Source organism: Rhizobium altiplani (assembly GCF_001542405.1).
Taxonomy (GTDB): Bacteria; Pseudomonadota; Alphaproteobacteria; order Rhizobiales; family Rhizobiaceae; genus Rhizobium; species Rhizobium altiplani.
In genome coordinates this window covers 1-57,671 of sequence record NZ_LNCD01000011.1, presented here as the reverse complement: position 1 = coordinate 57,671, position 57,671 = coordinate 1, and the positions used below count along the sequence as shown (strand labels likewise).

Below are 57,671 nucleotides of genomic sequence, written 5' to 3'. Positions count from 1 at the left end.
CTTCACCTGGGCGTCGAGTGCAACAAATTTTGCCCGCTGCTGATCGGCGTCGGCCTGGCTGAACGTCGCGTCAAGTGTGGCAAGCACCTGGCCCTTCTGTACGATCTCGCCGGCGGTCACATTGATCGTGCGGATGATCGATGTTTCGAGCGGCTGCACGACGATGGTCGGCTCGGTCGTGATCAGTTTGCCGGGGGCAATGACGACCTCGTCGATCGAAGACACCGACGCCCAGGTGATTGCCGCCGCAATCAGGGCGGTGATGCCGTAGAGCGTCATGCGGGCGACCCTTGGCGGAGCGCGCTCCTCAAGCTCCACGGCATCCGACTGGAACTCCGCAATCGCTGATGGCAGCGAGCGCCTGAGGGCTGGCTGCGTGACCGGGGCGGTCGTTGGAACAGGCAGGTTCTCTCCTGGCTTTTGAGCGCGCGCGTTCATGCTACCTGCCTCATCTGCTGTGACCAAAGGTGACGGTATGTCATGCAGCGTGTGACCAGCTGATCGTGCCTGCCGATATCGGCGATCTTGCCGCGTTCGACGACGAGAATGGCATCGGCGTCGACGAGCGTGGAGAGCCGGTGAGACACGATGACCACCGTTCTTCCTGCGGCAATCTGGCTGAGGTTCTGACGAATGATCGTCTCGCTGTCAGGGTCGAGCGCGCTGGTGGCCTCGTCGAGGATCAAGAGTTTCGGGTCGGTGATAAGTGCTCTGGCGATTGCCAGACGCTGCTTCTGACCGCCAGACAGGTTCGAGGCGTTTTCTTCCAGCATCGTGTCGAACCCACGCGGAAGCCGCTCGATGAACTCCTCGGCGCCCGCAATGCGTGCCGCTTCCATGATTTCCTCGATGCTTGCATCGGGCTTTGCCGCCGCGATGTTTTCGCGAACGGTGCCGCGGAAGAGGAAATTGTCCTGCAGCACGACACCCGTACTCGTCCTCAGATGCACGAGGTCGATCTCTCGGCTGTCATAGCCGTCCATCCGCACGATGCCCTGCTGGTTCTGATAGAGACCCTGGATCAGCCTGGTGATCGTCGTCTTGCCCGAACCGCTCTTGCCAACGACACCGAAGACGGAGCCGGCTGGAATGCTGAAGGAGACGTTGTCGAGCGCTGGCGGGCCGTCCGGCCCGTAGCGGAACGTCACCTTGTCGAACTCGATGTTGCCTCGAAGGTGCGGGCGGATGCCACGACCGCGACCGGCCTGTTCCGGGCGCTGGTTCATGATCTCGCCGAGCATGCGCACCGAAAGCGCAACTTCCTGGTACTCGTGTACCATCGTCACGATCTGGACAAGCGGGCCAGACACGCGACCAGCCAGCATGTTGAATGCGACCAGCGCACCAATCGTCATCGCGCCGTTGAAGACATCGAGCGCGCCAAGGCCGATGATGGCGACACTCATCAGCTTCTCGAGAAGTCCGGTCATCGATTGAGCGGCCGTCGAGATCTTCTCGACCCGGAACCGGACGGAGATCGATTGCGCCGAATAGTCGTCCCAGGCGCGACGCTGGCGGGGTTCAAGCGCCAGCGACTTGACGGTTCGCATGCCGTGGACGGTTTCGACGAGCAAGGCCTGTCGGTCGCCTTCGGCCTTGTAGAGTGCCTGAAGACGGCGCTGGAAGGGGCCGACAAGCAGCATGACGACGAGGCCGACAAGGGCGGCAAAGCCGATGACGACGAGCGTCAGCTTGACGCTGTAGAGAAGCAGGATCGGGATGAAGACCAGCAGCGAGACGCCGTCGAGAAGCGTCAGAAACAGGCGGCCGGTCAGAAACTCGCGGATCCTGCCCGTCTGCTGCATATGCTTGACGAGGACGCCTGCCGATGCCTGCTCGAACAAGGCAATGGGAAGATTGAGCAGATGACCGAAGGTGCGGGTCGCAATGCGGATATCGATCCTGTTCGTGGCATAGAGCAACAGGTAGCGGCGCAGGAAGCTGAAGGCCGCATCGAAGACAAGCGCAATGGCGATGCCGATGGTCAGCACCGTCAGCGTTGCATAACTTTGATGGACCAGCACCTTGTCGATGACGAGCTGGAAGAAGATCGGCGTCATCAGGCCAAGGCCATAAAGAACGATGGCGGCAAGGGCGACATCGCGGAAGAAACTGCGCTGCTTGATGATCTCAGGAATGAACCAGCGGAAGCCGAAGGGCTGGTCGGCATCATTGATGCCGAAGTTCCGCTTCATCATCACCACAGATCCACACCAGGTCTTGATGAACTGCTCCTGGTTCAGGAGAATGAAGTCAGGGCGCTCGGCCAGCGGGTCGAGAACCCTGATCTTTGCCTCTTCCTCACCCATGGCCGGGCCGGCAATGACGACCCAGTTGCCGTTGTCGAGTTCCGCCAGAACCGGGAAGGCTTCGCCCAACTGGAGCAGCGATGCCCAGGAGAGCTTGATCTGCCTTGCGCGCAGTCCGGCATCCTTGGCCATGCGCAGCAACTGCCGGATTTCGACCGGGCGTTCGTCGACTGCATAGTCGTGCTGCAGGCGCTCGGGCGACAGATCGACGCCGTGATGGCGTGCAACGAGAGCAAGGCAGTGTAGATTGGTGTGCAAAAACGTACTCATGGCCCACCCGGGTGTCTGGGTTGAAGAAGTGGCGTTGGTCAGTTGAAGTTCGGCGATGCGTTTGCCGAGCTACCCGATGGCTGGATGATTTCAGCCTTCGGGCTTGATGGCAGATCGTTGATCCGGCGCACAGCACCGGCTTCGACCAATCCACCAAGGGCCTTCTGCATCAGGTCGACGGCATTCGCGAAAGCGTCGACCGGCATGATGATGCGCTGGCGGAAGACCGGTTTCGGGTTGTTGTTCTGATCGCGCTCGGTGGCCGACAGCGACATCAGATCGATGCGCACGATGGTGCCGGTGACAGTGATTTCGCCAATTCCGTCTGCATAGAGTTCATTGCTCATTGTCGTCTCCTCGTTTTGATGAGTGGTCATGGATGGTGATGCTGTGCATGTTGCCAGGCCGGGAACGGATCCGTCAGATGTCTGCCGAGATCCGGGTCGAAGCTTGCTTCGTCTCCGATCAGGCAGTCGTCGAGCGCCGCACTGATTGCCTTTTGATCAAAGCCCGCGCCGATGAACACGAGTTCCTGGCGGCGGTCGCCCCACACGGCGTCCCAATACCGGTCGAGCAACTGGCGGAATTGCGGATAGCGTGGCCAGTGCGCCCTGGATACGCTCGCCCACCAGAAGCCCTTGGTATCCATGCGCCGCTGTGTGCCGGCAATCGAAAGCAGTCCGATTTCGTTCGGCCGTGTTGCCAGCCAGAAGTGCCCCTTGGCGCGGATGAGGCCCGGCCATTGCTGCGCGAGAAACCGATCGAGCGCAGCAGGGTCAAAGGGGCGGCGCGCGCGATAGACGAAGCTCGAAATGCCGTATTCCTCGGTTTCCGGAACATGATCGCCCCAGCCGTAGAGTTCCTTGTGCCAGTACGGGTGCCGGGCGGACTTCGCCTCGCTGAAAAGCCCGGTATCGAGAATGGTGGAAAGCGGCAGGTGACCGAAGTCCGTCTCGACGACGCGCGCATCGGGATTGAGCGCCGCAACGACCTGGCGCACCGTCGTGCGTTTTTCCGGACTGACCTCCGAAACCTTGTTGATCACGACGACGTCGGCAAACTCGATCTGCTCTACCAAAAGGTCGACGAGTGTCCGTTCGTCGTCGGTGTCCCGGGTTTCTCCACGGTCGCTGAGGAAATCTGCGCTCGAGTAATCCGCCAGAAGGTTGGCGGCGTCGACGACGGAAACCATCGTATCCAGCCGCGCAACATCGCAAAGCGCGCTGCCGTTTTCGTCCCGGAAGGAGAATGTGGCGGCAATCGGCAGAGGTTCGGCAATCCCCGTCCCCTCGATCAGCAGGTAGTCGAAGCGATCGTCGGCAGCAAGCCGACGCACTTCGCTCAAGAGATCGTCGCGCAGCGTGCAACAGATACAGCCGTTCGTGAGTTCCACCAGTGTTTCATTGGTGCGCGACAGGTTGGCTCCGCCACCACGAACGAGCTCGGCATCGATGTTGATCTCGCTCATGTCATTGACGATGACGGCGACCCGGCGTCCTTCCCGGTTACGCAATACATGGTTGAGGATGGTTGTCTTTCCCGCGCCGAGGAAACCCGCCAAAACCGTTACTGGGAGGCGCTTGTCGCCACCTGTCATTGATACTCCCCCACTCGCTGTTACGCTGCGAGCTGCTGCCTGAACGCCACGTCCACATAGTAGTTGGTGCTGTTGTATGTACTCGTCGGGAACAGCCCGCTGGAGCCATATTCATAGAGGCCGTTGCCACCGCTCAGCGCCGACGACATGGCCTGCAGATTGCCATTGGTCGTGGTGTCACTGAAGTAGTTGCCCGTTGCCGAATAGTTGCCGTTGGTGCTGTATGAGACGACGTAAGTCGTGCCGGCATCGATTGCGACCTTCTGCGAGAGGTCGACGGACTGCCAACCGCTTGCGCTCTCGTTGGTGAAGGTCGCGCTCGCCAGCAACGTGCCGCTTGCCGTCCAGAGATAGCCCGTATGGGGTCCGGTATTCTCCTCGCTCTTGTAGAAACGAATGCCGGTGATCCAGCCAGCTGCATCCGACTGGAACTTCATGCCGAGGTTGACTGGATTGTTGTCATTGACCGACGCAATGGCGGGCGTCGTGCCGGCGGCAAAGACGTTCTGCTCGCTGCCCTCGTTGGTCACATTCACCGCGACGCTGGCTGTCGATGTTTGCCCTTGTGTATCCTGGATGGTGTAGTCAAAGCTCGCCGCGCCGATATAGCCTGCGAGCGGCGTGAAGGTGATGGTGCCCGCCTGGCTATTGAATGCGACCGTGCCATTGATCGCATTGCCGACGCTCGCCACCGAGATCTGGTCACCGTCCGGATCGCTGTCGTTGGTGAGGAGGCTTGATGCCTGCAGGACAACAGGCGTTCCGATGCCCGTAGAAATTCCATTGTCATTGACAGCGACAGGTGCACCGTTCTGCGTCGACTGTTGGTAGGTGACATCGACCCAGTAATTGGCCGAACTGTAGGAGGCTGACGGAAACAGTGTTCCGGTACCATAAGCGTAGACGCCATTTCCGCCGCTCGTCGAACTGGACGGCGCAGTCAGCGCTCCGTTGCTATGGTCCGTCGTGAAGTAGTTTGGCGTCGCTGCATAGAAGCCGTTGGAATGATAGCTTGCGACATAGGTCACACCCGCAGAAATGGTGATCGGCTGTGAGAAGCTCACCGTCTGCCAGCCGCTTGCCGTTTCGTTGGTGAACGTCGCCGTTGCAAGAAGTTGGCCGGTGCTGCTCCACAATGAGCCGACATGTGTGCCGACGTCCTGAGCGCTCTTATAGTATCGCAAGCCCGTGATTTGCCCGCTCGCCGATGCCACGAACTTGACGCCCAATTCCACAGAGGAAGGATCGTTTGCGGCGGCAATACTTGGCGTGTCAGAAGAGGCGAACAGATTCGTACTGGTGGGTTGGGCCCCGACGTTCAGAGAGACCGTGGCGGTTGATGTTCCGCCGCGACCGTCAGAAATGGAGTAGCTGAAGCTCGCAGCGCCCACGTAGCCCGTCGTTGGTGTGAAAATGACGGCGTTGGTTTGGCTGTCAAATGTCACCGTGCCATTCGTTGCGCCATTTGCCCCAGTGATCGTCAAGGCGTCGCCGTCAGGATCCGTGTCATTGGCAAGCAGGCTTGCTGCCGCGATTGAGAGCACTGTGTTCGAATAGGTGGTAAAGCCGTTGTCATTGGCCGCCACCGGCGCGTTGTTGACAGTTGATTGGTTGAAGACGACGTCCACCCAGTAGTTCGATGCCTGGTAGCTGGATGTGGGGAACGTCGTGTTCGTTCCATAGGAGAAGACGCCGTTGCCGCCACTGGCAGCACTCGACAAGCCGGTCAGCGCGCCGCTCGTGTGAGCAGTCGAGAAATAGTCGGCGGTCGCGACATAGCTACCCGTCGTGTGATAGGAAGCGACGTAGGTCGTTCCTGCTGTAATCTGGATTGGCGAAGCGAAATTGGCCGTCTGCCAACCGCTCAGGGCCTCATTTGTGAATGTGACAGTGGCGATCAGCGTCCCGTCTGAAGTCCAAATGGAACCGGTATGCGGGCCAGTATCGCCCGCCGCCTTGTAAAAGCGAATGCCAGTGAGTGTTCCGCTTGTCGAGGCAGTGAACTTCATGCCCAATTCCAGCGGAGCATTCTCATGGTAGCCAGCGCCACTTGGACCGTCGCCAGCCTGGAACAGCGATTGGCCGACTCCTTCCTCGACAGTCAGGCTGACATCGCCCTGGTCGGTGCCGCCGCGCCCGTCGGAAAGTGTATAGCTGAAGCTTGCCGGCCCGGTATAGTTCGCATTGGGTGTGAAGATGACGTTCCCGGTCTGGGTATCCAGCGAAACCGTTCCGTTCAGGGCATTACCCACAGCGGCGATAGTTAGAGCATCACCATTCGGATCGATGTCATTGGCAACGAGCGAAGCTATTGAAATCGTCAATGCGCCATTGCGTGCGACCGAGAAGCCGGTGTCATCGGTGGCAACAGGCACGCTGTTCGGGCCAGCATCGAATACGACGTCAACCCAGTAGTTCGACCCGCCAGGGTTGTCACCGGGGAAAGTGCTGGTCGAGCCATACGCATAGACACCGCCACCGTCGACTGCCTTCAGCGCGCCGTTGCTGTACGTCGATCCCGGAGTGAAATAGTGCTCGGTGACAGAGTAATAGCCATTGCTGTGATAGGAGGCGACATAGGTCGTTCCAGCCGAGATATGAATCGGCGAGGAAAACATGACGGTTTGCCAGCCCGAGATAGATTCGCCTGTCGATACACCCGTTGCAAGCAGCGTACCGTTCGCATCCCACAGACTGACGACGTGCTCTCCGACGTTATAAAAGCCCTTGTAAAAACGAATCCCTTCGATGGAACCGCCCATCGTGGATTGAAACCGGACTCCGAGTTCGACACCGTCGCGATCAATCGCAGTCTCGGTCGCGGGCTTGGAAGCGAGCGTCCAGAGGCTGTTCGTGTCGGGCAGGATGATGCTGACCTGCTTGCCCGATGATGGCGTCTCCAAGTTGACGCTGTCGTCCACGGCGCGTGACATGATCGTATAGGTGCCACTGGCCTGAACGACCCAGTTGTAGCTCCAGTTCTCGCGGCCGGTGGCCTTGAACCAGTGCTGTCCACCGTCCGTGGAGACTTCGATGCCAGCGATGATGCCACCGCCGAAATCCTGTGCCGTTCCGGTGATGGTGACATGCTGTCCTTCGACAAAACTTGCGCCGATGATGGGCGAGGTGATTGTCGACGTCGGCTTGATGATATCAGTGGATTGGGTGGCCAGGATCAGGCTGGCATCCAGAGTCGTTGGCTGAATCCCCATGTCCGCGAACATGTTGACCATAGCCTGCTGAACATTTGGATCAGTTGGCGTGTAGGTTCCCTCATGCTGATCGTTCAGTCCCCACGACCAGAAGACGGTACCCGCACTGAAAACCAGCGCACCGCTCTCGGCCCGGTACATAGTCAAGCTGTGGTCGACGACGGCATCGCCGACGGTCATTCCATAGTCGCGCAGATAGGTACTTACGGCGACCGAGGAAAGCGACAAGTTGATTAGGCCGTCAGGCCGGAAGCCGTTTTCGACATCAGAGTCCCATTCGTAGCCCAACAGGTTCTGAACGAGGTTGTACGTTTCCCCGGGCTGCAGATTGGCCACATCAGTGTTTCGCCAGAAGCGCAGATTTGAATAGTCATAAGGAATGGAAATGGTATCAGCGCGATAACTGTCGACCGTGAACATGGTCCCGGTCAGCGAATTTTCTGGCTCCTGTCCGGGGTCGGCATAGCGTGGATCGCGCCAGGTGCCGGTGCCAACGTCGCTCGGATCCGTGCTGGTACCCCAGGTCTCCTTGTAACAGACCATCGTCCGGTAGGCCTGGCCATTGCCATCGATGCTGCTTTCCCAACGGACCTTCCAATAGCACTCGTTGCCACTCCAGAATGCGAGGTTGACGCCGCTGTCGCGCGCCGCCTCGACGTTGGCGCGCTGTTCGCCAGACCAGTACTCGTCGTGGCCGACCGACAGATAGGCCTGGTGGTTGAGCAGCAGGTTGCCATTTCGGGAAGCGTCGACGCCCGAGATGTAGGATACGTCGTAGCCGTTCTGTTCCAGCCACTGGATGGCCGAATGCTCGGCGCCGAAAATGTAGTCCCAGGTTCCACCAATCGGGCTGGTGTTGGTGATGATCGGGCGATTGTAGCTGATCGCCGATGCTCGCCCAATAGCAGTCAGACCGCAACTGCAGTTCGGCGGCAGGTAGCCGATCATGTCTGCCGGATCGACTGGAACCTCTCCGTAGTAGAGGCTCGCCCCACCCCAGGCGTTGTAGGCCTGCCAGGTCGTATCGGATGTCTGGAAGACGATGTCACTCGTCGAGGCGTCGTCACGCACGACAAACGGAATGATGCTTGCATCCTCGACGCCGTCCTCGCGGACGAGCTTGGCAATGTAGACGCCGGAAACGGCATCCGCCGGGATCTCCCAGCTTGCGGAAACCGACCAGTTGCCACAGTCGATCAGGCCGAGAGACATGTCGACGATCGGATGCGGCTGGATCTGCGCCGTCGTCAGTGACTTGTCGATCGATGCGACCTTGCGCGCGCCGTCCCCGCCGTAATAGCCGAGACGATAGATGTCGATGCGGTAGTGGGTCGAATCCGTTGCGATCTTGAAGTCGACGGTCTGGCCGATATTGGTGCTGATTTCGGTTGCGAAGCCCTGAATGGTCCCGCCGCCGTCGCCATCAAGGCCCCATTCACTTCTGGGGTTGCCCTGCTTCAGGTTTTCGAGGGCGATGATGTTCAGCGTAGGAGTGGCCGTTACTGGCGCTGTGACGGCCACAACCGTCGTCGTCGAAGCTGTTGCGGCGAGGGTCGCCGGCGCATCCGAAGTCGCCGCTGCTGACGCAGATGACGTATCCTCAGCCGTTCCCACACTTGCGACCGAGAACCTCAGGACCGGAACACTCGACGTATCGCTCGCGTCCGAGACCGGAAGCACAACGTCAGGAGCAGTTGACAGAGCCGGCTCCAGCGACGTCGTGGTGATGGAAGTGGAAGGATCTGGAGGCAGGACGGTGCGTGGTTTCGTCTGCGGGTCGGAAGTCGAAGAATCTGCGGTCGGCGTTGTGGTGGTAGTAAGCGCCAAGCTCGCCCCGCCGGTCGCGTCGCCTGTGGGGGCGGCGGTTGAAGCTGCTGACGTTTGTGCCGGGGCTGGATCATTGGTCAAAGGAGACGCAGTGGTCGACGTCCCTGTGAGCGAGGTTACCGAGCCGACGGCGCTCAGATCGGCAATTGGCTGATCGCCTACTGACGAAACCACTGTTGCGTTCACAAAAAGGGCGCTGCCTGTTGCTACTGCACTATAAACACTTGAGGTGCCACCATACGCGCTCAAATAGTCGCGGTCCTTGATGTTGATCCTCAGCATGACAAACGCCCTCACTTGCACTGCGACACATGTTCAGGGAATTATCCTGTCATGTTTGCGGCGATAGAGAACGACAGTAATCAGCAGTATGATGCATCGCAGGGCATACCCCGATAGGATTATCGATAAGCTATTGAACGGCTTTTATTTAAGTTGGCTCGGTTCCACTGGAAACAATCCTCAAAGCAGAGCTGGTCAAAGTGTCGTTCGCAGGGGAGGTGATTTGAACCAGATCCGGCAACAGCGCTCATTTCTGCCGCGACCTCGAAACAGGGCAAAGTTCAAATTCGGATTAGTCTTCCCCTCGGTCGGCTGAACTGCCGCCAAGTTCGAATTTCACCGAAGGCCGACCAGTGGGAAGAATGAACAGAGCGTCGAGACCATTAGACTAAGTCCAAGAGTCCACACCTCCTAAAGGCCATGAGGCTATCGGAGCCTCCCCAGCGCGGACATCTTTGTATGTCGAGCTAATCTTGTTCAGCACGATCTCGTCGTCCGTCTCGATCTCGTAGAAGGTGCCGTCAGCGGCCCGGATAGTCACCCACGTGCTACTCGGCTCTGCGGGTAGAGAGCCAACGAACTCTCCCCAAATTACCTGCCGCGTATTCTCGGCTAATGCCGCTAAATCCGAGCCGGAAATCTCTGCATTGTCTTGCGCGAGAGCTTCAAGTTTTTCGCCACCTTCGCCTGTAGCATCAAACCATTCATGTCCCGGTATGGACGACTTGACCGTCGAAACGGTCCAATTTGCTCGGAGAGATCGAGGCGACAACAGGCGTAGCAAATCTCGTAGCTCGGCGGCCAAAACGTGCCCTTCGAGATCGTAAATTCGAACTGATGGCATCGTGGCCTCCGGAGACAGATTTCCATTGGCTGGAACACGTTGTCAACACGCCCTAGTTAGATCGACAGCTCTCTGGCTTGAGCACTGATCTTCTCGCAGGCATCCTCGAACGGATCACGCATTGGCACCAGAGGCGAGGCGCCGAGGAGAAGAAGGGCTTTCAGATGCTGCCAGCCGCCTTCCTCGCCGAGAACCGTCACATAGGATGTCATCGGCTCGCGTGTCTCGCCAGGATACAGGCGTTCATATTCCGCGAAATTTGCGAAATTTTCGCGATTGCCCTCCGAAGGGCGGAAGGTCTCTGCCGCAGCGCCTTCAGCAAGGATTACTTTGTGCGTCGCGAGCAGGATGGCATAGTACTCAATCGTCATATCGTCGCGCGGTGCGATCGGCGCGATTGTCGTGCCATTTACGAGATCCTTCACCCGTATAAAAACGCCATTCAGGAGCAGAGCATGCAGGGGTGAGAGGTAGAGATCGGAATGTGGTGTGCCATTGCCGAGCGCATGACGTGCCACTTGAATCGGTACGACGCCCTCCTGCCAGCACGCGCCTCGCTTCGTAAATACCTGCCGACCGACCCACTTGATGGGGCTGGTTTCTCCTTCCAGAAGGACAACGCGATCTCCCGTCTGAAGATCCTCGACACGCTTTTCGCCGCGATCCGTAAGGATTGCCGTGCCACGCAGAAAACATTGCGGACCGCCGGAGTTGCCATTCCCACCAGAGTTCCCGTTCCCGTTCCCGTTCCCGTTACGTGGGCCCGCGCTCACCGGCAACGACGACACTGCCATTGCAAGGGCCGCCACGCTTGCGACGCGAGCGCCGGTAGCAGCCGCCACCCCGAGAAAACGTCGGCGCGCGGTATTGAATGGCAGATTCGGATCTTTGACGTAAGTCATCCTGACACACCTTGCTAAACGCATCGAAACAGCCTTGGACAAACTATAATACGCCTTCCACCTTCCCACGCTAATTCAGCAGAAAGGCTTAGTGCGAATACGTGCGCAATGTTAATGTGGATATGCCCCGTAGGTGCCTCAGCTAAACCGACGCAAAGTCCCCCATACTCAGACCTGTTTTTCGTTGCTGAAAAGGGGCGCCAGAGGCGACCGTTGTCCGACGGGGGTGGCCGTCGTGTGTCCACCGTCGACCAAACTGAAGAATGAACATTCACAAGAATGCTCGACGAACGCCGATGCGTCGAGAAGAAATGGCTCTCGCTGTTGTCGAAGGCCACCTGAGCCGAGCTTGGGCTGCTTAGGCCCACGGCGTCTCGACCAAGTTTGTCGCCCCTTGGCTCGAGCGCTTCAGAGCGGGCGGTCGCCGAGCGATGCTCGGTCGCTCCTCCCGACCTCGGGAGCCGATCGGGAAAGGTCGGCATCCTAGCCCTGGCCAACAAACTGGCAATCCGCATTCTGGTGATTTCTTGAGGATGGTATCGTTCCGGAAGGAGCTAAATTAGCCAAGCGCCGATGGGATGATTTGGGCACCAAAGCCTTGCGATCGGCGGCGGCACGGCCTGTACCGTTAAGGCTACGACGACCGGAGAACCGACGACAGGAATCGTCTATATTGTGGCCTGGAAATGTAACCGTGCGCTCGTCAACGACAAGCTCGATCCGTTCCCTTGAGGAAGTCAGCATAGGTCGCGCGCAGCCCATCGCGCAGTGTTGTTCGCGCGCTCCATCCCAGGCTGCGCAGTCGGTCAACATTCAACAGCTTTCGAGGTGTACCATCTGGTTTGGAAGTATCGAATACGATTGTGCCCTTGAACTCGACGATATCCATCACGGTCTCGGCCAACTCCCGAATGGTGATATCCTCGCCGGTTCCAACGTTAAATAGGCTTGGTTCGATCCCTTCCTGCTCCATCAAGAAGACGCAGGCGTCAGCCATGTCATCGACATACAAGAATTCACGCATCGGGCGCCCGGAACCCCATACCTCGTAGCTGCGATCACCACGGAGTTTCGCCTCGTGCGCCTTACGAATCAACGCGGGCAGCACGTGACTGTTGTTCAGGTCATAATTGTCATCAATGCCATAAAGGTTCGTCGGCATCACAGACATATATCGGGTTCCGAATTGCCGGTTGTAGCTTTCGCAAAGCTTTACGCCGGCGATCTTGGCAATCGCATACGGCTCGTTGGTCGGTTCAAGCGCGCCGGTCAGCAGGTATTCCTCTTTTATCGGCTGAGGGCAGTCCCGCGGATAGATACAGCTCGAACCAAGGAAGAGCATGCGCGCGACCCCAGCTTGCCAAGCGGCATGGATCACATTCGCCTCTATCATCAGGTTCTGGTAGAGGAATTCCGCGCGGTAGACATTGTTGGCATGAATACCGCCGACCTTCGCGGCGGCCAGGAAAACATAGTCCGGTCGCTCCGTGGTCAGGAACTCGGTGACCCTTGACTGTTGCGTCAAATCGAGATCCGCATGAGTGCGCGTCAGTATATTGGAGTAGCCTGCAGATTTAAGCCGGCGCACAATGGCCGATCCCACCATGCCACGATGACCGGCCACATAAATTTTGGCGCTCTTATCCATGAAGCTATTCGTGATGCTGGAAGGTATTGAAGCCATGCTTTCGAACCACCTCGTCACGCTCGGCGGCCTTGAGATCCTCGCGCATCATTTCCGATACGAGCTCTTCAAACGTTGTCTTGGCTGCCCATCCCAATTTCTGCTTCGCTTTGGACGCATCCCCCAGAAGGGTCTCCACTTCTGCTGGACGGAAGTAACGTGGATCGACCGCGACAACGCAATTGCCTCTTGCATCGAACCCCTTCTCGTCGACACCCGTTCCAGACCAGCGAATGGTCATGCCGATTTCCCGAGCGGCAGCTTCTACAAACTCGCGCACGCTGTATTGAATGCCCGTGGCGATAACGAAATCTTCTGGTTGTTCCTGCTGCAGCATTAGCCACTGCATTTCAACATAGTCTTTCGCGTGCCCCCAATCGCGTTTGGAATCCATGTTACCCAGATACAGGCAGTCCTGAAGGCCGAGCTTAATGCGCGCCAAGGCACGTGTAATCTTGCGGGTGACAAAGGTTTCACCTCGCACTGGGCTCTCATGATTGAAGAGAATGCCGTTGCAAGCATACATTCCGTAGGATTCTCGATAGTTGACGGTGATCCAGTAAGCATAGAGTTTCGCAACAGCGTATGGGCTACGCGGATAAAATGGCGTCGTTTCCCTTTGAGGCGTTTCCTGGACAAGTCCATACAGTTCGGACGTGCTTGCTTGATAAAAGCGCGTCGTTTTTTCCATTCCAAGTATACGGATGGCCTCGAGAATTCTCAGAGCGCCGAGCGCATCCGAGTTCGCAGTATACTCCGGTTCCTCGAACGAAACGGCAACATGGGATTGTGCTGCCAGGTTGTAAATCTCATCCGGCTGCACTTGTTGAACGATGCGGATCAAGCTGGTGGCATCCGTCAGATCACCGTGATGCAGTATGAATTTGCGATCCTCGACATGGGGATCCACGTACAGGTGGTCGATCCGATCTGTATTGAAGAGAGACGTACGCCGTTTGATTCCGTGAACCTCATATCCTTTGCTAAGCAAAAGTTCGGCAAGGTAGGAACCATCTTGTCCGGTTATACCTGTAATGAGTGCTCTTTTGACGGCTCTTCCTCTGCGTGTGCGCGTTGCAAGCGATGTATCTTGGCGCGAGCCATCCATCGTACCCTCTCCTCTTATACTAGCTAGGCGCCCACCCAATCACTTTCTTGGGTTCAGATAGGGTGGCGGCCGTGTTTCCGGTCGCACTAGCACGGCATCGTTGAGTACACATTTTTCCCCCGTCCCGGCCAACGCCCTATTTCGGGCATCATCCTAATGGCGTGGAGTGTGTCCTGCCTCAGCCTGAGGTTCTGGCGAGCCTAAGCCTATCACCGGTTTGAAACGCTCGATATCTTTCGCTAATCTGTTGACACTCGCGGATGACGGTTTACCGACGTAGACAGCATGTCGGTGAATGTTAGGACGTTTCATGAAATTCGGCACCAGCGGTCTTCGTGGCCTTGTAACCGATCTTCAGGGCCATGCCTCGGCTCTTTACGCAACCGCTTTTGCGAGACACCTGCTGGATGCCGGATTGGCGAAGGCTGGAGACCGCATTTTTGTCGCTGGCGACTATCGTCCCTCAAGCCCCGATATTGCTGCCACCTGCATCGGAGCGCTGGCACGCGCCGGCCTGCAGCCGATCGATTGCGGCGCGATCCCGACGCCGGCGCTGGCGCTTTATGCCATGTCGAAGGGCTGCGCCTCGCTGATGGTCACCGGCTCGCATATCCCGGCAGATCGCAACGGCATCAAATTCTATCGACCGGATGGCGAGATCGACAAGGTGGACGAGCTTGCTATCACCCGTATCGCGGCCGAGATAGACGACACCATTGTTGACCTGACACCTGGCGCCGCGCAGAGCGAAGAACACCAGGCCGCTGCGCTTTTCCTGTCACGCAACCGCGTGCTTCTACCGGCTGGCGCACTTTCCGGCCTGAAAATCGGCGTATACCAGCACAGCACCGTTGCCCGCGATGGCCTGATTGACGTGATCGCCGGTTATGGTGCGCAAGTCGTGGCGCTCGGACGATCCGATCATTTCATCCCGGTCGATACAGAAGCCGTGTCGGCGCAGACGATCGAACTGCTGCGCGGCTGGGCCAGGGAGCATGATCTCGACGCCATCGTTTCCGCCGATGGTGACGGCGACCGGCCGCTGGTGGCCGACGAGACGGGTATACCGGTGCGCGGTGACCTCCTCGGGCTCATCGTCGCGCGTTTCCTTGAAGCAAGGGTCGTCGTCACACCGGTGACCTCCAATTCCGGCATAGAGGCGGCCGGCAGCTACCGCGTCACCCGTACCAAAGTCGGGTCTCCCTTTGTTATCGAAGGCATGAACGAGGCGACCGCCTCGGGCGAAACGGCGGTGATGGGCTTCGAGGCCAATGGTGGCGTGCTGACGCAGTCGGATTTCGCCGTTGCGAATGGAGCGCTGACCGCTCTTCCGACCCGCGACAGCTTTTTGCCGGTCCTGGCGACGTTGTTTCTCGCCAAGCAACAGAACAAGCCGCTTTCGGCGATCGCAGCCGATTTTCACCTGCCGGTGGCGGCCGCCGACCGGCTCGAGAATTTTGCCGTCGAGAGGAGCGCTGCAGTAATGGCGCATCTGCGTGCTTCTCCTGCAAACTTGGCGGCCTTCGTCAAACCGCTTGGCGCCATTGGCTCGGTCAGCGATATCGATGGCCTGCGCATCACCCTGGCCGATCGCACTGTCGTCCACTTTCGCCCTTCCGGGAATGCGCCGGAAATGCGTTGCTATGTTGAAGCCGAGGATGATGCAGCTGCTTCGTCGTTGCTTGAGAAAGGCCTTTCCCTCGTCCGCGACTGGACAAACACATTGACCCGATTGCCTATTGAAGGTTGAACTTTATAACCACGGCCCGTCCGTACCCGGAGATTTCCTATGACCAAGAAGATCATTCCAGTCATCATGGCCGGCGGCAAGGGCACCCGCCTGTGGCCATTGTCGCGATCGAACGCGCCGAAGCAGTTCATCCAGCTCGTCGATGAAAAGACGTTGTTCCAGCAAACCCTCGAGCGCGTGACCGACGCCGCTGTCTACGAGGCGCCTGTCGTCATCACCAATCAGGATTTTCGATTCACAGTGGCCGAGCAAGCCCGGGAAGTCGATGTCGATCTGTCCGCCATCATCCTCGAGCCGGTGGCTCGCAATACGGCCGCTGCCATCGCCGCCGCTGCTTTCCACTTGAAGAAGAAATTCGGTGAGGAGGCGATCCTCCAGCTTCTGGCCTCCGACCACGTGATCGATGCGGGCAAGGATTGGAGCGAGGCGATCGCGACTGCGCGCCAGACCGCCGCATCAGGCAAGATCGTCACATTCGGCATCAAGCCGACCGAGCCTGCAACCGGTTACGGTTATATCGAACAGGGCGAGCCGCTTTCGTCCGGCGCGCACAAGGTGAAGCGCTTCGTCGAGAAGCCGCAACTTGCTGCCGCGGAAGAGATGCTGACCACTGGCGGCTTTTTCTGGAATTCCGGCATTTTCATGTGTCGTGCCGACCTGCTCCTGGACGAGCTCGGAACATATGCGCCGGCCGTGTACGAGGCTGCGGAAGCTGCCGTTGCCAAGGCTACGATCGATCTTGATTTTGTCCGTCTCGATGGGCCCAGTTTTCAGAAGAGCCCCGATATTTCTATCGACTATGCGGTGATGGAAAAGACCGCCAATGCCGCCGTGGTCACGTCAGCTTTTGCATGGTCAGACCTCGGTAGCTGGGATGCCATCCGAAAGCTCGTCGAAAAGGACGAGAACGGCAATGTCGTTATCGGCCATGCCACCGTCATGAACACCGAAAATTCGCTGGTCCTGTCGCGTGCCTCGCATCTCGCGGTTCAAGGACTGAAGAATGTGGCTGTCATCGCCAGCGAGGATGCCGTCTACGTTGGTCGCCTCGACGAAGCCCAGGAAGTCGGCAAGCTGGTGAAACTCCTTGCCAAGGCCAAGGAAACATCAAGCCTGACGGAAACCCACCCGACCTGCTATCGCCCTTGGGGCGGTTATACGTCGCTTTTCAACGGCGATCGTTTCCAGGTGAAGCGCCTGTTCGTGTCGCCGGGCAAAAAGCTGTCGCTACAGAGGCATTTTCACCGTTCTGAACACTGGGTATGCGTCAAAGGCACGGCTGAAGTAACGGTCGGCGACCAGGTGACATTCCTGCGTGAAAACGAGTCGGTCTATATTCCGCAGGGCGAGTTGCACCGGCTCTATAATCCCGGCCGGATTGTGCTGGAAATGATCGAAGTTCAGACCGGCTCCTATCTCGGCGAGGACGATATCGTCCGTGTCTCCGACGAGTTCGGGCGTGGATAGGCTCCCCGCGCGGATCGGCCCGGCGCCTGGGCATCAGCCGACGCGCTGATCGTCTTGATTCTGAAACGGAAGCTTCCTTGTGCTGTTGCCGTTGGCTAAGGGTTAGCTCCGCATTTCACACGCTTGGGGCACGGGACACGTGCTTGCGCGAAATCGCCTTTCCGCTTGCTGTCTGCCTCGCCTGGTCGAAACGCGAACGCGGCGTTGCGGTCGGTTGGCGCAATTGATCGGTCCGCTGACGCACGTCTAAAGGGGTGTCCCAAGTGCTCACCAAGCTTGCGGCGCGGTCGTCTCAAGACTGCTCGACGAGGAGGCCGTGTCACCCTATACCCACAAAGGGCAATCTTCCCCGCTGGGTCAAGTCTGCCTTCGTCGAGCAGTAGCAGAGGAGGTGGCGCGGTGCGCGAACCCTCCCGCCGCCGCTCAGCGCGGATTTATGGGCGACGTGTTGGCCGCTCGTGCGATGCCTCGATAACGATCGGCACATCACCGCCGTGCATCGACATGTCTTGGGCTGCCTGCAGATCGTCGGTGTCGTGGCCCTCGTCGAACTCATCAAGGACTAGCCGAAGGATCGTTGCGGCTTCCCTTTTCTTTCCGAGGTCCGCTTCGAGTGCAGCGAGATCGCACGAGGCGCGCAGTTCCCAACCGCGTGCGCACATCTTTCGACTGGCGGCGATGGCACCTGTAATGCAATGGCGTGCCTCATCCGAAGCGGAAATCGATCCCAAAAGGTTTCCCTTTATTCGCAGAAGTTCCGGGCCGTAGCAGAAGTCCCCTTTGGTTTCGACCGATTGGATGGCTTTCTCGACCCGCTCCAACCCTTCGTCGACTTTGCCGAGCGCCGCCAACCCCTTTATCAGCGAGATTTCAAGCATGGTGGTGAAAACCTCATAGGTGGAGGCATGCAGTCGTTCAATGCATCGGCGGAGGCTGTCGACGCCTGCGCTAGGGTCTCCCCGGCGAATAGCTATTTCCGCCTCGAAGCCTCTTGCTACTGACACGTATGGCGACAGGGAGTGCAGCCCGGCACGCGAAATCAGCCAATCAATGTGCTCTTGTGCACTCTCCAGGTCGCCGCGCCAGAGGAAAACCGCGATGCCACCGAGCAGCGCGATGCAAAGTGTCAACGAATGATCCGCCTCCGCCGCTTCCTTGATCGCTTGCCGCGCCCGGACGGCCGCCTGGTCAGGGAAGCCTTGAAGCCAGAGATTCCTGGCAAGGATTCCGCCTGCTAGCCCGCGTCCCTGGAAACCGACATAGCTTCCCGGGGCGCGGCTGGGGAGCGGATCGCTCGCTAACGCAGCCTCCAGTTCGAGCCTGGCGCGGCCAAGTTCGCCGCCGAAGTGCAATGAATTGCCCAGAAAGAAGTGCCCGAGCGAAATCGCAGACGGCTCTTCGGTCGCCTCAGCGACGGAAGAACAGCGATAGGCACACTGGAGCGCCGATTTGAAATCTCCCGTTCGCAGATGAAACATGTTCAACGGACCGAGGACCTTCAGCTGATCGACCGCATTCCCTCGACCTTCGGCAATCTCCAGACCCCTCGTGAGCGCGGGGAGCGCGTCACGGCCGCCGTGGAGATACATGCGGGAGATTCCAAGGCCAGCCTGAAGATGCATCTCCTCACGGCTTTCCTGATAGTGCTCCCCCATTGCAGAAAGGGCGCGCTCGGACCAGCGCTGGCATTCCGGAAAGAGCGACATCGCCTGAAATACCGGAACAGCCGCGGCAGCCAAGCTGATGCCGACATCGACATTGCCGCTGTCGCCGAACGCCCATTCCAGGGCCGCCCGGACGTTATTGATACCAAGGAAATAGGGCAGCCGTTCTGGCCCGCTCGAGAGCGTTGGCCAATCCGGGCCAAACTGCTCCAACCAACGTCGGTAGTACGAGGCGTGGCTGGCAGCCAGGTCGGCAAGATCATCTTCAATCTGGCTATTGAGTGCGTAGGCGCGCGTTGTATCGAGCAACCGATAGCGCATCATCGCGCCGAACGAGTTGGCGCTCAGCAGAGACTTCGCAACAAGACTGTCGATGGCACCAAAGAGGGCAGGTCGGTCAAGAGACGGTGTTGCGATCACCTCCCAGGCGGCATCAAGCGTGAAATCGCCAACGAAGATGGCCAGTCTCCGAAGAACGGTGCGATCGAGGTCGGACAACAGCCCGAAACTCCAGTCTAGCGTCGCCCGCAGGGTCTTCTGACGTGGCGGCGCGTTGCGCGATCCCACCCATGCCAGGGCAAGATGCTGATCGAGCAGGGCAGCCGTCTGGGAGAGGCCATAGGCCTCGACCCGTCTCGCGGCCAGCTCCAGCGCAAGCGCCATGCCATCGAGTTTTCTGCAAATCGCCGCAATGATGCGAGCATCGTCGTCGGTGAGGGACAACGGCACTCCGCTCGCGGCGATGCGCTCGGCGAACATCTGGGAAGCCGGATAGGAGAGAATTTTCTCGGCAGTCATTTCCGGATCGACCGGTGCGCAGGCCAGCGTGTCCAGCTTGTAGATACTTTCGCCTTCAATCCTGAGGGCTTCGCGGCTCGTGACCAGGATGCGGACGTGCGGCGCGGCATCGATTATGCTCGCCGCCAGGTCTGCGACGGTATCGACCAAATGCTCGCAGGTATCGAACACAAGAAGGATGCGCTTATCTCTGAGATAAGCGAGCAAACTGGGGCGCACGTCATCGGAGCCGACCGGTATTCCGAGCATGGACGCGAGGGCGGGCGAAACGAGCGATGGATCGCTTAGCGTCCCGAAATCAGCAAGCACCGCAGCTCCATCGAACGCTCCCGCCAGTTGATTGGCCAATGCTATTGCGACGGTAGTCTTCCCGACGCCTCCACCTCCCACGATGGAAACGACAGGAAATCTCGACAACCTCTCGGAAAGGTCAAGGATATCACTCTCGCGTCCGACCATACGCTCCAAGCGGTTGGGAAGATTGGCATGCCTGAATTTCACCGCGCCATCACCGGGGACCAGCGCAGCGGACGAGCCTGAGATCGGGGCAACGAAGCTGTAGCCGCGGCCGGGGATCGTGGTGATGTAGCGTGCACCGTCCCGCCCATCGCCAAGGGCTTTACGCAGCCCGGTCATGTGAAAGCGCAGGTTGCCTTCCTCAACGATGACGTCGGGCCAGACCGCCGACATTAGATCCTGTTTGGTCAGCAGCGTATTGGGAGCCGAAGCAAGAGCGATCAGTAGGTCCAGCGCCCGCGCGCCAAGCTCGACAGGAACCCCGTCCTTCGCAAGAAGGCGCTGACCGACATTCAGACAAAAGGGGCCGAAGGACACCTCACCTGCCGCATCGCCTGTCGCCCGCGTCATGGCATTACCCCTAACCACCTCCACCGTGCTGTTTATACTCCAACCTCTTTTTCGGAGCCATGGTGGCTCAACATTCGGTTTGCGCACTTCGGGACTTAGACGAGATTGTAGAAGGCATGGATGTTGCCGTGTGTTGCCCGGCAATATGGGCATTCAAGTCGAGCAGCTTCAACCAAAGCAGATGCAATTTCCCGATCCAGGCCGGGCAGGTAGATATCCAGGCGAACGCCGACGACATATCCCTGGTCGTCGGAGGATAACTCCACATTGGCATATATCCTGACATCCGCGTGGAGCTTGATCCGCCTGATGTCGGCGACATGTTTCAATGAACTTGCGAAACTCGCCGACCAGGCGATTGCGACAAGCTGCTCCGGGTTCGTGCCTAGCCGATTGCCGGCAGGGTTTGAAAGCCTGATATCGAGAGCCCCGTCCGAACTGCGTGCGAAGCCGTTCTCTCGGCTGCCAATCGTCTCTGTCCTGGCAGTATGCACATGTTGCATGATCGTACCCCGGGTGAAGGAGGGAGGCGCGCGCATATGCGCGCGCCGGACAAAGGTCAGCCAGACTTCCGCAGACTGCGGAACCCGGCCCGCACTTCATCGACGAACAGCTTCGGCTGTTCCCAGGCGGCGAAGTGACCGCCCTTTGCCACCTTGTTGTAGTGGATGAGGTTGGGGTAGGCGGCTTCGGCCCACTTGCGCGGGGTCTGGTAAAGCTCATCCGGGAAGACACTCACCGCGACTGGTACCTTGACGCCCTTGGGCGCAAAGAAAGCGAGCTTGTTTTCCCAATAGAGGCGGGCTGCTGATACGCCTGTGTTGGTGAGCCAGAAAAGGGTGACGTTGTCGAGCACGTCGTCCGGGCTGAGACCTTCCTTCTGACCGTCGAAGGAACGGGCGATCAATTCAAGGCTCCGGGCGTCGTGGTCGAGCATGTAGGTCGCAAGCGCAATCGGCGAGTCGGCCAATCCGGTCAGCGTCTGCGGCCGCGTTCCCATCAGGAAGGCGTAATAGACGTGCTTGTAGAAGAAGACGAGCTGGTCGTAGGACCTCCGCTCCTCGTCCGACAAGCCTTCCGGAGCAGGAGCGCTGGCAAAGGATGCGTTGTTGATCTCCACAGGAATTGCTCCGGGCATGTTCGTATGGATGCCGAGCAGTTCGGGTGGCGCTTCCACGCCGATCATGTCGGTGATCACCGCACCCCAGTCGCCACCTTGGGCGACAAAGTTCTTGTATCCCAGCCGCCGCATCAGGGTAGTCCATGCGGCCGCAATGCGTTCCGGCCCCCAGCCGGTGGAGTCGGGCTTTCCGGAAAAGCCATAGCCGGGCATGGACGGGATGACGACGTGGAACGCGTCAGAGGCATCGCCCCCATGGGCAGTCGGGTCGGTGAGAGGGCCAATGATCTTCAGTTGCTCGACGATCGAGCCCGGCCAACCATGCGTCACAATCAGCGGCAGCGCGTTTTCATGCTTTGAACGAACGTGGATGAAGTGGATATCCAGGCCGTCGATTTCGGTGATGAAGTTCGGATAGCTGTTGATCCGTGCCTCCACCTTCCTCCAGTCATAGTCCTTTTGCCAATGCCGGAGGACCTGCTTGATCGTCTTGAGCGGCACGCCCTGCGAGAAATCGCTTACCGTTTCTTTCTCGGGCAAGCGGGTATGGGCAAGCCGGTAACGGAGATCATCAAGATCGGCTTCCGGAACGTTGATACGGAACGGGCGGATTGCTTCGGGATCGGTCGACGCGATTGAACGCCCAGGAAACACGTTTGCGATACCGAGCGCGGCGATGCCGGTTGCAGCGGCACCCAAAAGTCTGCGTCGATCGAGGTCGATAACTTCGGTTTTGGTGGTGGTCATGGTCTCTCTCCTCGAGAATGGCGGTTGAGAGTCTGCACCGCTGTGCTGCCCGAAAAGCTACGCCGAGGAGCTGTGAAGCTCACGTTAGGCGTTGTTAATCCTTGTTTGTTGGAGGGCTGCGGCAATCAACGTCTAACAACGCCTAACGTGCGATTTCGGTCGTGCGGCAGTACCTCTGTTGGCAGCACAACGGTGCAGACACTCAACCAACACAGAGGAGTTTCGCCATGACACGCAAGGTTCTGTTCACGGGCAAGACGCACAACACAAACGGCCGCGATGGCGGCGCACGCAGCAGTGATGGCCACCTGGACATCAAGATGACACAGCCTCATCCAGCCGCAGAAAACCTGTTCGGTGCCGCCTGGTCGGCCTGCTACATGGGTGCCATCGAGTATGCGGCATCGCTGAAGCATATCAAGCTTCCGTCCGGCGTCGCGGTCGACGCCGAGATCGACCTGAACCTGGAGGAGGGCTCGTACTTCCTCAGCGCTCGATTGAACGTAAGCGTACCTGGCATCGATCCCGCGGTAGCAACCGAGCTGTTGCATGAGGCCCACAACATCTGCCCGTACTCGAAGGCAACGCATGGCAACGTCGATGTTGTGACAACCCTCATCTAACGGAAGCCCTGGCCTGGCCTGCCACGATGGCAGGTCAGGCAAGCAAATCTTTGATGTAGGAGGCTTCAATGGACAAGGCATTGCGACAACTCGAAGCCAGTAGCGATTTCGGCGAACTGCTGGACACGACAAGCTACGCGCCATTGCCCGACGACTGGCTGATTGGAATTACCGACGTCGTCGATTCAACCTCGGCTATTGCCCGCGGGCAGTACAAGGATGTGAATTTCGCAGGCGCTTCGGCAATTGCGGCGCTGGGCAACGCTTTCGGCAACTTCGATTTTCCATTCGTATTTCGCGGGGACGGCGCTGCATTTGCCTTCGATCCCGATGTTCGAGAAACAGCGGTCGGAGTCCTGCGGCGCGTCGCCGGTTACGCTCGAGATCAACTGCAGCTTGACCTCAGGATCGGGCTTGTGGCCGTCAAGGAAATACGTGCCGCCGGAAGCGACGTGAAAGTCGCGCGTTACGCCGCGTCGGAGACGGCAGCATATGCCATGTTCGCCGGCGGCGGGCTGAACTGGGCCGACCGTGAAATCAAAGCGGGAAATCACGCGCTCCTGCCGTGTCAGGAATACGCAACGCCCGATCTGAAGGGGCTGACTTGCGAGTGGGCACCGATCCCCAGTCGGCGCGGCGACATCCTCTCCCTTCTTGTGGAGCCACAGGACAACATCAGCCCCGAGGCCTTCACCTTGCTGGCAAGGCGACTGCTTGCCTTACTCGGTGTGGAGAATGGCTCATCGCGTCCCGTACCCGAGGTCGTGATCACCAACTCCGTTGCTGACTATCTCGGCGGCAAGGGATGGGCAGACGTCGTCCTGAATTCCGACTACAGGAGGTACGACGATGTCCTTCGCTTGACCCTGGACTGTAAGCCGAAGCAGATCAGGGACGTCGAAGCGCTCCTGACGTCGGCGTACGATCGGGGCGAAGTCCACTTCGGCATGCATCGCCAGTCTCATGCGCTGATGACCTGCCTCGTCCCGGTCGGTGCACGAGGGTCCCACCTGCACTTCCTGGACGGGATGGGGGGTGGCTACACGGCCGCGGCTTCACTGCTCGAGACACAAAGGCACGCGCATCAACCGCGTTGACGCGACTATCAAAAGTTGGCTTCGGACGCCGAAAATCCGAAGATTACGACTGCTAACGTTTTTCAAACACTAGAGATATTTCATGACCCTTGACCGTTTCGCTCCCGCTATTTTTGTATTTCTCTGGTCAACTGGCTGGATCATTGCGAAGTACGCGGCTCTTCACTCCGAGCCATTCTCGTTCCTCACGATGCGTTACGCGCTCTCGGCGGTCGCCTTTTGCGCTATCTCCCTTGCCGTCAGGGCGAAATGGCCCAGTGGCTCTTTGGCGTGGCGCGCGGTCTATTCGGGCGCTTTCCTGCACGGCTTCTATCTTGGCGGTGTTTGGTGGGCGGTGGCGCACGGGGTGCCGGCCGGCATTTCCGGCATCGTTGCCGCCATGCAGCCTCTTCTCACGGCACTGGCGGCCAGCACCCTCATTGGCGAACGGCTGCGCCCTTCACAGACGGCGGGCCTGGCACTCGGCTTCGTCGGCATCGCTGTCGCCATTTCACCGAAGCTCGTGCAACCAGGTGCGTCCGATCTCCTTCATGCTGGCATTCCGCTCGCCGTTAATCTGGTGGCCATGTTCGCTGTCACCTACGGGACGGTTTATCAGAAGAAGCACCTTCAAGATGGTGACCTGACCGCAATTGCGACGTTGCAATATCTTGGTGCATTGGCCTTGACCGCTCCCTTCGCGCTCGCCTTCGAGACGTTCCGCTTCGATGGCACGCTCGAGACCTACGCCGCTCTCGCCTGGTCGGTACTCGGGATATCGGTGGGGGGTATTGCGCTGCTTCTCTTTTTGATCCGCCGAGGTCAGGTCTCGCGCGCTGCGTCCCTGATCTATCTCTGCCCGCCTACGGTGGCGATCCAGGCTCTCATCGCGTTCGGCGAGCCACTTACCCCTCCACTGATCGTTGGCACGGTGATTGTCGCCGCTGGGGTATACCTTACCAATCGGAAGGCACGCCGAGCCGTGAAGGCATGAGGTATTCCATCTGCTCGCAGTGGCTATGGGGCGCTGCGAGCAGATGTCCGACGGCCATGAAGGCGATGATATCGTTATCGAGAGCGGAGCGCGCCGTTCGCTTTCGTTAGCGCTTCGATCATGACAGCCAATCTCGCAAGGTCTTCTTGATGCAGTGCTCTTAGTGCTGCCGAAATTCGTTCTTGAAAAACTCTTCTGTGAGGCCGGCTCGCGCCGCCGAACTATCGACCCGGAGAGCTAGCGCTTCTCCATCAGGAACCACGTCAGGTCATCAGCCGGGAAATTAGCGTCACGGTGATAGATGAAACCGTAGTTGACAAGGCTTAGGTCGGGATAGAGGTCCATCATCTCACCAGCGAAATCGCGCTTCCACAGGCGATCAGTGTGGCCGCGATAGGGAACTTCTACAGGCTTTGGGTTGTAGTATTCGGCGACTAGGACGTAGCGTTTGCTAGCCTCATAGAGGCGCTGATAGGCGATCTTTATCATCTCTGGGTTGAGATGGATTAAGACCCCTGCGGTGAAAGCAAGATCCACTGGCTTCCAATTGATGTCGTCAAACAACGATGCATTGACGGCAGATATGCCAGAAATGGAGTTTAGTTGCTCGAACGCGCGACCGTTGATCTCGATGGCCTGAAACTCCGCGGTTGGGATCAGATTGCGTAAAGCCAGGATATTCAGCCCGATATTGGCACCCAACTCCCTGACCGACTGAACGCCGCGCGTGTGGTGCAGAATCTTGGCAAACATCGCTGTTTTGCCTGCTACCGCCTTTGGCCCTTGATTGCGGTCAATGTAGCTGTTGCCAAATTCGCCGGCCCAGAATTCTTCCTGTTCACTTCCAAACATGATTGCCCTCTCCACGCGATGCCACCCATGGTTACTGCATCATGCCTCGAATACCTCGCCCTGGAAAGTCTTCCGGCTCGCGCCGTTCTCAGTCGCGATCTATCCGTTCCTTGCGCCCATCTCGTGGCTCGTGACGCCGACCGAGTTGGCTCTGCCACCGGTGATTGCGGGTATCTCCATGGCGACGGGCAAGAACGAGGTCCGCTTCTTTTCGCTGCTCTACACCCACGACGCCAGCCTTGACGGCGGGATAAAGCAGGCGATCGACGGCTACGATCCAAACGCCGAGGGCTTGGTTCGGCTGGAAGTGTATCGTCTCATGGCCCCCAAGCGTCGTTAACAGCCCAAACACCAACGTAGTTTCTCTGGCGTGATACTCACTGACACCACCGCCCGAATTCGGTGGTCGACTACGATGAGTTGAGGCTCAATCAGTACCAATGTTGCGACCAGCACGGGCTGGTTCGATGATAGAGGATCAGCGCATGACGAACGTTTTTGTTGAACGCTATGGAAACGCAAGGTCGCCGACGTCTACGCCTATCCCTGCCAGGGCGTAGCCGAGGGAAGAGTTGCCGGGAGACAGTGCAGAGGCCGTCACCGTCTTGAACCCTCCAACGCCAGCAGTCACCAGCGGGTCTTCCCGGCAGTTCTGGCTGCAACTCCTTGCTGTCGGCCTGCTCCATGAGGTCGATGCGTGGACTGCCACTCAGCCGAAGATCGCCTACGAGTACTCCGGCACATTCGTCCGGAGTGAGCCGATGATGGCGGCCCGGTTTGCCGCCATGGGATTCGCGAAAGAGCAGATCGATGGGCTCTTCGCTGTGGCGTCTAACCTTTAAATTTTCGCCAGAACTTATCGAACAGCGTGCTTTTCGGTTTTTCGTACATCATGGCGGCTCTGTCCAACTTCCTTAAGACAGTGATATTCCCATACGAGATGTGCTTCGGCATTCGGGAGACGAACCTCTCCTCTAGGAACATCATGAAATCCGCGACGGCAGGATTTTCGAGATGTTTGCTCGCTTCAGCTAAGAATTGACGTGATTCGCTCGCGGCGCTCTCCTGCCAAAACTGCGCATTGGCTACCAAAAGGCCGTGAGGACGGATCGATAACACTTCAAGGTTAAGTTCGGTGGCGACCTTATTTATCGTCGCTTCATCGCAAACGGCATAGTGCGAAGGTATATTCGCGGGATCGGTGCTGTATGGGAAACCCAGTTCAGGATTTTCAACTTCCGGCGCGAGAGCGAGATGCTCGGAATTGCCAAAGTCATAAAAGATTATCCCGCCTGTCTTGGTAACCCGCGCCTTCTCACGCAGGATTTCCTTCCAGTCAGAAAAGTGCTGAATAAACATGCGTGATATAACGGCATCAAACTCTTCGTCTTCAGCTGGAATTTTAAACCCGCTGCCTAATCGGAGATCTATATCGCGGGCACCCTTTTCAATGCCAAAGCGCTCAAGCATACCTTCACTCGAATCGCATCCGGTCATTTGATACCCGAGGTCATCTAGCGCCATAGCCATAAGGCCGCTACCGCAACCTACATCCAGAATCTTACTCCCTGCGGGGACGAATTCTTGAAGGTATTTTATGTACAGATCACGGCGAACAAGTTGGAATCCCTTATCTGCCGATGCTGTTGCCTCATGGTAAGTGTCTGCTGATGCCCGCGCTTTCCAAGCATTTGTTTTAAATTCTGCAAGAACAGTCAACTTGGTTTCTTTCTTTATTTCTAAAATCTAAAATTGGTATCGATATGAAAAAGTATCGTTAAGGTAATGCGAGCGTGCTTACTGATGCGATCCAAATCATAGGGATCGCTCTTTATCAAGATACTCATAGAGGGAAAAGATTGAATTTGCAGCTTTCACTAGAAATTAACGCCAACCCTGAGGCTTCAATACTAGGCTCAATGTATTTCGGCGCGATAGGCGAGGGGCCACTGACGATTTTCACGCGTTCGACCTTTTGACGTTTGAGATTCCGTCATGTGGTGCGGGAATTTATATTCCGCTGGCCGCTATCTCCTGTCCCGCCCATGGCCAGCGCACACAGCCATCCGTCGCAGGCTTTCTAACTGGGGTTCCGGTCATCGCATGGCCGACGTGATTGCCCGTTGGGCCACATCTTGCGGCTCGCGCCCCTCTCGGTCGCAGTCTATCCCTTTCTAATTTTGCCGGTTGTCTTTCATACGCACGGACAACTTTGGGCGTTCAAAAGATGCCTCTTGCAAACTGAAGCTAGCAAACTAGAAAGGACCTCAAGAAACGGACAGGTGCGTGATGAAAGTCGAGATTTTGCCGTTGGCCGGTTTAGCCAAGATTATTCCAACCAGGCTGGGCGATCATCGCGGATATTTTTCGGAAGTGTTCAAGGATAGCTGGTTCCGCGAGAACGTTGCGGATGTAGCGTTCCTGCAGGAGAACGAATCTCTTTCTGCGACGATCGGCACGGTGCGTGGTCTGCATTTCCAGCTTGATCCGTTTGCGCAGGGCAAGCTGGTGCGCTGCATCGCCGGCAGGATTTTTGACGTCGCCGTCGATATCCGCGTCGGCTCACCGACCTATGGCCAATGGTATGGTTGCGAGCTTTCGATGGAGAATGGCGAACAACTCTGGATTCCGAGAGGCTTTGCCCATGGTTTTGCGACGCTCGTTTCGGACTGTGTCATTTCCTATAAAGTGACGGCCCCCTACAGCGCTGTCAGCGACCGCGGTCTCTTGTGGAACGATTCCGAGATCGGTATCGAATGGCCGGTGCCGCTCGACAATGCGGTCCTGTCGGACAAGGATAAATTACAGCCAAGACTGGCGGATCTGCCGCCGTCCTTCAAATATTGACCGTTACCAGAACGGACGACGAGCGGAGATAACCCATGCGTATTCTCGTAACCGGCGGAGCGGGCTTTATTGGTTCGGCCCTCGTCAGGCATCTTGTAAAGAATATTGGCGCGGAAGTGCTTAACGTCGATAAGCTTACCTATGCCGGCAATCTTGCTTCACTCAAGGAAATCGAAGGCGCTTCGAACTATCGCTTCCTGAGGGCCGACATTTGCGATCTTCCGAAAATGTCGGAGGCGATGAACGGGTTCCAGCCGGACCGGATCATGCATCTTGCCGCTGAAAGCCATGTCGATCGCTCGATCAGCGGTGCCGGCGACTTCGTCCAGACCAATGTCATGGGCACATTCAGCCTGCTGGAGGCGGCTCGGCATTATTGGAACGATCTGTCTGCTGATCGCAAGGAAACGTTCCGCTTTCTGCATGTATCGACCGACGAGGTGTACGGATCGCTGGGCGGCGAGGGCCTGTTCGAGGAGGCCACGGCTTACGATCCGTCATCGCCCTATTCGGCTTCGAAGGCGGCGAGCGACCACCTTGCGATTGCATGGCATCGCACTTACGGTCTGCCTGTGGTCGTGTCGAATTGCTCCAACAATTACGGACCTTACCATTTTCCGGAAAAACTGATCCCGCTGATTATCCTTAACGCCATGGACGGAAAGCCGCTGCCGGTTTACGGCCAGGGCGTCAACATTCGCGACTGGCTCTACGTCGAGGATCACGCGCGCGCGCTCGACCTGATCGCGTCGCGCGGCCGTCTCGGTGAAAAGTACAATGTTGGCGGCCGGAACGAGCGCCGCAATATCGACGTTGTGCGCCGAATCTGCGCGCTGATGGATGAATTGCGCCCACAGGAAAAGGCGCATGCCGATCTGATCACTTTTGTCACCGACCGGCCCGGCCATGATGCGCGCTACGCCATTGATGCCACGAAGCTGGAAACGGAACTGGGCTGGAAGGCACAGGAAAACTTTGACACCGGCATCGAACGGACGGTGCGCTGGTACCTGGACAACGAGTGGTGGTGGCAGCCGTTGCGGCAGGGAGTCTACTCTGGTGAGCGTCTTGGTGTTTTGAACAGGGGCTGAGCCATGCGCATTGCCGTGACGGGAAAACAGGGCCAGGTTGTCTCGGCCCTTCTGGAGCGCGGTTCGGTTGCCGGTGTCGAGATCGTCGCCGTAGGCCGTCCGGAACTCGATCTCGTCGACCGGGCGTCGATCCGCGCAGTCTTTTCGCAGATCAAGCCGGATGTGATCGTCTCCGCTGCCGCCTATACGGCCGTCGACAAGGCCGAAAGCGAAGAGGAGCTGGCCTTTGTCGTCAATGCGGAAGGACCAACGGCGATAGCGGAAGTGGCTAAGGGGCTCGAGATTCCGATCGTGCACCTGTCGACCGATTATGTATTTTCCGGCGATAAACAGGGTCTCTATGTCGAGACGGATGCGACTGGGCCGGTGTCGGCCTATGGCCGCTCAAAACTGGCCGGCGAGCAAGGCATTGCCGCTGCCAATCCCAACCATGTTATTTTGCGAACCGCTTGGGTCTATTCGCCTTTTGGCGCCAACTTCGTGAAGACAATGCTGCGCTTGGCAGAGACTCGTGATGCGCTCAACGTGGTGGCTGACCAGCGCGGCTCGCCGACCAGCGCGCTTGACATCGCCGACGCGGTGATTGCCATCGCAAAGCGCCTTTCTGCCGACAACGACGAGAATTTGCGCGGGATATTCCACCTCACGGGCAGCGGCGAGGCCACCTGGGCGGATTTTGCCGAGGCGATCTTCGCTGGTCTCAAGACCAAGAACGGCAAGGTTGTCTCCGTCGATCGTATCACGACGGCCGATTATCCGACACCGGCGAAGCGCCCTGCGAACTCGCGGCTTTCGAACGACAAGTTGAAACAGACCTATGGAATCGTTCTGCCAGACTGGAAGGAATCCACAAAGGTCGTACTGGACCGCCTGCTTTAGGAATTGGCGCTTACGAGCTCCCGACACACGGAAGGAAAAAGAATGAAGGGTATTATTCTCGCTGGTGGTTCCGGCACGCGGCTTTACCCGATCACCCAGGCCGTGTCAAAGCAGCTCATGCCGGTCTACGACAAACCGATGATCTATTATCCACTGACCACGCTGATGCTGGCGGGGATCAAGGAAATCCTGATCATCACCACACCCCACGATAATGAGGCCTTCAAACGGCTGCTCGGCGACGGAAGCAAGTGGGGAATTTCGATCGAATACGCCGTGCAGCCGAGCCCGGACGGCCTCGCGCAGGCCTTCATCATCGGTGCAGATTTTGTCGGATCGAACCCGTCGGCGTTGATCCTCGGGGACAACATCTATTACGGTCACGGCTTGCCGCAGCTTTTGCGTTCCGGCGCTTCTACCGTCGAAGGCGCGCGCGTCTTCGCTTATCACGTCAGCGATCCGGAGCGCTACGGTGTCGTCGAGTTCGACGGAAGCATGAAGGCGCTTTCAATAGAGGAAAAGCCTGCTAAGCCGAAAAGCAATTGGGCGGTCACCGGCCTTTATTTCTACGATAACCAGGTTGTCGACATCGCCGCAAACCTGAAGCCGTCGCCGCGCGGCGAACTGGAGATCACCGACGTTAACCGCGTCTACCTCGAGCTCGGACAGCTGGCGGTCGAACTGATGGGGCGCGGTTACGCGTGGCTTGATACCGGGACGCCGGACAGCCTGCTCGAGGCTGCCGACTTTGTTGGAACTCTGGAAAAGCGCCAAGGCTTCAAGATCGCCTGTCCTGAAGAAGTCGCCTACCGTCTGGGCCATATTGACGAAGGTCAGCTGGAGAACCTTGCTACTGAGCTCGGCAAGAGCGCCTACGGTCAGTACCTGACGAAGCTCGCAAAGACCAAGCACGACTTGGAATTCTGAAACACAACCGCTTGCCCATTGGAGTTGGGCGGCCGGTGATTAGAGCGGCCGGCCGATCGCGTTGCAGACATCGCGGTAGACATCCTGCACCTCCTCCACGACATGCGCTTCGGTGAAGCCCTGAACGACGCGCTCTCGGGCTTTGGCACCGGCCGAGACAATGCTGGGCTTGTCGAGCGCAAGGGCGCAAATTTGCCCTGCCAGCGTCTCGGCGTCATCCACCGGAACGAGCCATCCTTCCTTGCCGCCGCGCACGAAGTCGCGGCAGCCCGGTACGTTTGTCGTCAGAATCGCTCGGCCGCAAGCCGCGGCCTCCAGAATGGAGCGGGGCAAGCCTTCTCCGCCGCGTGTGGGCATACAGCAAAGATCGTGCTGCGCCCATACCTCGCGCACGTCGTTCGTCGATCCACGCCATTTGACGCCTGAAAGCTCCGACCACGCGCGCAGCGTCTCGACAGACAGCGATCGCGGGTTGGAGGGGTCGGGGAGACCGAAAAGCGATAGGCTAACCTCGTGCCCCCGCTCACGCGCCATCGATACCGCCTTCACAGCCAGATCGGCGCCCTTCGACCACACCATGCGACCCACCATTGCGAGCTTGAGGTCATCGCCAGATGGCGGGGGAAGGGGCTGGTAGTGGTCGGGATCAACGCCGGCTCCGCCGAGCACCGTTACGCCGGCATCTTCGACGTCGAGCCCAAACGTATCTGGATCGGTCGTATTCTCGAACAGAAAGTGATTCTTGCCGCGGCCGCGGATGGCCCGGAACAGATTGCGCAGAGCAAAGCGCGCAAAAGCTGCCTTGGCACTTCGATCCGCGGCGAGAAGCCCCCCTCCGGTGACAGCTAGGATCCGGCCCTTCACGCCAGCCAACGTGGCGGCAAGGCCGCCGGTGACTACGCAGCGGAGCGCAATGCAATGGATCAGGTCGATCCTCTCACGCCGGAGCGTCTGCGCGATCTGGCCGATCGACGAACCGATCGACAGGAAACCGAGGTGTCCTCTCTCAATGTCAAGCGGTATGACGCGAGCGCCAAGCCCCTCGATGATATGCGCGTGCCTGCCGACGCGAGTAATGACGACCACGTCCAAGCCGAGCTCCTTGGCGGCGCGCAACATCGGCAGAAAATGCGATACGAAGAACCAGTCTTCCGTGATGATGAACGCGATCCGAACCCGCGCTTTGGAGAAGCTCATCGTCACCGTCCGATACTGCGCCGCAATAGCCGAACCGTGGCTTTCGGCATTCTCGCATAAATCGCGTGCGCGCATTTTAGAAGGGAAGGGTGGCGACGCCAGAAGGCCGCAAGTGGCAGTGCGAAGGGGTTGTCACGTAAAAGGCTGTCGTTGATGAGTTCGCTCAGCTCCGCTCGCGACAAGGGCGTGCCACGGCGGCGAAGAATTGGCTCGACGTTTTCCATGCTCGCCGCGATGAAACCTTCCCGCTCTGCGATGAACGCAAATAGGCGTTCGAAGGCATGGGCAGCTGTCCCGTCGAGCTGTCCACTCTCACGCGCGAATTGATCGGCAAAATCGACCTCGATCGCCTTTCTCAAGGCCGCGCGTCGAAACCAGAACATTGATCCTGCGGGAAAGCGGTGACCTGCAAGTGCGGATAGATCGACACTCGCTTCCATTCTCTGCAGGGTCCCCAGCATAATGCCTTCATTGATCGAAGTGCGCCCGCCAAGCGGCAGCAGGTGGGCCTGTGGCGCAATCAGCCCGATGCGCGATTCAGTTGCCAGTAACTTGTGCCCTGACAACTCTCCACCTTCCTCCGTCTGCAACAACGAGCCAAGCAGAAAACGCCGCCAGCCATCCCCATCGCCACGATGCGGCGAGCGCTTGGTATGCAGTTTCAGACCGATGTCCGAAACTGATTCAGCCTGTTCCTTAAATGCCGTTAGAAACGGCAAGATATCCCGGCCTCGGTTGTCTACCTCCAGCTCTGTCGCAAGCCGAAGATACGAATTCTTGGGCAGCGCTGCCGGCCGGGAGCCGGCCGGACGAGTTATCACCAGGTCAAAGGGTTGTCGGATGATCCCATCCAGCTCATCAATCATTTCCTCCCAAACGTCGGGGTAGTAGACATGGGCGAAGATGGTGAAGTCTGCGTGCCGAGTGTCATTCATCTAGATTAATGGTCTCTGTCGATGTCTCGACGTCATCACGGGCTCGATCCGCCCTGTAATCCGGGCGGGCGTTTGGGGTGTCGATATGTCGATGCTCTCTCGCATGTACCGTTTCGAAAGACAATCGGAAACCGCAGGTTACTACGGCAGTCCACCTTAAGTGAACCCTTGTGGCTAGATCGCCGCGTCGTTCGAATTCAATCGACTTAGCGGCGAAGGTGTTCAAGATGAAATTGTGCGAATTTTACTGAAGTATTGAGATATGCTAACGGGATTTGCTTCATTTGGAGCTTCCCAGTATGCCACGTTTTCCGTCGAAAGTTTTTTCACGCGGCGGTCTTCCTGGCGGCTTTTCATGCCCTGGCAAAGCCTAACGCCCATCGGGGGAGGCAACGTAGCTCGAACAATTCTATCCAAGCGGCCACCAGTTTCGCTTGGATCCTCTGCCCTCCTCGAGGGGATTGGGGATTGCAACCAGGGGGTCATCGTCAGAGAATTTGGCTTTAGATGTGGACCACCTGCAAGTCGGCGACACGGATTTTGCCATTGATCCGGCGCGCAATCCTGTGTTGGCGGAAAAGTATCTGCGCTGGAATAGAGCAGAGACATATTTTCCTCGCGCTGCTGTTTGAGGATTTGTATATACCGGGTCACCGGATAGCCAAATAAGTGTGGTGAGCTAAGTCTTGCCTCGGAGAAAGGAAGAAATGCTTATTTCGAAAGAGGCGACTCAGTCCTCAAAGCATGTGCGACTCTCGGCGTGGTTGGAGCATGCCCCGTTTGCGTATTGGCTCATGTCAGAATTGCGTCCTAGAACGGTTGTTGAACTCGGTACGCATAATGGCTTTTCCTTTCTGACGTTCTGTCAGGCGGCCGCCGCCCTCGATCTCGGCACAAAAATATTCGCAGTGGACACTTGGGCGGGCGACGAGCATGCCGGCTTTTATTCGAACGATATTTTTGAGGCGCTCGAAACTGAACTAAGGGCCAACTATCCCGATATCGGAGTGATGCTGCGTTCGACCTTCGCCGAAGCGAGACCATCATTTCCGACCGGATCAATTGATTTGCTTCACATCGACGGGCGTCATCGATATGAAGATGTCAGGGAAGATTTCACAATGTGGAAGGACGCACTCTCAGACCATGGCGTAGTCCTCTTCCATGACACCTGCGTCCGGACTGGCGACTTTGGCGTGTGGCGCTTTTGGGCCGAACTGCAGCGTGAATATCCCTGTTTCGAGTTTTTCCACGGAAATGGCCTAGGAGTTCTGTTCTTGGGCGCTAATGTTCCTCCCGCGGTCCGGGCGCTGGCGACCGCATCATCGGAAGAACAGTCGTTTGTCCGGTCCATCTACGCCCGTTTGGGTTCAATTAACCCACTCACCCATCAACTTGATGTAGTCCACCGCGATCTCGGAGAGATTGGTGAGCAGTGTAGGTTGCTGACTGCTGATCGTGACCGGGTCGCCCAGACTCTGGAGAAGAAGGAGGAAGAACTGGCTTCTCTCTTGGCATCGAGAAGCTGGCGTCTGACGGCTCCCTATCGCTGGACCGGGCGTCTGGGCAAGCGCGTTAAACAGGTCACGCGCGCGTTGCCATTGATGGCGAAGCGACAGGGAGGTTATCTAAATCTTGCTCGGAAAGCTTCCTCGATCATAGCACGCGAAGGACTGAGCGGAGCGAGATTGGCATGGCGGAATTCCAACGCGCAGACAAATAGCAGCTCGGAGAACAACTACGAACAGTGGCTGCGGAGATATGCGACGTTGGACGATCCGGCGCGCGCCAGGATCAGAAACGACATCGCCGGATTTCCCGCCCAGCCTTTGATCTCGATCGTGATGCCGGTCTACAATCCCGAGCCGAACTGGCTCGCTGAGGCAATTGATTCCGTTCGCAATCAACTCTATCCGCACTGGGAGCTCTGCATCGCAGATGACTGCTCCACATCCCCAGCAGTGCATCCCATTTTAGAGCGATATGCTGCTATCGATTCCCGCATAAAGGTTTTCTATCGGCCCGCCAACGGCCACATTTCGGAAGCGTCCAACTCGGCGATCGAGCTGGCGACCGGCGACTGGATGGCGCTCTTGGATCAGGATGACCTGCTGAGCGAGGATGCGCTCTTTTACGTTGCGCGGACAATCAATGAAAAGCCGCAGATTGAGTTGATCTACTCCGATGAGGACAAGATCTCGAACGGCAAGCGGTTCGATCCGTATTTCAAGCCCGACTGGAATCCAGATCTGCTACGATCACACAACGCAGTTTGCCACCTCGGGGTGTACAAGCTTGACCGGGTGCGGTCGATCGGCGGCTTCCGCAAGGGATATGAGGGCGCGCAGGACCACGACCTAGTACTACGTTTCACCGATCAGTTGTCCGAGGGTCAGATCGTACATATACCGCGTGTCCTTTATCATTGGCGAAGCCATGCCAGCAGCACTGCACAAAGCGGCGGAAACAAGAGCTATGCAGCACTTGCAGGACAAAAAGCTGTGAGCGACCATCTGGACCGAAAGGGTATCAGAGGACGAGTCGAGATTCTTCCTACCGGCATGTATCGCACGCTATACGACCTTCCTGAAGAACCGCCACTGGTCAGCCTGATCATTCCCACGCGGAACGGGTTGCGACTCCTTCGCAAATGCGTCGAATCGATCCTTCAAAAGACGGACTATCCAAATTATGAGATCTTGATCATCGACAACAATTCCGATGATCCCGCGTCGCTTGAATATTTCAGGCAGATAGAAACCGATAGCCGCGTCTTCGTGATGAGGGACGAACAGCCGTTCAACTATTCGTTGATCAACAACGGTGCGGTTAGCGAGGCCAGGGGTGATTTTGTCGCTTTGATCAACAACGACATCGAGGTCATTTCCCCGAATTGGCTCAGTGAAATGATGAGCCATGCCGTGCAAACAGGTGTTGGCGTCGTTGGTGCGCGGCTTTGGTATCCTGATGACCGCCTACAACACGGCGGCGTAGTTCTCGGCATCGGGGGAGTCGCAGGGCACGCGCATAAATTTCTTCCGAAAGGCGCGCACGGATATTTCTCTCGGGGAGAATTGACCCAGACACTTAGCGCTGTGACTGCGGCATGCGTCGTCGTCCGGAAGAGCACTTACGAGGCCGTCGGGGGATTGGACGAGAACCTTATGGTGGCTTTCAATGATGTGGATTTTTGCCTCAAGGTACGCGAGGCGGGCTGGCGCAATGTCTGGACGCCATTCGCAGAACTCTATCACCATGAATCCGCAACACGTGGCAGTGAAGACACTCCCCAAAAAAAGGAACGCTTTCGGCGAGAGGTCATGCTTATGCTGGCTAAATGGGGAGAGAAACTGACCTCGGATCCGGCCTACAATCCGAATCTGACTTTGGACCGTGAGGACTTTTCTCTCGCCTGGCCACCGCGGAACCACTCGGATCACACGCTTGCTTCCTAGGGCGCTTTGGTATTAATGCAGCCTCGGAGCACTCACTGCACATACAGGGCGCTTGCCTTGCTTATGTCGTGAAACATGACAGCGGAGCATTTTCGCGATCCCTTGAACGCGAAATGCCTTCGATAGAATTTTGGAAACTGGATCGTATATGGCATCCGCAAGAGACGGCAATCTGGCGAAGGCTCTGGTCGATATGGGGCAGAGCATCAAACGGCGGGAGTTATGGCTTTATCTGGGTTGGCGGGACGTGAAGAGCCAGTACAATCGATCGATCATCGGGCCGTTCTGGCTGACCTTGTCGATGGGCGTGATGGTGCTCGGTCTTGGCGTCCTATACTCGCAAATATTGAACATCGATGTTGCAGTCTATCTTCCTAAGCTCGCCATCGGCCTAATCGTATGGGGATTGATCAACGGCATCGTCATTGGCGCATGCAGAGTGTTCATCTCCGCGGGAAGCGCGCTCCGTCAAATAAGGCTGCCTGTCAGCGTGTTCGTATTTCAGTTTGTTTGGGGCCAACTGATCTCGTTCGGGCATAACTTCCTAATTTATATCGTTGTCGCTCTCGTATTTGCGATAAATCCCGGCTGGGTCGTCGTTCTAATCGTTCCGGCCATGATGATCGTCGTGCTAAACGGGTTTTTCGTTTCTCTCATTCTCGGGCCGCTCTGCGCCCGGTTTCGCGACGTGCCCATGATCGTCGCCAGCGCTATGCAGATTGTCTTCTTTATGACGCCGATAATCTGGAGTGCGGATTCGATGTCGCACCGGTCGTTCCTTCTGACGGCCAACCCCTTCTATCATCTGATCGAGATTATTCGCGATCCACTGTTAGGCCGGACGGGCACGCTCGAAAACTGGATGGTCTGCATTGGATTGACCCTCGCTTTGGGCGTGTTCTCGACAGCCTTCTTCGCTCGCTATAGGGCGCGCATCGTCTACTGGAGTTAAGTGCTTGGCGAGAATTTCTCTTTCCGACGTCACCGTTGATATTCCCATCTACGAGCCAGCCGGTCGGTCTCTTAAGAACAACATCCTTTCCACGGCGACGGGGGGGCAGATCCGTCCCCGTGCGGGTACGACCGGGACCGTCATTCGTGCGATTGAGAACCTGACCCTCGATGTCGAACACGGCTCCCGCGTCGGGCTAATCGGCCACAATGGTGCAGGGAAGTCCACGATTTTGAGAGTGATGGCTGGTATTTACGAGCCGACCGGTGGGACTGTCTCGATAGCGGGCGAGGTGGCCTCGCTTTTTGATATTGGCTTTGGAATGGACCCGGAGGCGACCGGCTGGGAAAACATTGTTCTCAGAGGCATGTATCTTGGTTTCAGCCGCCGAGACATCGAGGCGCGGTCAGAGGAGATCGGCAAAGCGACAGGACTCGGTGAGTTTCTCGATATGCCGCTGCGAACCTACAGTGCCGGCATGTCGACCAGGCTGGCCTTTGCGGTTTCCACTTCGCTCAAGCCGGAGGTACTTCTGATCGACGAGGGGATCGGAGCCGGTGATGCGGCGTTCTTGGCTCAGGCGCAGGAACGGTTGCAGGCGTTTATCGGTGAGGCGGGCGTCCTGGTAATGGCGTCTCATTCCAACGACCTTTTGCGAGCCTGGTGCACCGAGGGGCTGTGGATGGAGCACGGCAAGATGCGCATGCGCGGTCCAATCGATGCGGTGATCGGGGCCTATACTGATTTCGTCAATAGCGGAAGGTAGTTGGTATGTTTTGGTTTATGACGGGCAGATTGCCGAGGGAACGATCGATGATCCCGCCGTCAAGCGGCTGCTGACAATCACCGGTGTCAACCTCACCGTTGCGACGAGGTCGATGGCAGTAATCGGTGACATCGCTCGGTTCAGGCGTCCCCAGAAGCTGGTTAACTACTTCGGCCTCTACTCGAAGTCCCCATCAATCAGGACTTGGCGGTGCTCATCATGGACGCGTCAGCAAGTTGGCGGTAGCCATGCCCGCGCGACGCTGGTGAGGCGGCAAGGGCAGCGGCGAAGGCACCAGGTCCCCTGCACGCATTTTTCGTCCGGTCAGGACCAGACGCGGCCATCAGGTTGCTGCCGTTCCGGCAACTTGAGCCAACTGCACGTTCGCAGGTTATTTTAGAGCCCCGCACGTCTCACTCGATATATACGCCGCCCCAATAAGCCCAATCCCAGCCGCAACTTACTCCACATGCCGTTTCCAGCGTTAAGTTGCTGACTCCTTTGGGAATATCGAGCGTGACGGTTTGTTCCGGTCGATCCGCTTCGACATCCTTTGGATTTAGGCATCGGTTCATCATGACCTGATCACCGGCTTTCACTAAGAAGCACGCCCCATCGCTGGCCCCGCCGTTCTGCCATGCCCCAGTACGAAGTCCGAATGCTAGGGAAACTTTCGATGCTCCAGCAACCTGCAGGTGAAGAGACATTGGTGCATGAGCCAAAACTCCCTCTGGAATGGTAATGAATGAAGGCTCCTTAAGGACGTTTTCGCGAAGCAGGGGTGTTAGGCTATCGGCTTTTCTGATCGCGCTGTCGATGAAGGCATTTTTATTGCTTGCGGTGAGTTTCGCGGCATCCAGACGCGTAAAATCGATTCGGATTTTGTCGTCGTAGGCTAGTTGGTGTCCCCCTCCCATCGTGATCTTCACCGAGCGAGCTCGGCGAAGTGCTGGATATCCTGTTCGTCCGGTCGATACGAGGACATAATCGGACGTGGTGTTCACCAGCGGGGATAGCAGAAATCCTGCATCTGCCATTTCTGGGATGAGGCGGTAAGATATGATCGCACCATCATCATACTTCACAGTAAGTTGCGTTCCCGGTGGCCGATACAGGATATCCATGATCTTGCCGAGAAGCCGTGGCTGCACGTGCACAGCCATCATAAGAGGTGCGTCATCCTTTGGTACCTCCACTTCCCGATCGATGCTTGCCTCGACCGAAACGGTTTCGGCCTCAAGATTGGTGATAGGGGTGGTCCGTTTGGCAAGAACCAGTCCCTGGGGCTGTTCGTCGACGGGCTCGTATCGTGAAAAGAATAGGGGCCAAAGCGAGCCCTCCGCAGATGCCGGATGACGGCCGTCAATTGAGCCCGGCGCGAAGACAAGGTAATCCGGCGCCTGCTCACCTTGGAAGAAAGCTCTATTTCTTGCGATCAGCTTCGAGTTGTAGGTTGTATATTCCTGTATCGTCGGTCGAGGATGATAGTTTGACCCTGCCGCAATAGCCAACGATTGGTTTGAAGGCACTACGTCTATTGTGCCCTGATACTTCTGCAGCCCTGAGTTTTCGCCGAGGCGGGCTTTGGCGCTTGTCTGGGTGTTCTGAAGATCCGCCAGCCACTGCTCGGGCGCGACAGTAAAGATCTTCAGCAGGGAAAATTCTTCATTTGCGTCTCGGACCAGTGCCCCGGTATCGGTAAGCAGCGACCGCCCTGCCTCATTTGAGAGGAGGATATAGGGAGGGATAATACTTGCTATCGCAAGCAAGATCGCGACGAAGGAAAGCCTTCGTCCGCACATAGTTGCTGCGCAAGTCAGAACGGCAACTGTCAGTACGTTCCATGCAATTATCGAATGCAGATCGTGCCGAACGAACCCCGCTTTGAAGCCGATGAATAGGAAAGCAAAGAATATAAGCGATATGAGCAGTTTTCTGGTGACGTCGCGCCAACGTCCATCGTTAAGTGTCACGTAAAATAGCAGCGCGATGAACGCGAGACTCGCGCCCAAGTAAGCGGCCAACTCCCTACTCCGTCCTGGAATACTCATTGCGCTGGAGTAACCGCTCGAAACCTCCAGACTAGAGAGGATAAAGGGAATTATCTGTGACTTATCCTGCCCGGAGCCGATGAACGCTACGCAGAACGCAAGTCCCATTGCCGCTAGGTGGAGAGGCAATCGCCTTTGCTTTAGATCACTCAGATCGGCTGCGAACAGGCAAAGAATCGCGAGCGGAAATACGGAGAATTTGGAAAGAGAAACAATGCCGGCAAGCACGGCCCCAGAAACTGATATCGCCCTGTTGGCGCCGCCTGTCCCCGATACTCCACTCATTGCTGCGAAAAAAGGGATTGATAGAAGGAAAATGTCCTTCTGTACAAAGGGGCAAATACCGATAAGGGCTACAATAAGAACACGGGCAGTCAGGGGAGCAATGTTCTTTTGAAGCAGATGTGTGAGCGAGACGCCGATATAAATGGGTACCGCCAAGGAGTATATGGCGAGCTGAAAAGGCGCGCCGTTTTGGAAGGAACGGGTATATATTCCCGATAGCGGGCCGCCAGTGAAGGCGATATCCGTTCCAAACCTCAATCCCTTTTCAGCTGCGTAGGCAAGGGCGGCTTGCCAAGATTCGTCCAGGTTTCCTCCAATTGGATTGAAATGAAGTGGTTTAAATTTCAAATAGAAAATAAGTACAATAAGTACGGCAGTCGATACGAAAGCGACGAAGCGGGAAATGATATTTATATTTTCACGCAACGTTAGGGCCTCCGAACGTGAAATACTTATGAAGGAAGTAGCTGGTAGCTATAGGGCTTAGCACTCCAATCACATGAGCTATTGTTTCTGCGTGAAAATGAAAATTGATTAGGGGGAATACGTTTCGCGCCAAAATCAAACTTACGGCCCAAACTTGTACGAGTGCAATAACGTTGACGCCTGCGAAGCGCAGATATTCGGATCCAGCGTGCCTTGCGGATTTTTCGAAGACGTAGAGCTTCATGAGAACGAACGCGGTTGTCATGCCGACAACGTAGGCGCATACGATTGCAACCGAATAGGTCGTCACTTGCGACAACGCCATTCGAGACAGGATATTGATTGCAGCCGCGACGCCGCCGGAAAGAGCAAATCGGACGAAAGGTCGCGACAGCGCGCGAGACAATTTGTTGGTCACCTTGAGGCCGCCTCCGCCATGTCGCGCCCGTAACGAACACTTTCGGCAATACCGCGATCCTCGGGATAATAGTAACACGTATCAGCGATCTGCAGCCCGCCAATAGGCGTCTGGATGGGCGGCAGCTTGGCCATGAAGTTCGGTTCGCAGACCGGCTGGGCATATTTTAGCCGCCCGACCTTGGCGTCGACCAAATCGGTCTGGGCAATGTCCGGATTAACCTTGCGGATATAGCCGAAGGCCTCGTCGATGAATTGCTGGTCGCTCCATTTCCACTTCGGCTGTGTCACCGGCATGTAATAGGGCACGTAGACAATCGTGTCGCCGACTGGGCGCAAATTGGAGAATTCGATCAACCCCGGAATATCAATGCTCTCGTCGACGATGTTGACCCAGAAATTCCGGCTCACCGACTTCTTCAGCTTGAACAGTAGGCAGACGACACCAATGTTGCGGATCTCATCGTACTTTGCCTTCGAATCTGAGGGTAGATCGGGGACGAGCGTCGAGATTAGCGGCGTCGGTATGGTCGAAATCACGGCGTCCGCAGGGAAGAACCGGCCGCCGGCTGTCACGCCCGTTACCTTGCCATTTTCGGTTTCCACCTTCTCGGCCGGCGTCGACAGGTGCAGCCGGCCACCCTTGGCCGTATAGGCGGATACCAACGCATCGACCAATGTCTGGCTGCCGCCTTCGATATAGCCCAGCTCTTCCTGGAAGATCGAGCGGCGAGAGTTGCCGATGCGGCGCACACGGGTGGCGATCCACGAAGCGGAGATGCCGTCAGCAAGCTCATAGAACTTCAGGTCCATCAGACGCTTCCACAGCGTGTTGTAGACCTCCTTGCCGGAGCCGCCCTCGAGCCATTGCCGCGCCGTCTTGCGTTCGATCGACGCGAAATTGCTGGTCTTCGTCGTCAGGAACATCTGCAGGCCGGTCCGGATCTTGGCAATCAGGCTCAGATGCGGGAAGCGCAGCAGCGAGATCGGGTCGCCCCACGGGTGGATGCGCTCCTTCATGAAATAGCCCATCGACGTCGGGCGCCAGCGCATCTTATCGCCGATGCCGAGTTCGCGCATCAGTGCGAAGGTGGGCTCGTCCGACTTGCAGACGAAATGATAAAAGCGCTCGATCGACAGGCCGCCAAAATCGAAATGTGCAGCCATGCCGCCCGCAACCGAATCCGCCTCGATCAGATCGACTTCATGCCCGAGCTGCACGGCCCGGTGCGCGGCTGCCAGACCCATGGCGCCCGCGCCGATGACCACAATACGGCTCATGTTCTTCTCCTAAAAGTCCAGTACGATGCTGCTGTAGCGCGGATCGAGATAGGTTTCAGCAATCGCGTTGCGCAGCGGCGTGGCAGTCACCCCGAAGATTGACGGCCAGTCGATCACCGCAAAGGTTTCCGGAATGACCAGCGCTTCGAGCTGGCTGGTGGTGAAAGGCGGCTTGCTGCTGAACTTGCCGTAGACGAACAGCAGTACCCAGAACAGATAATAGGGGATGTGGACGATGCGGGCCCTGGGCGTCACTGTCTGATGGATCAGTCCGATCAGGTCGCCGTAGTGGACCTGCTCCAGGCCGGAAATGTCGTAGGTGCCCGTCGTCCGGTTGGTGAGCGACGAAATGATGATATTGGCAAAGTCGCCGACATAGAGCGGCTGGCGAATGAACTCGCCGTTGCCGGGGATGGGGAAGACCGGCACGCGGTCCATGAAGCGGCGCAGCCAGCCCAGGTGCTTGCGGTCGAACCAACCGAACATCAAAGTCGGGCGCAGAACGATATGCGGAATGTCGGTCACGGTATCGATGAACCGTTCCTGGGTGGTCTTGGAGCGGGTATAGAAATCATCCGCCTTGGAATTGACCACGGACGAGGAGATGTGGACGAAATAGGGAGTGGAATGCCTGCGCATCGCCGCCACGATCTTTTCGGTCGCCACAACGTTGTTGTCGACGAACTCCTGCTCGTCCAGGCCGCCGATCTGGGCCTGGTTCAACAGCACGGCATCCGCGCCGGCAAAGGCATCCATCCATGCCCCTTCGGTGGCGAGATCCGCCTCGATGACGTCGATCTCGGGATGGAGCTTGCGCAATAACGCTGTATTGCTCGCATGCTTGTCGATACCGACGATCTTGAGGTTGGGTATCCTCTTCAGCCGGGCAATGACGTTCTGGCCGACAAGCCCTGCGGCCCCGGTGATGATGATCTTCCCCATCATATGTCCATCCGGTTGAAGATGGCGCTCGGCAGGTTGCGGATGATCAGCATGATATAGCGCCAAAACCATGGGGCATAGACGACCGGACCACCCCGATCGGCCGCGGCTCGAACGACGGCTGCGACCTGAGGAGCCGTTGCCCATAGCAGGCCCTTGCGATCAAAGCCTTCCGTCATTGGGGTGATTGTCGGGCCTGGCTTGACTATGACGGCACGAGGGCCCTTGGTTGCAAAACGGTGCGCGATACCCTCGATGAGGGCGGCCAAGCCGGCTTTGGCGGCGCCATATACGAAATTGGCGCGGCGGCCGCGGTCCCCGGCCACAGACCCGATGACGACGAGCGAGCCACGACCCTGTCGCTCCAGCTCGGCGGCCGCGGCTAGACACCAGGCGGCAGCCGAGTTGAAGTTGATCTGCAGAATGTCATTAGCGACCGATTGATCGCGTTCGGCGTCAGCCTGGTCGCCGAGAATGCCGTAGGCTATGAGGATATGATCGACGCCGCCCAATTGGCGGATGAAATCGCCAAGCGTCGCATCCACGCCCTGCACCGAGGCCAGGTCATGAACTGCGGTTTCCGCTCTACTCGCGCCGCGGATCTTGAGGTCGGAGGCAATCGACGACAGCTTTCCGGCATGCCGTCCGACAAGCAACAGATCCGCGCCTTCTGCCGCGTAGAGGCGCGCGGTTGCCTCAGCAATCGCTGATGTCGCGCCTAGTACAATCACCCGCAATGCGCTGCACTCCTATTCATTGAGCGATCCGTTTCCAAAAATGCGATTGGAAATTGGGGTCCACGTATTTGGCGAAGTCCCGCCACTGTGGAAAGCCCGAGCGAAACATATCCACCGTCATTCTGCCGTCCTTGGCAGGGTAGAGCCGGCCGCCCGCCTCGCGCACGATCGCGTCCAGCCGGTCCATCAACTGCAGCGTCGATGCTCCCCGGTTTGGAAAATCGAGCGCCAAGGTTGTCCCAGGGCGCGGAAATGACAGCATACCGGGCGATGGCTTACTGCCAAACGTCTTGAGGACGGCGAGGAACGACCCTTCACCTGCAGATGAGATTGTCTCGAGCATCGCCTTGGTGGCATCCCGCTCGTTCTCCGGGGGGACGGCGGATTGATACTGATACATTCCGCGCCGACCATACATCCGGTACCAGTGGCCGATTGCGTCGAGGGGATAGAAGAATGGATGGATCGGAACGGTTCCACGACCGGCCTTGCGACTTCCATTCCAATGGTACAGGCGATTGAAGGCGCCGATCGAAAGCCTATTAAGAATGAAGCCGGGAAAGTTCAGCGGCATGTTCAGTTTGGGATCGGCTCTGGATGGCAGCCGCGCGCCTTTTTGGGCATGGTTTCCTCGGGTGAACAGGCCACGCCCCAGATCTTTGCCCTTCGCGAGGCAGTCAATCCAGGAGACGGTGTAGTCGAATACGTCCTCGCTCTCTCGCGAGACATGAAAGAACTCATCGAGATTGGCAAAAGGAACATTCTCGATGTCCATCATCGCACTATCGATGTGCATCACCTCAATTTCAGCCCAAGTGATGATGCCGGTCAGTCCCAGGCCCCCGATCGTTGCTGAAAACAGTCCGGTATTGTCCTGTGGAGTCAGCTCGAGCTGACTGCCGTCCGAGCGCAACAAACCAATACGCCTTACCCAGCGCCCGAGTGTCCCCGCTGCGTGATGGTTCTTACCGTGAACGTCGTTGGCGATCGCCCCGCCCAAAGTGACAAAGCGCGTGCCAGGCGTAACTGGCAAAAAGAAGCCCTTTCTTACAAGCATTTGCAGCAGCACATCGAACGAAATGCCAGCTTCGGCCCGTAAGAGCAGTCTGTCCGGGTCGAAGAATATCGCTCTGTCGACGGAAGTCATGTCCAGCAGCGCACCGTCCGGATTGAGGCAAGTGTCGCCGTAGGATCGACGCAGCCCGGTCGCTAGGATCGGAAGGTCGTCTTTTCTTGCGGCTATTAAAGCTTCGGGAAGGTCGTCCTGCCACGTAGGCCTAGCCACCTTATGGGGTGCCCGAATGACACCTCCCCATGATCTGATCTCATCGGACGTCGAAAATTGGATCATAGGGCAGCCAGAAAGAGAGCAAAAACGATGCCACCGAGCGCTAGGCTAATCCGGTCCCGCAATGCGAAGCTTACCGGGTCATCATTCATATGACCGCGATGGGCGAGCAACCAGATGCGCCCCAGCCATATGGATAGAACGAGTGGCATTCCCGCCAGCAACTGCGGATGGCTATAGAGGCTCGCCGGCAACATCTCCTCGATGATGAATAGCACGAGAACGACAAGGGATGCGACAGCGGAGGCAATGCCCAATGTCAGAGTCAATGGTGCATCTTCCACGCGATAACCCCGACTTGCGAGGCTATGGGCTTCACCTGTTACCCCGGCCCGAATAATCTCCGTATGCCGTTTGGTGACCGCCAAGGAGAAGAAAAAGAAAACTGAAAATGTTAAAAGCCACGCGGGGCTAGGCTGGCTGATGAGAACAATCCCCATGATAATGCGTATTGTAAAGAGTACGCCGATAATCAGAGTGTCTAGCAGAGGCACACGTTTCAGGCCAAGCGAATACGATCCAGTGAGCACAAGATAGCTCGCGAGTGCGCCTGCGAAGGCGGGAGCGAGGACTATCGCCGACGCAAATGCAACGGCAAGCAATATCCCGGCAAGCGCTAAGCCTACCGGAATCGACATGCGGCCACTGGCAAGCGCGCGGTTGCGCTTCGACCAATGCTGACGGTCCGCATTAAGATCTGCCAAGTCGTTTAGGAGATAAGTGGCTGACGTAATCATCAGAAGGCAAATGAATGCGAGAAAGGTACGGCCAATCAGAGACAAGTCGTCCCAAGCGTGAGCAAAAATTAAAGGGAGGAAGATCAGTACGTTCTTAGACCAGTGATGGACACGCAGGGCCTTCAGTAGATCCTTGGAAGACAGTTGCTTGTTCTTAAATTCGGCTTCAATGGGTTTGTCGAGATTTCGTGCCGCTTTGGCGACCGACGGGGAAACGCCAGCGAGCACGATCCCGCTCGCCGCCTTCCAGACAGCGAGATCGGCCGCGCTATCGCCTGCGTAAATGAACCCTTCCGGGAAGCGCTGCTTCAAATAAGCCGCCTTTGCTTCGCCCTTTAAGTTTGCCTCAGCCGAGCCGGTTGCGCTCTCAAAAATGCCGAGCCGCGCGGCCATAGCGTCGACGACTGGCTGGGCGGCGGCCGAGCAGAGATGAATTTCGCGTCCGCGGTCCGCCTGATGATGAAGCCACTCAACCAAATCTTCACGGATAGGAAGCGTCGTGTGCGTTAGATCGATTTCGCGCGCAAGTTGCGCTTTTAACGCCGCTCGCCCTTTCGAGAGACTGAAGAACGCGTGCAAGATCCCAACAGGGCGCGTGAATAATCCCGTCACGATTTGCTCGTAAAGTGTGTCCGTCACGATTAACGTGTCATCGAGATCGACAACAATCGGCAATTCTGAAATATCGTCGCTAGTACCCGTTGCTACAACGACCTCACGGACTTCTTCCATATTGAGCACAATTCTCGCAATCTCGCCCCAACGAGGCAGTGGCCATTTGATCGTGAGGCTGTTTCACATGAGAAGGAGGAAAATTCAAGCATAGACCGCGAGAGAAGCCCCAACCCCAGTGGTAAGAGCACTAGCCTCAAGCGAAATGTCATTTAATCTCGAGCTTCAGAATTTGTGAGTTGCTTCACGAATGTGCTTCTTCGTCGGCGCTACGAAAGCCGGCACAAGCGCGGTGGCCACGAAAAGATGCGATATTGAGCAATACGTCGGAAAGCGCCAAGTCGCCGGGATGGCGTGCGCCGGCAGACAGGCAGCAACAGCCCTTCCTCGGCTCGCCAGAACCGCGGCCGCGCACCACAGTCGGGGATTTCGGTGGAGGGCGCGAAGAACAACGTCACGCCGCTTGTCATCTTCCTCCGCACTGCGAGTATCACATTTCTTGATAGCGAGTCCGACGGTTCAATTCAACGCTCCGCCGCTGCTTTGACTATATGAGATTCGGCCAATTCATGGATAGTCTCGTCAATTTCCATTGATTTGTCGGCTTTAACTGGATACCAGCGCCAGGATTGCCAATCAACGAAGGCCCAAAAGATGTTACACAACGCAACGGTTCTAATCACCGGCGGGACAGGCTCGTTTGGAAACAGCTTCGTTCCAATGACGCTCGCACATTTCAAGCCGAAAAAGATCATTATCCTCTCTCGCGACGAGATGAAGCAGTGGGAGATGGCGAAAAAATTCGCAGGGGATAGTCGCATAAGATTCTTCATCGGCGACGTCCGTGATAGGGAGCGTCTGTATCGCGCCTTGGACGGCGTGGACTACGTGGTTCATGCAGCTGCGACCAAGATTGTCCCGACCGCGGAGTACAATCCATTCGAGTGCGTGAAAACCAATATCAACGGCGCGATGAACCTCATCGACGCGTGCATAGACAAGGGTGTAAAACGCGTCGTTGCACTCTCGACGGACAAGGCCAGCAGCCCCGTCAACCTATATGGCGCGACCAAACTCGCCTCGGACAAGCTGTTTGTCGCGGCCAACTCCTACAGCGGCAGCCACGATACACGTTTCGCCGTAGTGCGATACGGCAATGTCATGGGATCGCGTGGATCTGTCATTCCATTCTTCATGTCTATTCGTGGTACGGGCGTATTGCCGATCACGGACGAGAGAATGACCCGTTTCATGATCTCACTGGAACAAGGCGTGGAACTCGTCTGGCATGCCTTCGAGGACATGGAAGGCGGCGAAATCTACGTTAAGAAGATACCGTCCATGCGTGTAACCGATCTCGCGCGCGTCATCGCTCCGGGCGCGAGACATGAGATCGTTGGAATTCGCCCCGGAGAAAAGCTCCATGAACAGATGATCGGAGCTGAAGATTCCTTCTACACCTATGAATACAAAGATCATTTCAAGGTCCTTCCAGCGATCCATGACTGGGCGCTGTCCAAGGAGCGCATAAAGGATGGCACGAAAGTCTCGCCTGGCTTTGTTTATTCAAGCGACAATAACAAGGATTGGATGAGCGATAGCGACATGCATGCCTGGATCGAGGCCAACCGCGAGAAGATTGGAAGCTTTTGACATGATCCCTTACGGTCGCCAACAGATTGTGCAAGCGGATATCGATGCGGTCGTGGACGTGCTTCGGTCCGACTTTCTGACGCAAGGGCCCGTTGTGCCGCAATTCGAGAGTACCGTTGCACAGCGCGTTGGAAGCGCATATGGCTTCGCCGTCAGCAGTGCGACGGCTGCGCTCCATGTCGCCTGTCTCGCCCTCGATCTCGGTGAGGGCGACTGGTTATGGACGAGCCCGATCACTTTCGTAGCCTCGGCCAATTGCGCCCTATACTGTGGTGCCAAGGTTGACTTCGTTGACATCGACCCACGCACCTACAACATGTCGGTCGAGGCGCTCGAGAAAAAACTTGAAGTCGCCAAGAAAATTGGTCGCCTGCCCAAAGTAGTGGTCCCAGTGCACTTCGCCGGCCAATCTTGCGACATGCGGGGCATTCGCGCTCTGGCCGAGGTCTATGGCTTCAAGATCATCGAAGACGCCTCTCATGCCATTGGTGGTACCTATCTCGGTGAGCCGGTCGGCAATTGCCGCTACTCGGACATCGTCGTATTCAGCTTTCATCCGGTAAAGATCATTACGACCGCCGAAGGCGGAATGGCTATGACCAACGATCCGCAGCTGGCCCGACGCATCGGATTGCTTCGGAGCCACGGCATTACACGGGATCGCGCCGTAATGACTCATGAACCTGATGGCCCCTGGTATTATCAGCAGGTCGAACTAGGTTTCAACTACCGAATGACCGACATCCAGGCGGCGCTCGGTCTCAGTCAGATGGCGCGGCTCGATGAGTATGTGGCAGCGAGGCACTCACTCGCAAATCGCTACGACAAACTGCTGGAAGACCTCGCGATCGTTCGACCGTGGCAACACCCGGATGCGTTTTCCGCCTACCATCTCTTCACCGTTCGTATTTCAAACCGACCGGGCAATCGATCACGACGCGCCGTGTTCGAGGCAATGCGCGAAGCAGGCGTTGGCGTCAATGTGCACTACATTCCGGTGCATTTGCAGCCTTACTTTTCTGCCATGGGCTTCAGATCCGGAGATTTTCCGAACGCTGAATGTTATTATTCGGAGGCATTGACGCTGCCGCTATATCCCACGCTCAGTACTCAGCAGCAGGATACTGTGGTCAGTTCGCTCCGCGAGGTTGTCAAGGCATGAGACTGGCGGTCATTCCAGCTCGAGGCGGCAGCAAGCGCATACCGCGCAAAAATGTCCGGCCGTTTTTTGGAAGGCCGATGATCGCCTGGTCGATTCTCGCGGCGCAGGCCTCCAAGTGTTTCGATCGGATCATCGTGTCCACGGATGACGAGGAAATTTCCCAAATCGCTATCTCCGAAGGTTGTGATGTGCCCTTCATCAGGCCGCCAGAGCTTTCAGATGACCATGCCGGCACCGTTCCTGTTATCGCACATGCAGTCGAATGGGCGCTTGAGAACGGTATTCAAGCGAACCAGATCTGCTGTATCTACGCAACAGCTCCCTTTGTCGACCCGGTCGACATTCGCCGAGGTGCGGAAGTTCTCGACAGAGAAGTTTGCGACTACGTGTTCCCCGTAGCGAGCTACGACGCTACCATCCAGCGGGCCATTCGTATAAATGGCGAGGGTAAGGCGGAGATGTTTTACCCCGAGCACTATACCACCCGCTCTCAGGATCTGGAGCATGCCTATCATGACGCCGCGCAATTCTATTGGGGTACCCGGAGCGCGTGGTTGGAGCGCAAGGCAATATTCCTTGCCGATTCCGTTCCGATCATTCTTCCGCGCAGCCGGGTACAGGATATTGATACGGAAGAGGATTGGCGTTATGCCGAGCTCATGTTCGCCGTGTTGAGTGGCCAACCCAAGAGCGCTTAGGTGTGGAGATGTGCGACGGCATGGCTTGGAGTTATTCATTTCGTCGCCGGCGAAATCATGGGTTTCTGACACAACAGTGAGGACGGTATGGTCTTCCGCGACCGTTGCGTCCCTCTACCAGGTGAACGAGCCGCTATGAAGGTTGCCTTTCGGGTTGATGCCTCGATAACAATCGGTACAGGGCATGTCATGCGGTCTCTGACGGTCGCGGACGGCCTTCGCGCAGCGGGCGCGGATATCGTGTTTATATGCCGTGACCACAACGGCAACCTGATGTCAGCAATCGAGGCACGGGGATACGAGGTCCTCCGGTTGCCACCCACGGTCGAGCAGGAAATCTGCCAGCATGAAAGTCGCCGGTCTAATCTGCCGCCGCACGCGGACTGGCTGGGCACCACTTGGCAAAGGGACGCGGAGGATTGCACTCGGGCTCTGGACTCCATTTACCCCGACTGGCTTGTCGTCGACCATTATGCGCTCGACGCAGACTGGGAACGCGCCTTGCGCCCCCGTTGTCGAAAGATCATGGTAATTGACGACCTCGCAGACCGCGCGCATGACTGCGATATGCTGCTTGATCAGACCCTGGGACGTACGGTCGATGACTATCGTGAGCATGTCGGGGGCGAGGCGACCGTGCTTGCGGGATCGCAATACGCTCTTCTTAAGCCCGAATTTGCCGAGCTTCGGCAATTCAGCTTGGATCGAAGGCGTACCTCAGGAGTGCGCAGGCTTTTGATCACGATGGGTGGCATAGATAAGGACAATGCGACCGGTAAGGTCATAGATGCGTTGAAAAATTGCGCCCTGCCTGATAGTTGCGCGGTAACGATCGTGATGGGTGGACGAGCCCCCTGGATCGAGGATGTTCGTGAAAGGGCGTCCCACATGCCATGGCCAACCGAGGTTATTGTCGACACGAGCGAGATGGCTCACCTGATGAGCATGAGTGACCTTGCAATCGGTGCCGCAGGTGCGACATCCTGGGAGCGATGCTGCCTTGGAGTTCCCAGCATAGTAGTGGTGGTCGCCGAAAATCAGTCATTGATTGCAAAGCGCCTGGCCGAACACGGATGCGCGCATGTCGTGCACAGCATAGATGAGGTGGAGCGCTTGCTTCCCGATGGAGTTGATCCGCTTGTTCTATCGGCGACAAAACGCACGGAAATGGTCCACGCTTGTAGCCTTGTGACTGACGGCAAGGGCGTTCCGATGTTGGTCAAACGAATGGTCATTTGAGATGCTGGTAAGCACTAACGAACATCGCGTTCGCCCCATGGAGGAGTTTGATCTCGATTGCGTTCTCCAATGGCGGAACAGCGAGCACGTGCGGCGATACATGTATACTCGGCATCAGATCCAGGCCGACGAGCACAGGGCGTGGTTTAGTCGAAAGAGTATAGATCCCGCCTGGCACCTGCTAATCTTTGAGCAGGACCGGGTCCCGCAAGGATATGTCAGCATTCATGTCGCAGGACCAGGCGGCGTCGCAGAATGGGGTTTCTATGCCGCCCCGGATGCTCCAAAGGGAGCAGGCAAGGCACTCGGTATAGATGCGCTTGATCATTGCTTCTCGACTTTGCGTTTGCAAAGGGTCTGGGGGCAATGTCTGGCGTCCAACCTGGCATCTGTTAGGCTCCATGAACGAATGGGCTTTTCGCGCGAAGGTGAATTGCGCAACCACCACTTCAACGGCCAGACGTACGAAAACGTATTCTGGTTCGGCATCCTCGCCTACGAATGGCCACAAGCAAGAACGAGACTTTTAACATGAGCAAGCCCGCTATCACGATCGCCGGTCGACGAATTGCCGACGATACTGCTCCCTATGTGATTGCCGAGATGTCCGCAAATCACAATGGAAGTATCGAGACGGCCTTCAAGATCATCGAAGAGGCAAAGAAAGCCGGAGCTGATGCGGTCAAGATCCAGACCTACACCGCCGATACGATTACGCTCAATCATGATGGCGACGATTTCCAGATAAAAGGCGGCCTGTGGGGCGGGAAAACGCTCTACCAGCTTTACGAAGAGGCCCACATGCCGTGGGACTGGCATGCACCCCTTTTTAAGAAGGCCCGCGAGCTGGACATCACGATCTTCAGCTCTCCCTTTGACGCAACGGCGGTCGACTTATTGGAAGATCTGGGGGCGCCAGCCTACAAGATTGCCTCATTCGAAGCTGTGGATCTTGAGCTTATTCGATATGTCGCAGGTACCGGGAAGCCGATGATAATTTCCACCGGTATGGCAGATGATGCCGAAATATGCGAGGCCATTGAAGCGGCCCGGCGAGGTGGCTGTAAAGAGATTGCCATCTTGCATTGCGTAAGCGGGTATCCAGCGCCCGCGGAAGACTACAACCTGCTGACGATCCCTGACATGATCAGGCGATTTGGATTGGTTACCGGGCTTTCCGATCACACTCTGGAAAACACCACAGCTATTGCCAGCGTTGCCTTGGGCGCGAGAATAATTGAGAAGCATTTTACCCTCGATCGAAAGGGGGGCGGCCCCGACGACAGCTTCTCCCTCGAGCCGGCCGATATGATGGATCTGTGTGTGAGTTCAAGACGCGCTTGGATGTCGTTAGGGAGGATCGACTATGGGCGAAAGCCAAGCGAGGGGGAGAATGTCAAATTTCGTCGGTCGCTGTACTTCGTGAAGAATTTGAAAGCAGGTGAAATCATACCTGCGGACGCGATCAGAAGTGTGCGACCTGGTTTTGGTCTCGCGCCGAAGCGATATGGGGATGTTGTTGGTGCGGTGCTGCTAAAGGACGCGGAAGCATTTGGACCCGTGACGCTGGCACACATCCAAAGCTAACACGTACCGGTGTTCTGGCCTCGCGTTGCCTTAGCTTCCGTATGATCTGTGAACTGCTCCCGGCGTACTGGAGAGCGCTTCTTTTGCCCGACTACACCCTGCTCCAGATGAAACTTTCGAGTTTCCACCACCTAGTTGTTCCCGTCGCGATTTGACGGAAGACTCTCGCCTCCGGTGGTCGAGAAAGTTGGGGAGGGTAACGGGGCCGCAGAGGCTCCGGTCGCAGCCGGATGAACTGTGAGCGCAACGAATGGCCCACGGCTTTCGTGATTTGACTAAATAGGTTTCTGGCTTTCTGGCTCTCGGTCAGAACTTCTGCTTTGCCCGCTTCGGCATAAAATAGGTTCGGATATTGACGAGTGCTTCGGCGACGGCAGCAGCATCCTGGTGGGTCGCTTTCCGTTTTACCTCGCCGAGCTTGCGGATCGGCGCAATGATATCCCCAGTGACGGCATGACCTCGAAGGACAGGCTGCCAAAGCCTTGGCGCGTGTCGTGTTCCAATGAGAAAGCAGATGTCCCAATCAAATGGATCAAGGGTCTGATCATCGATCTGGGTGAACCTTGGCCGGTGGTCTTTCGGTCTCTCGGAAAGGCTTGCAGATATCCGATTATACTCTGCAACGATCGTCTGCACGGCCCGATGTTCGGTTGTTTCCATCGGCAGGTTTAGGGCATCCGGGCCGGTCAGTTCCGGGATCCATTGCCGTGGGTCGATGAACCTGGGGCCGATGATGAGGGCCGTAAGATAACCATCGAGTCTGCTCATTGACCAGATAGGCGATGGCGGACGACGTCTCCTGATAAAGGCTTCGAATGCGTCGTCATCGAGCTTCGGTCGCGGCGTCATCTCCTGGCTGTTCTGTGTCATGCCGCTTGTCGCTCCTGCTGTGTCATCGCTTCGCGTTCCGCCTTCCAGGCCCAAGGCAAAAGGCTCTCCATCTCGTTGGCTTTCACTTTGCCGGAGATGATGCGCTCCAGCACATCGGCAAGCCAGACGTCGGGGTCCACGCCGTTAAGCTTTGCCGTGTTCACGAGCGATGCCAGGACAGCGAAGGTCTTTCCACCCCGCTCGTTGCCCACGAATAATGAGTTCTTTCTCGTCAAAGCCACGGATTTCATGGAACGCTCGACGACATTGGAGTCCACCTCGATCCGGCCATCCTCTAGAAAGGCTGTCAATCCGCTCCAGTGGTTGAGCATGTAAGTGACTGCCTTGCCAAGTGCCGATTTCGACGACACCTCGTCGCTCAGTTCGGTGAGATGGACCTTCAGTTCTCTCATGATGGGAGCTGCCTCACGACGCCTGCCGCTAAGCCGGGTATCTTCATCTTCCCCTCGTAGTTTTGCTTCGATGCGATAGATTTCGGCAATCCTGGCAAGGATCGACAAGGCCTCCGAAGAGCCGGTCAGTTTGACGACGTCAACGAACTTTCGCCGTGCATGAGCGAGGCAGAAGGCCAGCCGCATGGGGGCAACGTTGCTCTTGCCGCGTCGTTTGACCATGGTTTTATAGGCTTGATATCCATCAACCTGAAGCACGCCGGCGAACGACGACAGTTGCCCCTCGATCTCGCGAGCGCTGCGGCTTTCGGCAAAAATGTAGGCCACCGCCGGCGGCGCCGGACCGTTCCATGGCCGATCGTCAACCGCTTGTGCCCATAACTGGCAGACCTTGGTTCGTTTGCGCCCCGGATCGAGGCGCGGAAGTGGCGTCTCGTCACAGAACACCCTCGGCTGCGAGCGGATGAAGGCGGTGAGTGCATCGTAGAGAAGTTCGAGCCACCAGGCGACCCGCGTGACCCATGCCCCGAGCGTACCGCGATCAATGATGACGCCGCAGGAGGCCAGCATCTGCGCCTGGCGATGCAGCGGCAAATGCCAGGCAAACTTCGAAACGGCGACATGGGCTGCAAACGCCGTGGTCACCATGCCGCCGTCCATGATGCGTGCTGGTGCGGGTGCTTGCACGATGCCACTCTCGCAAGCCCGGCATGCATAGCGTGGCCGGATCGTCCGTTTCACCCGGACTACTGCAGGCACGATGTCGAGCGCCTCGCTGACATCAGTGCCGATGCAATGAAGTTCGAACGAACAGCAGGGGCAAGTCTTGCTCGCTGGCTCGATGAGCTCGTCATAACGCGGAAGGTGTTTCGGCAAACGGCCGATATTGCGGGCTGGCGATCGCCGTGCCTGCGTTTTGTCTTCATCGACCGGCGCGACATCGTCATTGGCAGCAACGGGAATGTCGCCTAGATCGCCAAGATCGAGCATTGCCTGCGTTGGATCGATCGTCGTCATCTTCTCCGATTTCGTCCCGAAGAGCTGGCGCTCAAGGAAGGCAACGCGCGCCTTGAGATCGGCATTCTCTTCGTCGAGCGAGAGAATGATCCGGGTCAATTGCGCAGCATCCTGGGGCAAGGGATCGGGTCGAAGCGGCATGACAGACCCTACCACACGGGTCTGAATCTTCAAGCAAAACCAATAGGATCAGCCTGCTTTTGAGGGCCTCCTCACCGCGTTTCGTTTGACGCGCGTCCAGTCAATGCCGGCCAGCAAAAGCGAGAACTCCTGGGCACTCATCTGCATAGCGCCATCGCGGATCGGAGGCCAAACGAACTTGCCCGCCTCCAACCACTTCGTCGCTAGGATCATGCCTGATCCGTCCCAATAAATGCAGCGAAGCCGATCAAGACGCTTGGCGCGGAACACGAACACGTCGCCACAATAGGGATCGGCCGCAAGGGCTGACGCCACCAAAGCTACCAGGCCATTCATGCCGCGCCGGAAGTCGACGGGTTGCGTCGCAACCATGATCTTCACGCCATTTGGCGAAACTCCGATCACCGGCGCCCTCGCAACGCCGCTACCATCGCCTGCGCCAGTTCAGGCGCTACCGAGCCGATGACCGTCATGCGTGCGCCCGCAATCTCGATCTCAATTCGGCCAGCGAGAACCTCTGGGGCATTCGATGGCGAGCCTTCGTGTCGTGCGCCATCCCCAACCACTGTCACCGGCACGAACACGGCAGGCGGCAAACTAGTCTTTGCCGACCGTTGAGAGGTTAGTCCGGCTTCCCGTCGCCACACATTCAGCAAGCCGCGATTGACGCCCCAGCGCCTCGCAACAGCCGAAATGTTCACTTCAGGTTCTGCGCTCTCCGCGAGAATCCGCGCCTTCTCCTCGTCAGTCCAATTCCGCCGCTGCCGCCGACCGGTGATCACCTCGATCCGCCGATACTTTCCCTCATGCCTGGCTTCATGCATGCCTTCATCCATGACTTCAAGCATGGCATCAGCGCGATCTCCAACCATCCCGGTCCACTCCTATCAATGATAGAGCTTATCTCGAGGCCTCATTCACAAAAGAAAAGGTGGGCTGTTCGTCGCGCTCAC

49 protein-coding genes and 1 pseudogene (1 of these 50 running past the window's edge) are annotated in these 57,671 nt (G+C 57.3%); 23 read left to right on the top strand and 27 right to left on the bottom strand.

Annotated features, from left to right (window positions below):
- The 5 genes in view from AS026_RS02350 to AS026_RS02330 are tightly spaced (at most 38 nt apart) and all read right to left on the bottom strand, a layout consistent with a single transcriptional unit that may run on beyond the window.
- Window positions 1–438: the beginning of an HlyD family type I secretion periplasmic adaptor subunit gene (locus AS026_RS02350; protein WP_062368549.1), read on the bottom strand. 969 nt of this gene lie to the left of the window's left edge; 438 of the gene's 1,407 nt are visible here — the first part of the coding sequence; the start codon lies at window positions 436–438; the stop codon falls past the left edge of the window.
- Window positions 435–2,579, bottom strand: coding sequence for a peptidase domain-containing ABC transporter (locus tag AS026_RS02345; protein ID WP_062368548.1), 2,145 nt, complete (start codon window positions 2,577–2,579; stop codon window positions 435–437). Before AS026_RS02345 ends, AS026_RS02350 begins: the two co-directional genes overlap by 4 nt.
- A 38-nt stretch (window positions 2,580–2,617) precedes the next feature.
- Window positions 2,618–2,926, bottom strand: a complete 309-nt coding sequence (locus tag AS026_RS02340) for a hypothetical protein (RefSeq protein WP_062368547.1) — start codon at window positions 2,924–2,926, stop codon at window positions 2,618–2,620.
- A gap of 26 nt (window positions 2,927–2,952) precedes the next feature.
- The gene (locus AS026_RS02335; protein WP_062368546.1) at window positions 2,953–4,176 is read right to left on the bottom strand and encodes a GTP-binding protein; all 1,224 of its coding nucleotides are present in this window, start codon (window positions 4,174–4,176) and stop codon (window positions 2,953–2,955) included.
- A 20-nt stretch (window positions 4,177–4,196) separates the two neighbouring features.
- The gene (locus tag AS026_RS02330) at window positions 4,197–8,909 is read right to left on the bottom strand and encodes a DUF4082 domain-containing protein (protein ID WP_342587544.1); all 4,713 of its coding nucleotides are present in this window, start codon (window positions 8,907–8,909) and stop codon (window positions 4,197–4,199) included.
- Between AS026_RS02330 and AS026_RS42915 the strand changes: the two genes are divergently transcribed.
- On the top strand, window positions 8,866–9,369 hold the full coding sequence (locus AS026_RS42915) for a hypothetical protein (protein WP_245307296.1): 504 nt from the start codon (window positions 8,866–8,868) through the stop codon (window positions 9,367–9,369). The genes AS026_RS02330 and AS026_RS42915 overlap by 44 nt on opposite strands.
- 516 nt (window positions 9,370–9,885) lie before the next feature.
- Here the strand turns inward: AS026_RS42915 and AS026_RS02325 are convergent.
- Together AS026_RS02325 and AS026_RS02320 are read right to left on the bottom strand one after the other, a co-directional pair.
- Window positions 9,886–10,341: a hypothetical protein gene (locus AS026_RS02325; RefSeq protein WP_062368544.1), complete on the bottom strand. Its 456-nt coding sequence runs from the start codon at window positions 10,339–10,341 to the stop codon at window positions 9,886–9,888.
- A gap of 56 nt (window positions 10,342–10,397) precedes the next feature.
- Complete coding sequence (locus tag AS026_RS02320) at window positions 10,398–11,243, bottom strand: Hint domain-containing protein (RefSeq protein ID WP_062368543.1); 846 nt, start codon at window positions 11,241–11,243, stop codon at window positions 10,398–10,400.
- Window positions 11,244–11,506: 263 nt separating this feature from the next.
- On the opposite strand from AS026_RS02320, the pseudogene AS026_RS39065 reads away from it, so the two are divergent.
- Window positions 11,507–11,698 (top strand): annotated as a pseudogene (locus AS026_RS39065) (leucine zipper domain-containing protein); the annotation flags it as partial.
- A gap of 248 nt (window positions 11,699–11,946) precedes the next feature.
- On the opposite strand, the gene fcl reads toward AS026_RS39065, so the two are convergent.
- Both fcl and gmd read right to left on the bottom strand, forming a co-directional pair.
- Window positions 11,947–12,891 (bottom strand): GDP-L-fucose synthase, encoded by a 945-nt coding sequence (gene fcl / locus AS026_RS02315; protein WP_062368542.1) that lies wholly within the window; start codon window positions 12,889–12,891, stop codon window positions 11,947–11,949.
- Between the two features lie 4 nt (window positions 12,892–12,895).
- Complete coding sequence (gene gmd / locus AS026_RS02310) at window positions 12,896–14,035, bottom strand: GDP-mannose 4,6-dehydratase (protein WP_062368541.1); 1,140 nt, start codon at window positions 14,033–14,035, stop codon at window positions 12,896–12,898.
- 310 nt (window positions 14,036–14,345) lie between these two features.
- Between gmd and AS026_RS42620 the strand changes: the two genes are divergently transcribed.
- The gene (locus tag AS026_RS42620) at window positions 14,346–15,785 is read left to right on the top strand and encodes a phosphomannomutase (RefSeq protein ID WP_062368540.1); all 1,440 of its coding nucleotides are present in this window, start codon (window positions 14,346–14,348) and stop codon (window positions 15,783–15,785) included.
- A 39-nt stretch (window positions 15,786–15,824) separates the two neighbouring features.
- Window positions 15,825–17,252 carry a mannose-1-phosphate guanylyltransferase/mannose-6-phosphate isomerase gene (locus tag AS026_RS42615; protein ID WP_062368539.1) on the top strand — a complete coding sequence of 476 codons (1,428 nt, stop codon included), beginning with the start codon at window positions 15,825–15,827 and terminating at the stop codon, window positions 17,250–17,252.
- Between the two features lie 434 nt (window positions 17,253–17,686).
- Here the strand turns inward: AS026_RS42615 and AS026_RS02295 are convergent, their stop codons facing one another.
- The 3 genes from AS026_RS02295 to AS026_RS02285 all read right to left on the bottom strand — a co-directional run bounded on the left by AS026_RS02295 (window position 17,687) and on the right by AS026_RS02285 (window position 22,448).
- Complete coding sequence (locus AS026_RS02295; protein ID WP_062368538.1) at window positions 17,687–20,581, bottom strand: ATP-binding protein; 2,895 nt, start codon at window positions 20,579–20,581, stop codon at window positions 17,687–17,689.
- Between the two features lie 95 nt (window positions 20,582–20,676).
- Window positions 20,677–21,084 carry an Ohr family peroxiredoxin gene (locus AS026_RS02290; RefSeq protein ID WP_025660557.1) on the bottom strand — a complete coding sequence of 136 codons (408 nt, stop codon included), beginning with the start codon at window positions 21,082–21,084 and terminating at the stop codon, window positions 20,677–20,679.
- Between the two features lie 56 nt (window positions 21,085–21,140).
- A complete protein-coding gene (locus AS026_RS02285) occupies window positions 21,141–22,448 on the bottom strand; it encodes an epoxide hydrolase family protein (protein ID WP_062368537.1) in 1,308 nt (435 codons plus the stop codon).
- Between the two features lie 227 nt (window positions 22,449–22,675).
- On the opposite strand from AS026_RS02285, the gene AS026_RS02280 reads away from it, so the two are divergent.
- From AS026_RS02280 to AS026_RS02270, 3 genes are all read left to right on the top strand, one after another.
- Window positions 22,676–23,071, top strand: coding sequence for an Ohr family peroxiredoxin (locus AS026_RS02280; protein ID WP_062368536.1), 396 nt, complete (start codon window positions 22,676–22,678; stop codon window positions 23,069–23,071).
- A 68-nt stretch (window positions 23,072–23,139) separates the two neighbouring features.
- Window positions 23,140–24,168 carry a DUF3095 family protein gene (locus AS026_RS02275; protein WP_062368535.1) on the top strand — a complete coding sequence of 343 codons (1,029 nt, stop codon included), beginning with the start codon at window positions 23,140–23,142 and terminating at the stop codon, window positions 24,166–24,168.
- Between the two features lie 82 nt (window positions 24,169–24,250).
- Window positions 24,251–25,141, top strand: a complete 891-nt coding sequence (locus AS026_RS02270; protein WP_062368534.1) for a DMT family transporter — start codon at window positions 24,251–24,253, stop codon at window positions 25,139–25,141.
- A gap of 237 nt (window positions 25,142–25,378) precedes the next feature.
- Here AS026_RS02270 and AS026_RS02265 read toward each other — a convergent pair whose 3' ends face one another.
- On the bottom strand, window positions 25,379–25,993 hold the full coding sequence (locus tag AS026_RS02265; protein ID WP_062368533.1) for a pseudaminic acid biosynthesis-associated methylase: 615 nt from the start codon (window positions 25,991–25,993) through the stop codon (window positions 25,379–25,381).
- On the opposite strand from AS026_RS02265, the gene AS026_RS41590 reads away from it, so the two are divergent.
- Entirely contained in the window at window positions 25,992–26,333 is a 342-nt protein-coding gene (locus tag AS026_RS41590; RefSeq protein WP_062368532.1) for a DUF7338 family protein, read from the top strand. The two genes, AS026_RS02265 and AS026_RS41590, sit on opposite strands and share 2 nt — an antisense overlap.
- A gap of 232 nt (window positions 26,334–26,565) precedes the next feature.
- Complete coding sequence (locus tag AS026_RS02255) at window positions 26,566–26,835, top strand: hypothetical protein (protein WP_245307295.1); 270 nt, start codon at window positions 26,566–26,568, stop codon at window positions 26,833–26,835.
- On the opposite strand, the gene AS026_RS02250 is transcribed toward AS026_RS02255, so the two are convergent.
- The gene (locus tag AS026_RS02250) at window positions 26,825–27,712 is read right to left on the bottom strand and encodes a class I SAM-dependent methyltransferase (RefSeq protein ID WP_160330087.1); all 888 of its coding nucleotides are present in this window, start codon (window positions 27,710–27,712) and stop codon (window positions 26,825–26,827) included. The genes AS026_RS02255 and AS026_RS02250 overlap by 11 nt on opposite strands.
- A gap of 570 nt (window positions 27,713–28,282) precedes the next feature.
- On the opposite strand from AS026_RS02250, the gene rfbC reads away from it, so the two are divergent.
- From rfbC to rfbA, 4 genes are read left to right on the top strand one after another with little or no spacing between them, the layout of a single operon-like run.
- On the top strand, window positions 28,283–28,840 hold the full coding sequence (rfbC, locus tag AS026_RS02245; protein ID WP_062368530.1) for a dTDP-4-dehydrorhamnose 3,5-epimerase: 558 nt from the start codon (window positions 28,283–28,285) through the stop codon (window positions 28,838–28,840).
- A 35-nt stretch (window positions 28,841–28,875) separates the two neighbouring features.
- The gene (rfbB, locus tag AS026_RS02240; RefSeq protein ID WP_062368529.1) at window positions 28,876–29,931 is read left to right on the top strand and encodes a dTDP-glucose 4,6-dehydratase; all 1,056 of its coding nucleotides are present in this window, start codon (window positions 28,876–28,878) and stop codon (window positions 29,929–29,931) included.
- A gap of 3 nt (window positions 29,932–29,934) precedes the next feature.
- The gene (gene rfbD, locus AS026_RS02235) at window positions 29,935–30,810 is read left to right on the top strand and encodes a dTDP-4-dehydrorhamnose reductase (protein ID WP_062368528.1); all 876 of its coding nucleotides are present in this window, start codon (window positions 29,935–29,937) and stop codon (window positions 30,808–30,810) included.
- A 42-nt stretch (window positions 30,811–30,852) separates the two neighbouring features.
- Complete coding sequence (gene rfbA / locus AS026_RS02230) at window positions 30,853–31,737, top strand: glucose-1-phosphate thymidylyltransferase RfbA (RefSeq protein ID WP_062368527.1); 885 nt, start codon at window positions 30,853–30,855, stop codon at window positions 31,735–31,737.
- 39 nt (window positions 31,738–31,776) lie between these two features.
- Here the strand turns inward: rfbA and AS026_RS02225 are convergent, their stop codons facing one another.
- Window positions 31,777–32,934: a glycosyltransferase family 4 protein gene (locus AS026_RS02225; protein ID WP_062368526.1), complete on the bottom strand. Its 1,158-nt coding sequence runs from the start codon at window positions 32,932–32,934 to the stop codon at window positions 31,777–31,779.
- Window positions 32,935–32,936: 2 nt separating this feature from the next.
- Window positions 32,937–33,869 carry a rhamnan synthesis F family protein gene (locus AS026_RS02220; RefSeq protein WP_062368525.1) on the bottom strand — a complete coding sequence of 311 codons (933 nt, stop codon included), beginning with the start codon at window positions 33,867–33,869 and terminating at the stop codon, window positions 32,937–32,939.
- Window positions 33,870–34,576: 707 nt separating this feature from the next.
- Between AS026_RS02220 and AS026_RS02215 the strand changes: the two genes are divergently transcribed.
- From AS026_RS02215 to AS026_RS44365, 4 genes are all read left to right on the top strand, one after another.
- Complete coding sequence (locus tag AS026_RS02215; protein WP_062368524.1) at window positions 34,577–37,324, top strand: glycosyltransferase family 2 protein; 2,748 nt, start codon at window positions 34,577–34,579, stop codon at window positions 37,322–37,324.
- A 148-nt stretch (window positions 37,325–37,472) separates the two neighbouring features.
- Window positions 37,473–38,276 (top strand): ABC transporter permease, encoded by an 804-nt coding sequence (locus AS026_RS02210; RefSeq protein ID WP_062368523.1) that lies wholly within the window; start codon window positions 37,473–37,475, stop codon window positions 38,274–38,276.
- 4 nt (window positions 38,277–38,280) lie between these two features.
- The gene (locus AS026_RS02205; RefSeq protein WP_062368522.1) at window positions 38,281–39,042 is read left to right on the top strand and encodes an ABC transporter ATP-binding protein; all 762 of its coding nucleotides are present in this window, start codon (window positions 38,281–38,283) and stop codon (window positions 39,040–39,042) included.
- Window positions 39,043–39,154: 112 nt separating this feature from the next.
- The gene (locus AS026_RS44365; protein ID WP_425349751.1) at window positions 39,155–39,442 is read left to right on the top strand and encodes a hypothetical protein; all 288 of its coding nucleotides are present in this window, start codon (window positions 39,155–39,157) and stop codon (window positions 39,440–39,442) included.
- 13 nt (window positions 39,443–39,455) lie between these two features.
- Here the strand turns inward: AS026_RS44365 and AS026_RS02200 are convergent, their stop codons facing one another.
- The 7 genes from AS026_RS02200 to AS026_RS02170 are packed head-to-tail and all read right to left on the bottom strand — an operon-like array spanning window position 39,456 to window position 47,998.
- Complete coding sequence (locus AS026_RS02200) at window positions 39,456–41,804, bottom strand: hypothetical protein (protein ID WP_062368521.1); 2,349 nt, start codon at window positions 41,802–41,804, stop codon at window positions 39,456–39,458.
- Window positions 41,797–42,222 carry a GtrA family protein gene (locus AS026_RS02195; RefSeq protein ID WP_245307294.1) on the bottom strand — a complete coding sequence of 142 codons (426 nt, stop codon included), beginning with the start codon at window positions 42,220–42,222 and terminating at the stop codon, window positions 41,797–41,799. Before AS026_RS02195 ends, AS026_RS02200 begins: the two co-directional genes overlap by 8 nt.
- Window positions 42,219–43,502, bottom strand: coding sequence for an NAD(P)/FAD-dependent oxidoreductase (locus tag AS026_RS02190; RefSeq protein WP_062368520.1), 1,284 nt, complete (start codon window positions 43,500–43,502; stop codon window positions 42,219–42,221). Before AS026_RS02190 ends, AS026_RS02195 begins: the two co-directional genes overlap by 4 nt.
- A gap of 9 nt (window positions 43,503–43,511) precedes the next feature.
- A complete protein-coding gene (locus AS026_RS02185; protein WP_245307293.1) occupies window positions 43,512–44,447 on the bottom strand; it encodes an NAD-dependent epimerase/dehydratase family protein in 936 nt (311 codons plus the stop codon).
- Window positions 44,444–45,175 carry an SDR family NAD(P)-dependent oxidoreductase gene (locus AS026_RS02180; protein WP_245307297.1) on the bottom strand — a complete coding sequence of 244 codons (732 nt, stop codon included), beginning with the start codon at window positions 45,173–45,175 and terminating at the stop codon, window positions 44,444–44,446. Before AS026_RS02180 ends, AS026_RS02185 begins: the two co-directional genes overlap by 4 nt.
- A 22-nt stretch (window positions 45,176–45,197) precedes the next feature.
- A complete protein-coding gene (locus tag AS026_RS02175; protein ID WP_062368518.1) occupies window positions 45,198–46,532 on the bottom strand; it encodes an FAD-binding oxidoreductase in 1,335 nt (444 codons plus the stop codon).
- Window positions 46,529–47,998, bottom strand: a complete 1,470-nt coding sequence (locus tag AS026_RS02170) for a UbiA family prenyltransferase (RefSeq protein WP_062368517.1) — start codon at window positions 47,996–47,998, stop codon at window positions 46,529–46,531. Before AS026_RS02170 ends, AS026_RS02175 begins: the two co-directional genes overlap by 4 nt.
- 594 nt (window positions 47,999–48,592) lie before the next feature.
- On the opposite strand from AS026_RS02170, the gene pseB reads away from it, so the two are divergent.
- The 6 genes from pseB (at window position 48,593) to pseI (ending at window position 54,277) form a co-directional block, all read left to right on the top strand.
- Window positions 48,593–49,591 carry a UDP-N-acetylglucosamine 4,6-dehydratase (inverting) gene (pseB, locus tag AS026_RS02165; protein WP_062368516.1) on the top strand — a complete coding sequence of 333 codons (999 nt, stop codon included), beginning with the start codon at window positions 48,593–48,595 and terminating at the stop codon, window positions 49,589–49,591.
- Window position 49,592: 1 nt separating this feature from the next.
- Window positions 49,593–50,753, top strand: coding sequence for a UDP-4-amino-4,6-dideoxy-N-acetyl-beta-L-altrosamine transaminase (gene pseC / locus AS026_RS02160; protein WP_062368515.1), 1,161 nt, complete (start codon window positions 49,593–49,595; stop codon window positions 50,751–50,753).
- Window positions 50,750–51,451, top strand: a complete 702-nt coding sequence (gene pseF / locus AS026_RS02155; RefSeq protein ID WP_062368514.1) for a pseudaminic acid cytidylyltransferase — start codon at window positions 50,750–50,752, stop codon at window positions 51,449–51,451. The genes pseC and pseF overlap by 4 nt, the downstream gene beginning before the upstream one ends.
- A gap of 87 nt (window positions 51,452–51,538) precedes the next feature.
- A complete protein-coding gene (gene pseG, locus AS026_RS02150; RefSeq protein WP_342587543.1) occupies window positions 51,539–52,690 on the top strand; it encodes a UDP-2,4-diacetamido-2,4,6-trideoxy-beta-L-altropyranose hydrolase in 1,152 nt (383 codons plus the stop codon).
- A 1-nt stretch (window position 52,691) separates the two neighbouring features.
- The gene (gene pseH, locus AS026_RS44360; protein ID WP_425349750.1) at window positions 52,692–53,225 is read left to right on the top strand and encodes a UDP-4-amino-4,6-dideoxy-N-acetyl-beta-L-altrosamine N-acetyltransferase; all 534 of its coding nucleotides are present in this window, start codon (window positions 52,692–52,694) and stop codon (window positions 53,223–53,225) included.
- Window positions 53,222–54,277 (top strand): pseudaminic acid synthase, encoded by a 1,056-nt coding sequence (gene pseI, locus AS026_RS02140; RefSeq protein ID WP_062368512.1) that lies wholly within the window; start codon window positions 53,222–53,224, stop codon window positions 54,275–54,277. Before pseH ends, pseI begins: the two co-directional genes overlap by 4 nt.
- A 306-nt stretch (window positions 54,278–54,583) precedes the next feature.
- On the opposite strand, the gene AS026_RS02135 is transcribed toward pseI, so the two are convergent.
- From AS026_RS02135 to tnpA, 4 genes are read right to left on the bottom strand one after another with little or no spacing between them, the layout of a single operon-like run.
- Window positions 54,584–55,147, bottom strand: coding sequence for a UPF0149 family protein (locus AS026_RS02135; protein WP_062368490.1), 564 nt, complete (start codon window positions 55,145–55,147; stop codon window positions 54,584–54,586).
- On the bottom strand, window positions 55,144–56,718 hold the full coding sequence (gene tnpC, locus AS026_RS02130) for an IS66 family transposase (RefSeq protein WP_028749712.1): 1,575 nt from the start codon (window positions 56,716–56,718) through the stop codon (window positions 55,144–55,146). The genes AS026_RS02135 and tnpC overlap by 4 nt, the downstream gene beginning before the upstream one ends.
- 48 nt (window positions 56,719–56,766) lie before the next feature.
- The gene (tnpB, locus tag AS026_RS02125) at window positions 56,767–57,123 is read right to left on the bottom strand and encodes an IS66 family insertion sequence element accessory protein TnpB (protein WP_028749713.1); all 357 of its coding nucleotides are present in this window, start codon (window positions 57,121–57,123) and stop codon (window positions 56,767–56,769) included.
- A complete protein-coding gene (tnpA, locus tag AS026_RS02120; protein ID WP_062368489.1) occupies window positions 57,120–57,590 on the bottom strand; it encodes an IS66-like element accessory protein TnpA in 471 nt (156 codons plus the stop codon). Before tnpA ends, tnpB begins: the two co-directional genes overlap by 4 nt.
- Between the last annotated feature and the right edge of the window lie 81 nt (window positions 57,591–57,671).

Excerpts from the sequence above, each read along its gene's own strand:
- AS026_RS02345 (WP_062368548.1), bottom strand. The coding sequence starts at position 2,579 with ATGAGTACGTTTTTGCACACCAATCTACACTGCCTTGCTCTCGTTGCA.
- AS026_RS02340 (WP_062368547.1), bottom strand. The coding sequence starts at position 2,926 with ATGAGCAATGAACTCTATGCAGACGGAATTGGCGAAATCACTGTCACC.
- AS026_RS02335 (WP_062368546.1), bottom strand. The coding sequence starts at position 4,176 with ATGACAGGTGGCGACAAGCGCCTCCCAGTAACGGTTTTGGCGGGTTTC.
- AS026_RS42915 (WP_245307296.1), top strand. The coding sequence starts at position 8,866 with ATGTTCAGCGTAGGAGTGGCCGTTACTGGCGCTGTGACGGCCACAACC.
- AS026_RS02325 (WP_062368544.1), bottom strand. The coding sequence starts at position 10,341 with ATGCCATCAGTTCGAATTTACGATCTCGAAGGGCACGTTTTGGCCGCC.
- AS026_RS02320 (WP_062368543.1), bottom strand. The coding sequence starts at position 11,243 with ATGACTTACGTCAAAGATCCGAATCTGCCATTCAATACCGCGCGCCGA.
- fcl (WP_062368542.1), bottom strand. The coding sequence starts at position 12,891 with ATGGATAAGAGCGCCAAAATTTATGTGGCCGGTCATCGTGGCATGGTG.
- gmd (WP_062368541.1), bottom strand. The coding sequence starts at position 14,035 with ATGGATGGCTCGCGCCAAGATACATCGCTTGCAACGCGCACACGCAGA.
- AS026_RS42620 (WP_062368540.1), top strand. The coding sequence starts at position 14,346 with ATGAAATTCGGCACCAGCGGTCTTCGTGGCCTTGTAACCGATCTTCAG.
- AS026_RS42615 (WP_062368539.1), top strand. The coding sequence starts at position 15,825 with ATGACCAAGAAGATCATTCCAGTCATCATGGCCGGCGGCAAGGGCACC.
- AS026_RS02295 (WP_062368538.1), bottom strand. The coding sequence starts at position 20,581 with ATGACGCGGGCGACAGGCGATGCGGCAGGTGAGGTGTCCTTCGGCCCC.
- AS026_RS02290 (WP_025660557.1), bottom strand. The coding sequence starts at position 21,084 with ATGCAACATGTGCATACTGCCAGGACAGAGACGATTGGCAGCCGAGAG.
- AS026_RS02285 (WP_062368537.1), bottom strand. The coding sequence starts at position 22,448 with ATGACCACCACCAAAACCGAAGTTATCGACCTCGATCGACGCAGACTT.
- AS026_RS02280 (WP_062368536.1), top strand. The coding sequence starts at position 22,676 with ATGACACGCAAGGTTCTGTTCACGGGCAAGACGCACAACACAAACGGC.
- AS026_RS02275 (WP_062368535.1), top strand. The coding sequence starts at position 23,140 with ATGGACAAGGCATTGCGACAACTCGAAGCCAGTAGCGATTTCGGCGAA.
- AS026_RS02270 (WP_062368534.1), top strand. The coding sequence starts at position 24,251 with ATGACCCTTGACCGTTTCGCTCCCGCTATTTTTGTATTTCTCTGGTCA.
- AS026_RS41590 (WP_062368532.1), top strand. The coding sequence starts at position 25,992 with ATGATTGCCCTCTCCACGCGATGCCACCCATGGTTACTGCATCATGCC.
- AS026_RS02265 (WP_062368533.1), bottom strand. The coding sequence starts at position 25,993 with ATGTTTGGAAGTGAACAGGAAGAATTCTGGGCCGGCGAATTTGGCAAC.
- rfbC (WP_062368530.1), top strand. The coding sequence starts at position 28,283 with ATGAAAGTCGAGATTTTGCCGTTGGCCGGTTTAGCCAAGATTATTCCA.
- rfbB (WP_062368529.1), top strand. The coding sequence starts at position 28,876 with ATGCGTATTCTCGTAACCGGCGGAGCGGGCTTTATTGGTTCGGCCCTC.
- rfbD (WP_062368528.1), top strand. The coding sequence starts at position 29,935 with ATGCGCATTGCCGTGACGGGAAAACAGGGCCAGGTTGTCTCGGCCCTT.
- rfbA (WP_062368527.1), top strand. The coding sequence starts at position 30,853 with ATGAAGGGTATTATTCTCGCTGGTGGTTCCGGCACGCGGCTTTACCCG.
- AS026_RS02225 (WP_062368526.1), bottom strand. The coding sequence starts at position 32,934 with ATGAGCTTCTCCAAAGCGCGGGTTCGGATCGCGTTCATCATCACGGAA.
- AS026_RS02220 (WP_062368525.1), bottom strand. The coding sequence starts at position 33,869 with ATGAATGACACTCGGCACGCAGACTTCACCATCTTCGCCCATGTCTAC.
- AS026_RS02215 (WP_062368524.1), top strand. The coding sequence starts at position 34,577 with ATGCTTATTTCGAAAGAGGCGACTCAGTCCTCAAAGCATGTGCGACTC.
- AS026_RS02210 (WP_062368523.1), top strand. The coding sequence starts at position 37,473 with ATGGCATCCGCAAGAGACGGCAATCTGGCGAAGGCTCTGGTCGATATG.
- AS026_RS44365 (WP_425349751.1), top strand. The coding sequence starts at position 39,155 with ATGGCAGTAATCGGTGACATCGCTCGGTTCAGGCGTCCCCAGAAGCTG.
- AS026_RS02190 (WP_062368520.1), bottom strand. The coding sequence starts at position 43,502 with ATGAGCCGTATTGTGGTCATCGGCGCGGGCGCCATGGGTCTGGCAGCC.
- AS026_RS02185 (WP_245307293.1), bottom strand. The coding sequence starts at position 44,447 with ATGATGGGGAAGATCATCATCACCGGGGCCGCAGGGCTTGTCGGCCAG.
- AS026_RS02175 (WP_062368518.1), bottom strand. The coding sequence starts at position 46,532 with ATGATCCAATTTTCGACGTCCGATGAGATCAGATCATGGGGAGGTGTC.
- AS026_RS02170 (WP_062368517.1), bottom strand. The coding sequence starts at position 47,998 with ATGGAAGAAGTCCGTGAGGTCGTTGTAGCAACGGGTACTAGCGACGAT.
- pseB (WP_062368516.1), top strand. The coding sequence starts at position 48,593 with ATGTTACACAACGCAACGGTTCTAATCACCGGCGGGACAGGCTCGTTT.
- pseC (WP_062368515.1), top strand. The coding sequence starts at position 49,593 with ATGATCCCTTACGGTCGCCAACAGATTGTGCAAGCGGATATCGATGCG.
- pseF (WP_062368514.1), top strand. The coding sequence starts at position 50,750 with ATGAGACTGGCGGTCATTCCAGCTCGAGGCGGCAGCAAGCGCATACCG.
- pseG (WP_342587543.1), top strand. The coding sequence starts at position 51,539 with ATGGTCTTCCGCGACCGTTGCGTCCCTCTACCAGGTGAACGAGCCGCT.
- pseH (WP_425349750.1), top strand. The coding sequence starts at position 52,692 with ATGCTGGTAAGCACTAACGAACATCGCGTTCGCCCCATGGAGGAGTTT.
- pseI (WP_062368512.1), top strand. The coding sequence starts at position 53,222 with ATGAGCAAGCCCGCTATCACGATCGCCGGTCGACGAATTGCCGACGAT.
- AS026_RS02135 (WP_062368490.1), bottom strand. The coding sequence starts at position 55,147 with ATGACACAGAACAGCCAGGAGATGACGCCGCGACCGAAGCTCGATGAC.
- tnpC (WP_028749712.1), bottom strand. The coding sequence starts at position 56,718 with ATGCCGCTTCGACCCGATCCCTTGCCCCAGGATGCTGCGCAATTGACC.
- tnpA (WP_062368489.1), bottom strand. The coding sequence starts at position 57,590 with ATGGTTGGAGATCGCGCTGATGCCATGCTTGAAGTCATGGATGAAGGC.